The 56,442-nt window shown below is 58.2% G+C and carries 54 protein-coding genes, 4 tRNA genes and 1 pseudogene (1 of these 59 running past the window's edge); 20 read left to right on the top strand and 39 right to left on the bottom strand.

Translation table 11 applies throughout. The annotated features are described in order from the left end of the window. The 8 genes from ACYZTW_RS28795 to ACYZTW_RS28830 all read right to left on the bottom strand — a co-directional run. On the bottom strand, nt 1-355 hold the 5' end (the start) of the coding sequence (locus ACYZTW_RS28795; protein ID WP_462002751.1) for an aminotransferase class V-fold PLP-dependent enzyme. It extends 995 nt beyond the left edge of the window; the window shows 355 of its 1,350 coding nt (coding positions 1-355); its start codon is at nt 353-355; the stop codon falls past the left edge of the window. 17 nt (nt 356-372) lie between these two features. Beyond that, nucleotides 373-1,269, bottom strand: a complete 897-nt coding sequence (locus ACYZTW_RS28800; RefSeq protein WP_462002752.1) for an EamA family transporter — start codon at nt 1,267-1,269, stop codon at nt 373-375. Nucleotides 1,270-1,300: 31 nt separating this feature from the next. Then, nucleotides 1,301-2,530, bottom strand: coding sequence for an ATP-grasp domain-containing protein (locus tag ACYZTW_RS28805; protein ID WP_462002753.1), 1,230 nt, complete (start codon nt 2,528-2,530; stop codon nt 1,301-1,303). Between the two features lie 31 nt (nt 2,531-2,561). Next, nucleotides 2,562-3,893, bottom strand: coding sequence for an ATP-grasp domain-containing protein (locus tag ACYZTW_RS28810; protein ID WP_462002754.1), 1,332 nt, complete (start codon nt 3,891-3,893; stop codon nt 2,562-2,564). Between the two features lie 70 nt (nt 3,894-3,963). Further along, entirely contained in the window at nt 3,964-5,304 is a 1,341-nt protein-coding gene (locus ACYZTW_RS28815; protein ID WP_462002755.1) for an ATP-grasp domain-containing protein, read from the bottom strand. A gap of 15 nt (nt 5,305-5,319) precedes the next feature. Continuing rightward, a complete protein-coding gene (locus ACYZTW_RS28820) occupies nt 5,320-6,072 on the bottom strand; it encodes a hypothetical protein (protein WP_462002756.1) in 753 nt (250 codons plus the stop codon). Nucleotides 6,073-6,136: 64 nt separating this feature from the next. Then, the gene (locus tag ACYZTW_RS28825; RefSeq protein ID WP_462002757.1) at nt 6,137-6,433 is read right to left on the bottom strand and encodes a 2Fe-2S iron-sulfur cluster-binding protein; all 297 of its coding nucleotides are present in this window, start codon (nt 6,431-6,433) and stop codon (nt 6,137-6,139) included. A 96-nt stretch (nt 6,434-6,529) separates the two neighbouring features. Next, nucleotides 6,530-7,789, bottom strand: a complete 1,260-nt coding sequence (locus ACYZTW_RS28830) for an MFS transporter (RefSeq protein ID WP_462002758.1) — start codon at nt 7,787-7,789, stop codon at nt 6,530-6,532. Nucleotides 7,790-7,942: 153 nt separating this feature from the next. On the opposite strand from ACYZTW_RS28830, the gene ACYZTW_RS28835 reads away from it, so the two are divergent. The 5 genes and pseudogenes from ACYZTW_RS28835 to ACYZTW_RS28855 all read left to right on the top strand — a co-directional run bounded on the left by ACYZTW_RS28835 (nt 7,943) and on the right by ACYZTW_RS28855 (nt 10,953). After that, complete coding sequence (locus ACYZTW_RS28835; RefSeq protein WP_462002759.1) at nt 7,943-8,398, top strand: winged helix-turn-helix transcriptional regulator; 456 nt, start codon at nt 7,943-7,945, stop codon at nt 8,396-8,398. A gap of 143 nt (nt 8,399-8,541) precedes the next feature. Beyond that, nucleotides 8,542-8,631: pseudogene (locus tag ACYZTW_RS28840) on the top strand (MOSC domain-containing protein); the annotation flags it as partial. 68 nt (nt 8,632-8,699) lie between these two features. Next, on the top strand, nt 8,700-8,873 hold the full coding sequence (locus ACYZTW_RS28845; protein WP_008154890.1) for a DUF3094 domain-containing protein: 174 nt from the start codon (nt 8,700-8,702) through the stop codon (nt 8,871-8,873). 60 nt (nt 8,874-8,933) lie between these two features. Continuing rightward, on the top strand, nt 8,934-10,232 hold the full coding sequence (locus ACYZTW_RS28850; protein WP_462002760.1) for an NAD(P)/FAD-dependent oxidoreductase: 1,299 nt from the start codon (nt 8,934-8,936) through the stop codon (nt 10,230-10,232). Between the two features lie 322 nt (nt 10,233-10,554). Further along, nucleotides 10,555-10,953, top strand: a complete 399-nt coding sequence (locus tag ACYZTW_RS28855) for an HvfA family oxazolone/thioamide-modified RiPP metallophore (protein ID WP_462002761.1) — start codon at nt 10,555-10,557, stop codon at nt 10,951-10,953. 63 nt (nt 10,954-11,016) lie between these two features. Here ACYZTW_RS28855 and ACYZTW_RS28860 read toward each other — a convergent pair whose 3' ends face one another. From ACYZTW_RS28860 to rluD, 8 genes are all read right to left on the bottom strand, one after another. Then, nucleotides 11,017-12,642 (bottom strand): methyl-accepting chemotaxis protein, encoded by a 1,626-nt coding sequence (locus ACYZTW_RS28860; protein WP_462002762.1) that lies wholly within the window; start codon nt 12,640-12,642, stop codon nt 11,017-11,019. Between the two features lie 154 nt (nt 12,643-12,796). Next, nucleotides 12,797-12,873, bottom strand: a tRNA-Pro gene (locus ACYZTW_RS28865). 97 nt (nt 12,874-12,970) lie between these two features. After that, nucleotides 12,971-13,046: transfer RNA gene (locus ACYZTW_RS28870), tRNA-Lys, on the bottom strand. A 5-nt stretch (nt 13,047-13,051) separates the two neighbouring features. Continuing rightward, nucleotides 13,052-13,128 (bottom strand) — tRNA-Pro (locus ACYZTW_RS28875). 9 nt (nt 13,129-13,137) lie between these two features. Next, nucleotides 13,138-13,213 (bottom strand) — tRNA-Asn (locus ACYZTW_RS28880). Nucleotides 13,214-13,512: 299 nt separating this feature from the next. Then, complete coding sequence (gene clpB / locus ACYZTW_RS28885) at nt 13,513-16,077, bottom strand: ATP-dependent chaperone ClpB (protein WP_462002763.1); 2,565 nt, start codon at nt 16,075-16,077, stop codon at nt 13,513-13,515. Nucleotides 16,078-16,207: 130 nt separating this feature from the next. Beyond that, complete coding sequence (gene pgeF, locus ACYZTW_RS28890) at nt 16,208-16,933, bottom strand: peptidoglycan editing factor PgeF (protein ID WP_462002764.1); 726 nt, start codon at nt 16,931-16,933, stop codon at nt 16,208-16,210. Beyond that, nucleotides 16,930-17,892, bottom strand: coding sequence for a 23S rRNA pseudouridine(1911/1915/1917) synthase RluD (gene rluD, locus ACYZTW_RS28895; protein WP_046048807.1), 963 nt, complete (start codon nt 17,890-17,892; stop codon nt 16,930-16,932). The genes pgeF and rluD overlap by 4 nt, the downstream gene beginning before the upstream one ends. 151 nt (nt 17,893-18,043) lie before the next feature. On the opposite strand from rluD, the gene ACYZTW_RS28900 reads away from it, so the two are divergent. The 4 genes from ACYZTW_RS28900 (at nt 18,044) to ACYZTW_RS28915 (ending at nt 22,345) form a co-directional block, all read left to right on the top strand. Beyond that, on the top strand, nt 18,044-19,066 hold the full coding sequence (locus tag ACYZTW_RS28900; protein WP_462002765.1) for an outer membrane protein assembly factor BamD: 1,023 nt from the start codon (nt 18,044-18,046) through the stop codon (nt 19,064-19,066). Nucleotides 19,067-19,189: 123 nt separating this feature from the next. Beyond that, complete coding sequence (locus tag ACYZTW_RS28905; protein ID WP_008154904.1) at nt 19,190-19,423, top strand: PP0621 family protein; 234 nt, start codon at nt 19,190-19,192, stop codon at nt 19,421-19,423. Next, on the top strand, nt 19,413-21,002 hold the full coding sequence (locus ACYZTW_RS28910) for a sensor histidine kinase (protein WP_462002766.1): 1,590 nt from the start codon (nt 19,413-19,415) through the stop codon (nt 21,000-21,002). The genes ACYZTW_RS28905 and ACYZTW_RS28910 overlap by 11 nt, the downstream gene beginning before the upstream one ends. Next, nucleotides 20,999-22,345: a sigma-54-dependent transcriptional regulator gene (locus ACYZTW_RS28915; protein ID WP_462002767.1), complete on the top strand. Its 1,347-nt coding sequence runs from the start codon at nt 20,999-21,001 to the stop codon at nt 22,343-22,345. The genes ACYZTW_RS28910 and ACYZTW_RS28915 overlap by 4 nt, the downstream gene beginning before the upstream one ends. Before the next feature lie 3 nt (nt 22,346-22,348). Here the strand turns inward: ACYZTW_RS28915 and thiO are convergent, their stop codons facing one another. The 7 genes from thiO to ACYZTW_RS28950 are packed head-to-tail and all read right to left on the bottom strand — an operon-like array spanning nt 22,349 to nt 29,107. Continuing rightward, on the bottom strand, nt 22,349-23,449 hold the full coding sequence (gene thiO, locus ACYZTW_RS28920) for a glycine oxidase ThiO (protein ID WP_462002768.1): 1,101 nt from the start codon (nt 23,447-23,449) through the stop codon (nt 22,349-22,351). Between the two features lie 57 nt (nt 23,450-23,506). Next, nucleotides 23,507-23,902, bottom strand: a complete 396-nt coding sequence (locus ACYZTW_RS28925; protein ID WP_462002769.1) for a type IV pilin protein — start codon at nt 23,900-23,902, stop codon at nt 23,507-23,509. Between the two features lie 14 nt (nt 23,903-23,916). Then, on the bottom strand, nt 23,917-27,000 hold the full coding sequence (locus tag ACYZTW_RS28930) for a pilus assembly protein (protein WP_462002770.1): 3,084 nt from the start codon (nt 26,998-27,000) through the stop codon (nt 23,917-23,919). Further along, on the bottom strand, nt 26,987-27,466 hold the full coding sequence (locus tag ACYZTW_RS28935) for a pilus assembly PilX family protein (protein ID WP_462002771.1): 480 nt from the start codon (nt 27,464-27,466) through the stop codon (nt 26,987-26,989). The genes ACYZTW_RS28930 and ACYZTW_RS28935 overlap by 14 nt, the downstream gene beginning before the upstream one ends. 11 nt (nt 27,467-27,477) lie before the next feature. Continuing rightward, complete coding sequence (locus tag ACYZTW_RS28940) at nt 27,478-28,191, bottom strand: PilW family protein (protein ID WP_462002772.1); 714 nt, start codon at nt 28,189-28,191, stop codon at nt 27,478-27,480. Beyond that, on the bottom strand, nt 28,188-28,637 hold the full coding sequence (pilV, locus tag ACYZTW_RS28945; protein WP_462002773.1) for a type IV pilus modification protein PilV: 450 nt from the start codon (nt 28,635-28,637) through the stop codon (nt 28,188-28,190). Before pilV ends, ACYZTW_RS28940 begins: the two co-directional genes overlap by 4 nt. Further along, nucleotides 28,634-29,107, bottom strand: coding sequence for a GspH/FimT family pseudopilin (locus ACYZTW_RS28950; RefSeq protein WP_462002774.1), 474 nt, complete (start codon nt 29,105-29,107; stop codon nt 28,634-28,636). The genes pilV and ACYZTW_RS28950 overlap by 4 nt, the downstream gene beginning before the upstream one ends. A 131-nt stretch (nt 29,108-29,238) precedes the next feature. Between ACYZTW_RS28950 and ACYZTW_RS28955 the strand changes: the two genes are divergently transcribed. Next, on the top strand, nt 29,239-29,781 hold the full coding sequence (locus ACYZTW_RS28955; RefSeq protein WP_462002775.1) for a GspH/FimT family pseudopilin: 543 nt from the start codon (nt 29,239-29,241) through the stop codon (nt 29,779-29,781). On the opposite strand, the gene ispH is transcribed toward ACYZTW_RS28955, so the two are convergent. The 6 genes from ispH to murJ form a co-directional block, all read right to left on the bottom strand. Further along, the gene (gene ispH / locus ACYZTW_RS28960) at nt 29,758-30,705 is read right to left on the bottom strand and encodes a 4-hydroxy-3-methylbut-2-enyl diphosphate reductase (protein WP_348124531.1); all 948 of its coding nucleotides are present in this window, start codon (nt 30,703-30,705) and stop codon (nt 29,758-29,760) included. The two genes, ACYZTW_RS28955 and ispH, sit on opposite strands and share 24 nt — an antisense overlap. A 223-nt stretch (nt 30,706-30,928) precedes the next feature. After that, nucleotides 30,929-31,366, bottom strand: a complete 438-nt coding sequence (fkpB, locus tag ACYZTW_RS28965) for an FKBP-type peptidyl-prolyl cis-trans isomerase (protein WP_178082707.1) — start codon at nt 31,364-31,366, stop codon at nt 30,929-30,931. A 7-nt stretch (nt 31,367-31,373) separates the two neighbouring features. Then, nucleotides 31,374-31,886, bottom strand: coding sequence for a signal peptidase II (gene lspA / locus ACYZTW_RS28970; protein WP_462002776.1), 513 nt, complete (start codon nt 31,884-31,886; stop codon nt 31,374-31,376). After that, nucleotides 31,879-34,710 (bottom strand): isoleucine--tRNA ligase, encoded by a 2,832-nt coding sequence (gene ileS / locus ACYZTW_RS28975; RefSeq protein ID WP_462002777.1) that lies wholly within the window; start codon nt 34,708-34,710, stop codon nt 31,879-31,881. Before ileS ends, lspA begins: the two co-directional genes overlap by 8 nt. Beyond that, nucleotides 34,711-35,661, bottom strand: a complete 951-nt coding sequence (ribF, locus tag ACYZTW_RS28980; RefSeq protein WP_056742826.1) for a bifunctional riboflavin kinase/FAD synthetase — start codon at nt 35,659-35,661, stop codon at nt 34,711-34,713. A gap of 129 nt (nt 35,662-35,790) precedes the next feature. Then, complete coding sequence (murJ, locus tag ACYZTW_RS28985; protein WP_462002778.1) at nt 35,791-37,329, bottom strand: murein biosynthesis integral membrane protein MurJ; 1,539 nt, start codon at nt 37,327-37,329, stop codon at nt 35,791-35,793. A 252-nt stretch (nt 37,330-37,581) separates the two neighbouring features. On the opposite strand from murJ, the gene rpsT reads away from it, so the two are divergent. Both rpsT and ACYZTW_RS28995 read left to right on the top strand, forming a co-directional pair. Then, on the top strand, nt 37,582-37,860 hold the full coding sequence (gene rpsT, locus ACYZTW_RS28990) for a 30S ribosomal protein S20 (RefSeq protein WP_008154937.1): 279 nt from the start codon (nt 37,582-37,584) through the stop codon (nt 37,858-37,860). Between the two features lie 110 nt (nt 37,861-37,970). After that, on the top strand, nt 37,971-39,395 hold the full coding sequence (locus ACYZTW_RS28995; RefSeq protein WP_462002779.1) for an IS1182 family transposase: 1,425 nt from the start codon (nt 37,971-37,973) through the stop codon (nt 39,393-39,395). A gap of 256 nt (nt 39,396-39,651) precedes the next feature. Here ACYZTW_RS28995 and ACYZTW_RS29000 read toward each other — a convergent pair whose 3' ends face one another. The 5 genes from ACYZTW_RS29000 to rplU all read right to left on the bottom strand — a co-directional run bounded on the left by ACYZTW_RS29000 (nt 39,652) and on the right by rplU (nt 43,412). Continuing rightward, on the bottom strand, nt 39,652-40,116 hold the full coding sequence (locus ACYZTW_RS29000; protein WP_010467533.1) for a CreA family protein: 465 nt from the start codon (nt 40,114-40,116) through the stop codon (nt 39,652-39,654). Between the two features lie 12 nt (nt 40,117-40,128). After that, on the bottom strand, nt 40,129-41,247 hold the full coding sequence (gene proB / locus ACYZTW_RS29005; protein ID WP_462005858.1) for a glutamate 5-kinase: 1,119 nt from the start codon (nt 41,245-41,247) through the stop codon (nt 40,129-40,131). A 123-nt stretch (nt 41,248-41,370) separates the two neighbouring features. After that, on the bottom strand, nt 41,371-42,594 hold the full coding sequence (cgtA, locus tag ACYZTW_RS29010) for an Obg family GTPase CgtA (protein WP_461955782.1): 1,224 nt from the start codon (nt 42,592-42,594) through the stop codon (nt 41,371-41,373). A gap of 193 nt (nt 42,595-42,787) precedes the next feature. Continuing rightward, nucleotides 42,788-43,063, bottom strand: coding sequence for a 50S ribosomal protein L27 (rpmA, locus tag ACYZTW_RS29015; RefSeq protein WP_003215862.1), 276 nt, complete (start codon nt 43,061-43,063; stop codon nt 42,788-42,790). A gap of 34 nt (nt 43,064-43,097) precedes the next feature. Continuing rightward, nucleotides 43,098-43,412 carry a 50S ribosomal protein L21 gene (gene rplU, locus ACYZTW_RS29020; protein WP_003176051.1) on the bottom strand — a complete coding sequence of 105 codons (315 nt, stop codon included), beginning with the start codon at nt 43,410-43,412 and terminating at the stop codon, nt 43,098-43,100. Nucleotides 43,413-43,652: 240 nt separating this feature from the next. Here rplU and ACYZTW_RS29025 point away from each other — a divergent pair, with 240 nt between their 5' ends. The 3 genes from ACYZTW_RS29025 (at nt 43,653) to ACYZTW_RS29035 (ending at nt 45,607) form a co-directional block, all read left to right on the top strand. Then, nucleotides 43,653-44,621 carry a polyprenyl synthetase family protein gene (locus tag ACYZTW_RS29025; protein WP_123367773.1) on the top strand — a complete coding sequence of 323 codons (969 nt, stop codon included), beginning with the start codon at nt 43,653-43,655 and terminating at the stop codon, nt 44,619-44,621. A gap of 180 nt (nt 44,622-44,801) precedes the next feature. Further along, nucleotides 44,802-45,143, top strand: coding sequence for a zinc ribbon domain-containing protein YjdM (locus tag ACYZTW_RS29030; protein WP_462002780.1), 342 nt, complete (start codon nt 44,802-44,804; stop codon nt 45,141-45,143). 206 nt (nt 45,144-45,349) lie between these two features. Continuing rightward, nucleotides 45,350-45,607 carry a PA4570 family protein gene (locus ACYZTW_RS29035; protein WP_018925879.1) on the top strand — a complete coding sequence of 86 codons (258 nt, stop codon included), beginning with the start codon at nt 45,350-45,352 and terminating at the stop codon, nt 45,605-45,607. A 148-nt stretch (nt 45,608-45,755) separates the two neighbouring features. On the opposite strand, the gene ACYZTW_RS29040 is transcribed toward ACYZTW_RS29035, so the two are convergent. The 3 genes from ACYZTW_RS29040 to ACYZTW_RS29050 form a co-directional block, all read right to left on the bottom strand. Continuing rightward, the gene (locus ACYZTW_RS29040; RefSeq protein WP_046048787.1) at nt 45,756-46,373 is read right to left on the bottom strand and encodes an FKBP-type peptidyl-prolyl cis-trans isomerase; all 618 of its coding nucleotides are present in this window, start codon (nt 46,371-46,373) and stop codon (nt 45,756-45,758) included. A 137-nt stretch (nt 46,374-46,510) separates the two neighbouring features. Next, nucleotides 46,511-46,807, bottom strand: coding sequence for a DUF6482 family protein (locus tag ACYZTW_RS29045; RefSeq protein WP_462002781.1), 297 nt, complete (start codon nt 46,805-46,807; stop codon nt 46,511-46,513). A 133-nt stretch (nt 46,808-46,940) separates the two neighbouring features. Then, a complete protein-coding gene (locus ACYZTW_RS29050; protein WP_095166485.1) occupies nt 46,941-47,429 on the bottom strand; it encodes a TIGR00645 family protein in 489 nt (162 codons plus the stop codon). A gap of 170 nt (nt 47,430-47,599) precedes the next feature. On the opposite strand from ACYZTW_RS29050, the gene ACYZTW_RS29055 reads away from it, so the two are divergent. Next, nucleotides 47,600-49,429 carry a hypothetical protein gene (locus ACYZTW_RS29055; RefSeq protein WP_462002782.1) on the top strand — a complete coding sequence of 610 codons (1,830 nt, stop codon included), beginning with the start codon at nt 47,600-47,602 and terminating at the stop codon, nt 49,427-49,429. 5 nt (nt 49,430-49,434) lie between these two features. Here the strand turns inward: ACYZTW_RS29055 and ACYZTW_RS29060 are convergent, their stop codons facing one another. Together ACYZTW_RS29060 and ACYZTW_RS29065 are read right to left on the bottom strand one after the other, a co-directional pair. Continuing rightward, complete coding sequence (locus tag ACYZTW_RS29060; RefSeq protein ID WP_046048783.1) at nt 49,435-49,776, bottom strand: PA4575 family protein; 342 nt, start codon at nt 49,774-49,776, stop codon at nt 49,435-49,437. 257 nt (nt 49,777-50,033) lie between these two features. Then, nucleotides 50,034-52,472 (bottom strand): Lon protease family protein, encoded by a 2,439-nt coding sequence (locus ACYZTW_RS29065; RefSeq protein ID WP_462002783.1) that lies wholly within the window; start codon nt 52,470-52,472, stop codon nt 50,034-50,036. Between the two features lie 274 nt (nt 52,473-52,746). On the opposite strand from ACYZTW_RS29065, the gene ACYZTW_RS29070 reads away from it, so the two are divergent. From ACYZTW_RS29070 to ACYZTW_RS29085, 4 genes are all read left to right on the top strand, one after another. Further along, complete coding sequence (locus tag ACYZTW_RS29070; RefSeq protein WP_462002784.1) at nt 52,747-53,235, top strand: DUF3015 domain-containing protein; 489 nt, start codon at nt 52,747-52,749, stop codon at nt 53,233-53,235. 219 nt (nt 53,236-53,454) lie between these two features. Then, a complete protein-coding gene (locus tag ACYZTW_RS29075) occupies nt 53,455-55,308 on the top strand; it encodes an Lnb N-terminal periplasmic domain-containing protein (protein ID WP_462002785.1) in 1,854 nt (617 codons plus the stop codon). 195 nt (nt 55,309-55,503) lie between these two features. Beyond that, on the top strand, nt 55,504-55,860 hold the full coding sequence (locus ACYZTW_RS29080) for a hypothetical protein (protein ID WP_462002786.1): 357 nt from the start codon (nt 55,504-55,506) through the stop codon (nt 55,858-55,860). Nucleotides 55,861-55,930: 70 nt separating this feature from the next. Next, a complete protein-coding gene (locus ACYZTW_RS29085) occupies nt 55,931-56,425 on the top strand; it encodes a GreA/GreB family elongation factor (protein ID WP_462002787.1) in 495 nt (164 codons plus the stop codon). Nucleotides 56,426-56,442 lie beyond the last annotated feature (17 nt).

The following is a 56,442-nucleotide window of genomic DNA, read 5'->3' on the forward strand; positions in this document are numbered from 1 at the left end:
AGTCTGCCGCTGTTGCGCAGACCTTGCGCCAGACCATCTCCTCGGGCCTGGCAAACATATTGTCTTCCAGGTAGGTGTAGGGGTTTTCATCGAATGCCTGCCGGTGACGGGCCATCGCATCGCGCACGGGCTTCGGGTTGGAGGCAAGAAAGAAGTTGGAAATGTGCACAAACTCCGGAGACAGCTTGAACTGCGCACGCACGGATGCCCAGTCGTTGGGGTCCAGTGTCGCTACAGAGTCATCCTGAACAGGCAAATTGCCCACCTGTGCGCCAGCCACGCCTGCGATCATGCTGCCTCCGATCAGAGTCGCTCCAACAGCCGCACCCATGAAATCACGTCTTCCCAGACTCATACCAACTCCCTGTCGATTCATATTGAAGTACGCGCAGGATGCGCGAACACAGCATTGAAAATACGCTGTCCATAGAGGCCTACGGCCAGGCCGAGCACAATCAGAACCACCGCCAGTACTTTGCTCAGCGGCACACTTTCGTTGAATACGAAAACAGAACCGAGCATGCCGAAGATCGGCACCAGCAACGACAGTGGCGCTACCGTCGAGACCGGATAAGTCTTGAGCAGCGAGTTCCATATCCAGTAGGCGAACAGGGTATTGGGGTAGACCTGAAACAGAATCGAAAGCACGGCGGTCGTGTCGACCTGATTGACGAACGTGGTATAGCCGGCGCTGCCGTTTACCGCGTAATCGAGGGCGAACAACGGGATCGGCGCGAAGGCGCTGGACCAGACCAGAAAACCAAAGACATCCTTGGTGCTGGCCTTCTTGTTGATGATATTGGCGACGCTCCATGAGGCCGCGCCAACCAGCACCAGAAGCACGCCTGGCAGGCTGACCGAGCCATCGCTGATCATGATGATGCACAGGAGCCCGCCGAATGCGATCAGCATCCCCAGCAGCTGAAAGCGTGTCAGTGCTTCCTTGAACACCCACCCGCCCAGCAGGATCGTGAAGAACGCGCTGAACTGCAGCACCAGCGAGGCGATCCCTGCCGAGAGTCCGGCCTTGATGCCCAGGTTTACCACGCCCCACAGACCGATGCCGAACACCAGTCCATAGCCGATGATGTAGCGCCACGGCACATCGGGTTTGCGGATGAAGAAGATCGCCGGTAACGCACAGAGACTGAAGCGGATGCCCGCCAGGATGAACGGATCTACGGTTGCCAGCCCCAGTTTGATCACCGAGAAATTGACACCCCAGATTGCCGTGATCAGTACAGCCAACACTACGTGCAGTGGTTTCATTGATGAGTTGCCTTAATGATGGTGGGCTTTGTCACGCTACGGACGTCAGGTTTTCGGCGAGGCTCACTCGGGAAAACAGCGCTTGCATCCAGGCCTGGGTCTGTTGCGGTTCTGCAGTCCTGACGATGCCTGCCAGGGGTGCCTCGAAGGCCGAATAAGTCACGTGCTCCGGCAGTAGCGCGCCCGGTTGCAGTTCGTTCCATTGCACGACGAATGGGCTTGCCCGCAGTTCGTCTGCGCCGTCCAGGCCGTAATAGATCCGCTCTCGGTGGGTGTGCCCGGGGAATACAAACCAGCCGAAGCCCAGGTTTGGCTGCCGCTCGGTCAGATGCGCGATATCCAGCTCGCCCTCAACGTGGATGCGCAACTCCAGCGACGGCATGTGGATACCGGTGGCCAACTCGTAGGTCGCTACCACATCGGCGCCGCCCACCCGATTTCCGACCTCGAGGAACACCGGTTCGTCACCTTCCATGATTGCCTCCAGATGGAACGCGCCGTTGCGAATTTGCACTGCTTCCAGCGCGGCGCCGACCCATGCTTGCATCGGCGCGGTGGTCTCCAGGTGCCAGGAACCCAGTGGATGGCCGCGCTCCATATAGTCCAGGCATGTTCCTACGTATTGGCTGGACAGCATGGTGAGGATTCGGCCGTTCTGTACCAGGCCGTCGAAATGACGGATGGGGCCACTGATATATTCTTCGACCTGAAAATCTTCGATACACAAGGACAGCTCGCTGATCTTGCGACTGATTTCATCAAAGGCGCGAGTGGGCTGCTGGTGAATGCTGACATCCATGCTCGATGCGCCACTGTGGGGCTTGAGCACGGTTGCCCCGTGCCACGGCACCTGCCCCTGAAGCGCCAGATAGCAATCAAGCGACATGAAGCGCGGCACTCGCAGCTGACGGGCCTGGACCGCCGCCTTCATGTCCAGCTTGTTGCGCGCCAGGTTCACCGCCTCCAGCGAAGCACCTTCGACGTTCAGCGCTTCGCGCAAGCGCGCAGCGTCGAGCAATTCGTACTCGGACATCGAGATGATCCGATCAAAGCTTTGTGGAAACTGTGCCAGCCACTCCAGTGCCTCATCGTGGGCGCTGGCCACCCCCGGCCGGACTACGCTGTTGCAGCGCAGTTCGGGCGGCAGCGTATCGATCGCAGATTGTTTTCCCAGGTAAGTAACATCGTGCTGTTGATGGTCGATGCCACGGTGATACTCAATACGCGGGTAGGGGACCCGGTGAAGAATGAGAATTTTCATGCAAATGGTCTCGAAGCGTAAAAGATAGGGATCAGGACGCAACCTTGAACAGAAGCTCGGACGCCAGGCTCCGGTTCAGGACCACCAGCCACTGCTCGCGCAGCACCCTCACCAGATCGCGGATGTCTACGGTCGCGTCATGCAGCGCGACGCATGCGTGGGCCACGAAGTCGCTATTGTCTCGGGGGATTGCATGGATCAGCCGTGACTCGCCAGCGATCCACGCACACTCGATGAGGGCGATATCTTCTTTCGCCAGGTCCAGAGACTGTGCCGCCAGGGCCAGCGCGTCTTGGACTAGTGCCTGTATATCGCCCAGTTCGGCCACGTCGAGCGTCACGTCGCAGGGCACACCGAACATCACCGTGGCGGCGCTGCAGGTGGCGGGTGGCAGCTCATCCGGCACACGCCCGGCAAATACCGAGTCAACCCAAGCCGCATACAGGTCAAGCCCATGAACGGCATGCGCCAGCGTCCAGATCTTCATACCGCCGGGACGACGGTTCGGCTCGATCACTGCGGTGTTGTAGCCGGTATCGCTGAGCTTGATCTCGTTGTGAAACGGACCAATACGCTGTCCGACCAGTTGATTGACCTGCTCGCCAGCCGCCCGAATGGCAAGTTGCTCTTCCTCGCTCAGGCGGGCAGGCAGGATCTGCGCCACTTCTACGGGATAGCGCCCGGTAGCGCTGACTTTCTCGGTGACAAACCACAGATTCCCCAGGCCGTCATAGGAATACTCGCGGGTAAACGTGATGAACGCTTCTGCCAGCACGCCCTTGTCCAGATAAGGCGCGACTTCCGAAAAGGCCTGCTCACAGTCACCTCCCGGCGCCACCATCACCACGCCGCGGTTGTTGCCTTCGCAAGCGGGTTTGATCACGAAACCGCGATCCTGGCGGACGGCAAAATTGCGCACATCGTTCAAGCAGTCGATTCGCACGAAGTCCGGCAACATGACCCCCTGCTGGTTCAGCAGGGGGCGGATGCGATGTTCGGCGATGCGGTACGCCAGCTTGTCAAATGCTCCAAGCGCAAGTTGTGCATCGTCCACAGGCAGCCCGAGCCGTTCAAGCAGCGCTGCACCACTGGCCACCGCGTTGTCGGAAAAAACCATCCCGGCAGTGATCCTGGCGGCGTCATCGCCCAGCTGACTCAGCGCATGACTGATGAAGTCGGGATCCAGAGGATCGGCATCGATCACCCTGTCGCTGATGTCCTTGTCATGGTCCTGGGGATTGGCCCTGACCAGCCAGGTCTGTGCACCCCATTGCTTGCGCGCATAGTCGCGCATGTGCAGGACATCGCCGATCCGGCTCAGGTTGTAGTCCACTATTAGCAAAACAGGCGCGCGCAGCGGCATGTTCGTCATCCTCATCCGTGGGGTTGGTCATGGACAGCAGTAATGTTCCAGGCGATTGCTCACCGATTTTTCAATGGCTTTCGGCCTGATACCGGATATCCAGCGCGGTGGCGGAAATGCTGACCAGGCGTTCAAGCTCCGATGCCCGTTTGGCACGTTCGAACGTCCACAACAATTGGCCCAGAAACACTTCACGGGCGTGTGCGGGAATCACATCGCCTTCTTTCAAAAGGATGTGCTGCACGACCGGGTCGAGCGGCAACTCGTTCAGCGTCACTGAGCTCAGCGTTCCCGGCTTCGCGAAATAGACCCGAAAGAATGTCGCCACGGACTGTTCGCTCGTGCCATCCGCACGCCAGCCATACTGAGCCAGACGCTGCACGAGATCTTTGCGTGGCTGGGCATCGTCCTGGCTGGCCAGCAGAAGGTCCAACCACAGTGAAAGCATGCTGTGACCGTGGGTAACAGCCTCGACGCTGTGGGAGATCAGGCTGCCGCCGACTCGCGGGTTGATTTCGATCAGGTCCCAGTGCTGCCCGGTGAAGCGCGCTTCCACGTGATAGCAGCCCCACTTGAGATCCATGCAACCCAGTACATTTTCGAGCCAGTGCAGACCCGCAACGATCTGGGCCTGGTCGAGGCTTACCGGGGGCGTGGTGCAACTGTCCTCCAGCACCGTGTCAGCGGTCTCGGTCACTTCGTATTTTTCATGGATGGCCACGACATGAACCTGACCATCGACCAGCAGAGTCTCGAAACTGAATTCGTGGCCGGGGATGTAATTCTCCGCCATGAACTCCAGTCCATCGTTGAACGCCGAGGCATACACCGTGTCCTCGACAGAGGCCAGCCGCAGTTCCTCGAGTGCATTCCAGGTGGTGTCTTCGCGCATGGGAAATGCAGCATAGGAGGCGATCCCATGAATTGGCTTGATGAAATAGCGCTGGTTCTGCACCTTCAGCAATTCCAGCAGATCTGCAGTCAGGGCATGGGCGTTAGTCTGCGACAATCCCACCTCGGCAAGCCGGTTGCGCACCTTAAGCTTGTTACGCAGTGCCAGTGCCTGCCGCGCATCAATGTCATAAGTACCAAGCGAAGCGTTGGCTGATGCCATCAGGTGGCGATAGCCTTCCCATACACTGATGCAGCACGTGACCTGCTCGCCCGACTTGCGCAGGGTCCGAAGAGCATTCTGTACATCCTCCAGCTTCAACTGGTGAGAGTCGGAGGTGTAAAGCCGGTCCGCCCAGGCCTGAATCTCTTCCAGCCGGGTCGGCACATGTTCTGGAAGCGGCAATGAAGACAGTACGAAACACCGGAGCTGCCGTCGCCGGAGCTCCTCCTTCAAGTCCTCCAGGAAAGAAAAGCCACAGTGGCTCAGGATCAAAACACCGGGTCGGTTTGAATTCATTGCCTGCTCCATGGCTTAAGCTGCCTTGTCTTGCGGCTTGGCCAAGGTGTTGATGTACAGCTCGCTGAAGTACATCGCGAGGATCTTCTGGTGCTCTTCGAGGTAGCGTTTCAGCGCAGTGATGTCCTGCTCGCCCTTGATCAGGAAGCGCAGTGCCGCCCAGACTTCACCCGGGTGGTCATCATTGATGTCGGTATGCGAGTGGGAAACCTGGCCAACAATCTTGGTCTCGCCGATCGAAGACTTGAGCGCTTCGAGCTTGCGCGGTTCGAGCTTCACGTTGACGTACTCAACCAGGTAGGAATAAGCGACCACGCCAAGCGGTCCCTCATGGTCCAGCAGGTACGAAAAGAAGCCGGCCAGCAGCTTGGTGGACAGGTAGGGTTCGGTGGCGAGAAATTCCTCGCGGCTGACGCCTACTCGTTCCAGGTCCTGAATGAACAGGTCGTCGTGGAGCATCTCTTCCTGCTCGTAGTGGGCCCAGATCTGCGCAGCTTCCGGGCTGACCTTGGCCACTTCGACCAGCGCTTTTGCTTCGGCAACCCGCAGCAGTCGGATGCGCCATGCTGTTTCGATCAGGTGACGCTTGTAATACAGACTGTTCACGTCCTTGCCTTCCAGGTGAGCGGCCTGAGGTACGGTTTCGTACCATTGCTCTACCTGGCGATCGATTATCTGGTCAATTTCCCCGCGCAGATTCACCGAAGCGGCGGCGTTGAGAAAAGGAGTGCGATCACCATAGCCAACATTCTTTACACGGTTAAGCATAAACAAGCCTCTTTTAAGTTTATTTAAAACGCTTTAAATAATTAACAGACTTCAACAGCAACTATCAGCCAATGATATCAATGGCCACTTCACCTCTTATCAGGCATTGACAGGCCAGCCGGTATTCTTCACCGCTGTAACCCAGTACCTCGATAAAAGCCTCTTCATCGTCATCCCGAGGATTCAAAGCCTCGATACCTGATGTAACCCTGATCAGACAGGCGCCACACGCCCCTACGCGGCACCCCAGAGGAATCACGTTTTTTCCTCCGGCCTCGTACTCTATATCCGTGAAGGGGGCATTGACCGGTAGCTGAAATTCAAGTTGATGCGAAGTAATAGTTAATGTGTGCAGTGCCATACATACCTCATATTGATATTCAAGTTTGTGTGGCAGGCACACAGTTCCACGCCAGAGTTCGCAAACAATGGAAAGTAGTTTTCGACGATCAAGAAGTTATCGGGAGGTCAGTTCCAGATACAACCAATACAACAGGGCTATCCCACTGATGGCAGCACCCAACAGGCAAACGGCCACCCAGCCAAAGTGAGCATAAGTGTAAGTGGCAGCTATTGCGCCCAAACCGCTACCCACTGAGTAGAAACACATATAGGCGCCCACCAGACGGCTTTGCGCATCGGGCCGCGCCGCGAAGATCAGGCTCTGATTGGTCACATGCACCGCTTGCACGGCAAAGTCCAGCAGTACTACGCCCACCACCATGGCCAGCAATGAGCTTTCAACAAACGCGGTTGGCAGCCAGGACAAGGTCAATAGCGCCAGAGCAACGCCTGTCGTGCGATTGCCGAGCCCTTGGTCGGCCAGTCGCCCGGCCCGTGCTGCGGCCAGCGCGCCAGCCACTCCGGCCAGACCGAACAGGCCAATCTGGGTATGTGAAAGCGACAGCGGAGGCGCGCTTAGCGGCAGTACCATTGCGGTCCACAACACACTGAATGCGGCGAATATGAGCAGGGCAAAGGTGCCTCTGACGCGCAGTGTGTGTTCTGTCAGATACAACTGGAAGACCGAACGCAGTAACTTCCAGTAGCTGCCTTTGGCTGGTGGCGTTGTCGACGCCGGCATGGTTCGGTACAGCACCAACGCCATGCCAACCATCAAGGCTGCCGACATGAAGTAGACGCCTCGCCATCCGGCCAGGTCAGCCATCGCGCCAGAGACGAAGCGGGCGAGCAGAATGCCCAGCACTACGCCACTGGTCACCGTTCCGATGGCTTGGCCTCGCTGGTCAGGGCTCGCCAGTGTGGCAGCGTAGGCGACCACCACTTGAACCACGACGGCCATCAGACCGACCAGCACCATCGCGCCGAGCAGCATGCCCCAACCTTGGGCCAGTCCTACTGCGCACAGGGCTACGGCCGACATCAGCATCTGCGTCAGGATGAGTTTCTTGCGGTTCAGCAGATCGCCCAGAGGGACTATGAAAAGCAGCCCCACCGCATATCCGGCCTGAGTAGCAGTGACCACCACTCCGATAGCGCTGGGCGGAACCGACAGGCTGGCGGCCATGGACTCCAGCAGCGGCTGTGCGAAATAGACATTGGCCACGGCCATAGCGCAGGTGATAGCGAAGAGAAGTGTCTGGTAATGGCTGAGGGTGGTGGCTGCACGCCCCTGAGGTAGCAGGGTAGTGGCTCCGCCTGCTGATTTTTCGGCTTCGAAGTCCATTTTCAAAGGTTTTTGAGCGTTCAGCGTCATCACTCCATCCTTGGAAGTATGTGGTTTTTAAAGAAAACCGATGCGTTGATTTTTAGCAAACCTGGTTCTAAAATACAACTAGATATTTCAAAATATTTTCGTCTGACGTTAGAACTTTTTCATAAACAATCTACCCCGGAAGGTTGGAGAGTCATGGCCAGACAAAAGCTACTGGCACAGAGCGAATGCCCTGTGGCCCGGACTCTTGAAGCTATCGGAGATCGTTGGGTGTTGATGATCATCCGCGACGCTTTCGATGACGTTCGCCGCTTCAGTGAATTCCAGAAACGTCTTGGCCTTGCCAAAAACATCCTTACGGTCAAACTCAAAATGTTGGTCGAGTTGGGCGTATTCGAAGTCCAACCGGCGTCCGACGGCAGTGCCTACAAGGAGTATGTTTTAACCGAGATGGGGCGCTCCGTGTTTCCCATAGTGGTCAGCATGCGCCAGTGGGGTGAGCGCTTCCTCTACAGCAAGGGCGAGAGTCATTCGGTGCTGCTGGACAGCGACCTGTCGGAGCCGGTCGAGACCATCAGGGTCCGTTCCAGAGTGGGCAAGGTATTGACCCCGGCAGATTGCCACCGGCGCGTGGTCGAGCGCGATGCTTGATAGTCGCGGCTCTGCCATCGACCCAGGCAGGCATCCTGCGCCAATACCCGGGACGTTTGACCGGCTCGGCCCCATCTCAAAAAAAATTTATGCGTGTTTGGGTCGATTTGGAGAAATATCAGGACTTCTGCTTGGGGTAACTAATGTTACAAAGTGGAATCATTCGCCTGGACGATACGGTGAGCGTCGAGCCCATTCCGGCCAGCGGCTATGCTCCGTTCAATGTGGGCTAACGTGTTACACAGCAGCCTGCTTGTAGCTTCTACACATTTAGCAACGTCTACCCCTGACGAGGCCCAATATGACCAGCCGCCTGAACCCCGACGACCAAAAGCATGTCGAAGAGTACCTGCAACTGTCCCAGCACCAAGTCGAGCGCCGGCCTTTCCGGCCGTGGATGCTCCTGGTGGTGGTGTTGGCAGTGACCATTGGTTTGGGCCTGTTGAGCCGACTTATCAGTTACCTGACGCTATGAGCTGCATCGCGCTCGCTCGGGTAATGGCACCGATTTCTTTTAGCCTTGCGAGATATCCCCATGACTCATCGTATTGTCATCGTTGGCGGCGGCGCCGGCGGTCTGGAGTTGGCTACCCGTCTGGGTAAGACTCTGGGCAAACGCGGCACGGCCAGTGTGATGCTGGTCGACGCGAACTTGACCCACATCTGGAAACCGCTGTTGCATGAAGTGGCGGCCGGATCGCTAAACTCTTCCGAAGACGAACTCAACTATGTTGCCCAGGCGAAATGGAACCACTTCGAGTTCCAGCTGGGGCGCATGAGCGGGCTTGATCGCGCACAGAAGAAAATCCAGCTGGCCGCCACCTATGACGAAGCCGGCATTGAACTGGTCCCGGCGCGCGAAGTGGGTTATGACTCGCTGGTGATCGCGGTCGGCAGCACCACCAACGATTTCGGCACTCAGGGCGCAGCGCAACACTGCCTGTTCCTCGACACCCGCAAACAGGCCGAGCGCTTTCACCAGCAATTGCTCAACCACTACCTGCGCGCCCATGCCGGGCAAACCGACAAGGTCGAGCAGATCAGCGTGGCGATCGTGGGTGCCGGTGCCACCGGGGTCGAACTGGCCGCCGAACTGCACAACGCTGCCCATGAACTCGCGGCTTACGGCCTGGACCGGATCAAACCAGAGAACATGCACATCACGCTGATCGAAGCCGGACCACGGGTGCTACCCGCCCTGCCGGAACGTATCGGCGGGCCGGTGCATAAAACCTTGGAGAAACTCGGCGTTAACGTCATGACCAATGCCGCGGTCAGTGAAGTGACGACCGACAGCCTGATTACCGCCGACGGCAAAGTGATCAACGCCAGCCTGAAAGTCTGGGCCGCCGGGATTCGTGCACCGGGCTTCCTCAAGGACATCGATGGTCTGGAGACCAACCGGATCAATCAGCTGCAAGTGCTGCCGACCCTGCAAACCACCCGCGACGAGAACATCTTCGCCTTCGGTGACTGCGCGGCCTGCCCGCAGCCAGGTACCGATCGCAATGTTCCGCCACGCGCCCAGGCTGCGCATCAGCAAGCTTCGTTGCTGGCCAAATCGCTGAAACTGCGGATCGAAGGCAAACCTCTGCCTGCGTACAAATACACCGACTACGGCTCACTGATCTCGCTGTCGCGTTTTTCGGCGGTGGGTAACTTGATGGGCAACCTCACCGGCAGCGTGATGCTTGAAGGCTGGCTGGCGCGGATGTTTTACGTATCGCTGTACCGCATGCACCAGATGGCGCTGTATGGCGCGTTCCGCACGGCGATGCTGATGTTGGGCAGCAAGATCGGGCGCGGGACTGAGCCGCGCCTCAAGTTGCACTAACCCCAATCTAACTGTGGGAGCGAGCCTGCTCGCGATGGCGTCTGAACAGTCGACATCAATGTCGCCTGACACACCGCCATCGCGAGCAGGCTCACTCCCACAGTTGATCTCCATTGATTTGGAGATGTGTGTCTCACTGTATCTCCCCCCGCGTTTCATCCCCTTCGCTTACAAACTCCCCCCTTGCGCGACACAGTAGCGATACACCACACCCGCTAAATGGCCACACCCGAGCAAGGCACCCCGCCTGCACAGGTTTATCGCCGCACTGACGTGGCGTCCTTTATCGAACGGTTGTGTCGTGCAACCCAGGAGTATTGAAATGTCCCGTACCACCAAAAACACTATCGGTCTGCTCGGCGCTGTTTTGGCCGGTGGCATGATGTTGTCCGGCTCTGTGTTCGCCTCGCAACCTCTGACGCAGGGCTACCTGCTGGCCTCGGCCGAACAGGTCGTGAAAACCCCTGAAGGCAAATGTGGCGAAGGCAAGTGTGGCGATGCCTCGATGGCTAAAACCGACACGGATGGCGACGGCAAGGTATCCCGTGCTGAATTCCTGAAAGTCGCGCCAAAGTCCAATTTCGACAAGATCGACACCAACCATGACGGTTTCATCGACGAACAAGAAGCTTTCGATAACGTGAAAGCCAACTACGAAGCCAATGGCAAGAAAATGCCAAAAGGCTTGTTCGAGCACTTGAAGGACCAAGACGGCGCCTAAGCCTCTGAGATCCAAGCCGCGCTTTTCCGTCGAGAAGCGCGGCTTTTTTGCGTCTGGAAAAAATTAAAGCTGGAAGCGCCGCACCATGCCCTGCAAGGCATTAGCCAGTTGTGATAGCTCCTGGCTGGAGGTGCTGGTCTGATCCGCGCCGGCGGCAGATCGCACCGAAAGATCACGAATATTCACCAGGTTGCGGTCGACTTCACGTGCCACCTGCGCCTGTTCTTCGGCAGCGCTGGCGATTACCAGATTGCGCTCGTGGATCTGATGAACCGACGCGGTGATGGTCTGCAACGCCTCGCCTGCACGCTCGGCCAGGGCCAATGTGCTGGCCGCACGGGTTGAGCTGGCCTGCATGGAATCCAGCGCCTGAGTCGAGCCGCTGCGCATGCCCTGAACCATTTGCTCGATTTCCTGAGTCGATTGCTGCGTGCGGTAGGCCAAGGCGCGAACTTCGTCGGCAACCACCGCGAAACCTCTACCGCTTTCCCCGGCGCGCGCCGCTTCAATGGCGGCGTTGAGGGCCAGCAAGTTGGTTTGCTCGGCAATCGCACGAATCACATCCAGAACCTTGCCGATGTCCTGAGACTGGTTGGCCAGGGACTGCACCAATGTGCCAGTGATCTGCACATCGCTGGCAAGGGCGCCGATGGCCGTGACTGTTTCGCTGACCCGCTCCTGACCCGCGTGCGCGGACTCACTGGATTGGCGCGTGGCGTCGGAGGTCGACACCGCGTTGCGGGCGACCTCCTCCACCGCGGTGGTCATTTCAGTGACAGCCGTCGCCGCTTGTTCGATCTCGTTGTTCTGCTGTTGCAGGTTCTGAGTGCTGTCGAGCGTGACCGCATTCAACTCGTCAGCCGCTGTCGCCAATTGCGCCGCCGAGCCGCTGATACCTTGCAAGGTTTCACGCAGGTTGTGCTGCATGGTCGCCAACGCCTTGAGCAAGCGACTTACTTCATCGTTGCCATGGGTTTCGATGGGGCGAGTCAGGTCGCCTCGTGCCACGTTTTCCGCGGCATTCAACGCTTCGTTCAACGGCTTGACGATACTGCGGGTCAGCAGCATCGCCAGGCCGACAGTGGCCAACGCCGCCAATGCGATGAACAGGCTGACGATCATTCGCGATGTTTCGTAATGCGCTGCCGATTTCTGGCTCTCGGCGACGACTTGTTTGGCGAACAGATCCGCCAGGTCAGTGAGCTGTTTGCCGGAGCCATCGACCACGGTTTTCATGTCGACCAGCAGCAACTTGGTCAATTCGTCACCACGACCCTGTTCGGCCAGGGAGAACGATTGAGCAATACCGGAGCGATAAGCCGCGAAGGTGGTTTTGAACTGGTCATACAAGGCCTTGCCTTCTGCGGTATTGACCAACTGATCATAAGCCGCAATCTTCTCGCTCAACTCTTTGTCGCGGGTGTCCATCTGGCCACGGTAGACAGGAATGTTCTTCGGATCCTGATCCAGGGCCATGCGCAGGGAAATAGTACGGATGCGCAGCATTATTTCGCGGATCTCGTCACCACCACGAATGCTCGGCAGCCATTGTTTCTCCACCGCCACCTCGCTGTCGCGGATGCTCGACATTTGTCCCAAGGCAAATAGGCCGAGCAAAGCGACCAATACGGCAATCAGGGCAAACCCCAAGGCTGCCCGAGGAGCGATATTTAACTGACGAAGCAACATAACGAACGCCCTTTTTCTTGTAGTGGCTTGGATAAGGGGCGTTGTTTCGGCAGTACCCCGTCGTCTCGTTATCGGCAAGTTGTACGATGACTGAAGTGTTCTTTTTCGAAGACAAAAAAAATCCCCGTATCTTTCGATACGAGGATTTTTAATATGGTCGGGGTAAGGGGATTCGAACTCCTGACATCCTGCTCCCAAAGCAGGCGCGCTACCGGACTGCGCTATACCCCGGTAATAAAAAGGCGACCTTTAAAAAGTCGCCTTCTTCGATCAGTGCTTTTGGCCTCTGATCTTAAGATCTGATCCCAGCGTTAACTGGTTTCAAAAATGGTGGGTCGTGTGGGATTCGAACCTACGACCAATTGGTTAAAAGCCAACTGCTCTACCAACTGAGCTAACGACCCAAAAATGGTCGGGGTAAGGGGATTCGAACTCCTGACATCCTGCTCCCAAAGCAGGCGCGCTACCGGACTGCGCTATACCCCGGTTTGAAATTGGCTCCGTGACCAGGACTCGAACCTGGGACCCAATGATTAACAGTCATTTGCTCTACCGACTGAGCTATCACGGAACTACATATTTCAATTTACAACTGTGAAGCTTGCTTCACCCCTTCGACCCGTTCGCATCGCTGCGTTCGTGTGTCTGAGGCGCGCTATTCTACAATCTTAAGCACCTCTGTCAACCCCCTAAATTGCTTTCAAGTTAATGATTTGCAACTTATTTCAGATTCCTGCTTGGGGAGCAGAAACCCTTCAGGGCGACTTACTGCGGGGCGCACTTTACAAGCCTTTTCCTTTCAGTTCAACAGCCTGGCGAAAAAAAGGCCTCGCAATGCGAGGCCTCACAGGTTTTGCTGCCGCCGGGGATTCAGACGAAGACGATTTCGTCGTTTTCCACGACACCCTTGGCGGTATCGCCCGGCATGAAACGACCGGACAGAATCAGCTGCGCCAGCGGGTTTTCGATCCAGCGCTGGATGGCTCGTTTGAGCGGCCGTGCGCCGTAAACCGGGTCGTAACCCACCGCTATCAGCTTATCCATGGCCTCAGGGCTGAGATCAAGCTTCAGCTCGCGCTCGGTCAGTCGACTGCGCAGACGACCCAACTGGATCTCGGTAATGCCCGCGATCTGATCCCGAGCCAATGGCTCGAAGATCACCACTTCGTCGACCCGGTTGATGAACTCCGGCCGGAAGTGCGTGGAAATCGCATCCATCACCGCCGCACGCTGTGCTTCACGATCACCGACCAGTTCCTGGATCTGCACCGAACCGAGGTTGGAAGTCATGACAATCACGGTATTTTTGAAATCCACCGTGCGGCCATGACTGTCGGTCAGTCGGCCATCTTCCAGCACTTGCAGCAAGATGTTGAAGACGTCCGGGTGGGCCTTCTCGACCTCGTCCAGGAGGATCACCGAATAAGGCTTGCGACGCACCGCCTCGGTCAGGTAACCGCCCTCTTCATAGCCTACATAGCCTGGTGGCGCGCCTATAAGACGAGCCACGGAATGTTTCTCCATGAATTCGGACATGTCGATCCGCACCATCGCCTCTTCCGTATCAAAGAGGAACTCGGCCAGCGCCTTGCACAGCTCGGTTTTACCGACACCGGTCGGGCCGAGGAACATGAACGAGCCGCTCGGGCGATTCGGATCGGACAACCCGGCACGGGAACGCCGCACAGCGTTGGAAACGGCAATCACCGCTTCGTCCTGGCCGATCACACGTTGGTGCAACAGGCTTTCCATCTTCATCAGCTTGTCGCGCTCGCCTTCGAGCATTTTCGACACGGGAATGCCGGTCCACTTCGAGACCACTTCGGCGATTTCTTCTTCGGTCACCTTGCTGCGCAACAACTGGTTTTCGCTTTTGCCATGCTGGTCGACCATTTGCAGGCTGCGCTCCAGGTCCGGGATTACCCCATATTGCAGCTCGGCCATGCGGTTCAGGTCGCCTTTGCGGCGCGCTGCTTCCAGTTCCTGACGGGACTGTTCGATTTTTTGCTGGATCTGCGCAGAGCCCTGTACTTCGGCTTTTTCCGAGTTCCAGATTTCTTCGAGGTCCGAGTACTCACGCTCGAGGCGGACGATTTCTTCCTGGAGTTTTTCCAGACGTTTTATCGCGGCTTCGTCGCTTTCTTTCTTCAGCGCCTGGGATTCCACCTTCAGCTGAATCAGACGACGCTCCAGACGATCGAGCACTTCCGGCTTGGAGTCGATCTCCATGCGGATGCGGCTGGCGGCCTCGTCGATCAGGTCGATGGCCTTGTCCGGCAGCTGACGATCAGTGATGTAGCGATGACTGAGCTTGGCCGCAGCGATGATCGCGCCGTCGGTGATCGCCACCTTGTGGTGAACCTCGTAACGCTCCTTCAGGCCACGCAAAATCGCGATGGTGTCTTCTTCACTCGGCTCGTCCACCAGCACTTTCTGGAAGCGCCGTTCGAGGGCCGCATCCTTCTCTATATATTGGCGGTACTCATTGAGCGTGGTCGCGCCGACGCAGTGCAGCTCACCGCGAGCCAACGCCGGTTTGAGCATGTTGCCCGCATCCATCGAGCCTTCGCCTTTACCGGCGCCGACCATGGTGTGCAGTTCGTCGATGAACAGAATGATCTGCCCTTCCTGCTTCGACAGTTCGTTGAGCAGGGATTTGAGGCGTTCTTCGAACTCGCCACGGTACTTGGCACCGGCAATCAGCGACCCCATGTCCAGAGACAGCAGGCGTTTGCCTTTCAGTCCATCCGGCACTTCGCCGTTGATGATGCGCTGGGCCAGGCCTTCGGCGATGGCGGTTTTACCCACGCCAGGCTCACCGATCAGCACCGGGTTGTTCTTGGTGCGGCGTTGCAGGACCTGAATGGTCCGGCGAATTTCGTCGTCACGGCCGATCACCGGATCGAGCTTGCCTTCTTCGGCGCGCTTGGTCAGGTCGACGGTGTATTTATCCAGCGCCTGACGCGACTCTTCGTGGTTGGCGTCATTGACGGCCTCACCACCGCGCAGGTTGTTGATCGCGTTTTCCAGGGCTTTCTTGCTGACGCCCTGGCCGAGCAACAATTTGCCGAGCTTGCTGTTCTCGTCCATGGCGGCGAGCAACACCAGCTCACTGGAGATGAACTGATCGCCCTTCTGCTGGGCCAGACGATCGGCCTGATTGAGCAGGCGCGCCAAATCCTGCGACATGTTCACGTCGCCGGTCGGGTTCTGGATTTTTGGCAGCTGGTCGAGCTCTTTGGTCAGCTCTTTACGCAAGCTGTTGACGTCAAAGCCGACCTGCATCAACAGGGGTTTGATCGAACCACCCTGCTGTTCAAGCATGGCTTGCATCAAGTGCGCCGGTTCAATACCCGGATGATCGAGGCCGACAGCCAGGGATTGGGCGTCGGACAAAGCTAACTGCAATTTGCTGGTTAAACGGTCTATACGCATGGGTCACCTTCCTTTTGAGCAGGCCGGACCTATAAAACATCCTGAATGAAGAAACCTGCCAGATACCGCTATAGATGCGGTCGATTCTGGAAGATTCAAGCGTCAAGCAGTTGATGTAGATCAGCGAGGTTTAGCGTTCGAGCCATACAAGGGAGGCAAACCGACCAGTGCGTGGACTGCGGCGGTAAGAAAAGAAGCGTGGATCGGTCACGGTGCAGAAACCGCCACCATAAACAGCGGTGATACCGCGAGCGGCCAGGCGCAAACGCGCCAGCTCATAGATGTCGGCCATGAATTTGCCAGCATTGGCACTCGGCACAAAGGCTTTGGCGGCTTCGGGTAATTGCTCGACGAAGGTTTCGCGCACTTCCGAGCCGACTTCAAAGGCTTGCGGGCCAATGGCCGGGCCCAACCAGACGAGCACTTCTTCTGGTGGCACGGCCAGCGTGTCTAGAGTCGCTTCCAGCACACCCGCCGCCAACCCGCGCCAACCGGCATGGGCCGCCGCGACGCGAGTGCCTGCACGGTCGCAAAACAATGCCGGCAGGCAGTCAGCAGTCATCGCCGTGCAGGCAATACCGGGCGTTGCCGTCCAGCTGGCGTCGGCTGTGACCACCTGGCTTGGGTCTGCGTGGGCCACGGCAATGCCGTGAACCTGCTTTAACCAGGCCGGTTGAATAGAGAAATGTTCGGTGAGGCGACGGCGGTTTTCGACAACAGCTTCGGGGCTGTCGTCGACGTGATCGCCGAGGTTGAGGCTGTCGAACGGCGCCAGACTGACGCCGCCCGCACGGGTGGTCACGCAGGCTTTCACCCCGGCAGGCGCAGGCCAGTCGGGAATCAGCCAGTCACTCATCCGATGAACGCCTCGCGGTCTTGCTTGAGCAGTGTCAGCAACCAGACGAAATCGTCCGGAAGCGGCGATTCCCAGCTCATGCGTTTACCGGTGGTCGGGTGATCCAGCTCCAGGAACCGCGCATGCAGCGCCTGACGCGGGAACGCCTTCAACGATTCGATCATGGTCACACTGGCTGCCGGCGGAATGCGGAAACGACCGCCGTAGGCAGGATCTCCGACCAACGGGAAGTTGATGTGAGCCATATGCACACGAATCTGGTGCGTACGACCGGTTTCCAGCTTCACCCGCACGTGAGTGTGGGAGCGGAAACGCTCGAGCACGCGGTAATGACTGACGGCTTGCTTGCCACCTTCCATCACAGCCATGCGCTGGCGTTGCTGACCGTGACGACCGATCGGCGCGTTGATCTTGCCGCCGGCAGTCACCACACCGATCACGATGCACTCGTAGATCCGGCTTACGCTGCGGCTCTGCAATTGCGTGACAAGCTGTGTCTGCGCCTGAATGGTCTTGGCCACCACCATCAGACCGGTGGTGTCCTTGTCCAGGCGATGCACGATACCGGCGCGGGGCACATTAATGATGTCCGGCACGTGGTGCAGCAAGGCGTTGAGCAAGGTGCCATCGGCATGACCGGCGGCAGGATGCACCACCAGACCCGCGGGTTTGTTGATCACCAGGATGTCGTCGTCTTCATAGACGATGTCCAGTTCGATGTCTTGAGCGATCCATTCGCCCTGAGCTTCCTGCTCGGCAGTAAGCTCAAGAATGGCGCCACCGTGAACGATGTCTCGCGGGCGGATAACCGCCCCATCCACAGTCAGGCGGCCGTCTTTGATCCAGGCGGAAAGGCGCGAGCGCGAGTGCTCAGCGAATAATTGTGCGGCGACTTGATCGAGGCGTTGGCCGCCCAATTCGGACGGCACCTCTGCGCGAAGTTCAATTTTATCGGACATGCTCAGACTAGGCGTCGGCACAGCCTTTGGTTTCGGCTGCGCGCTTGTGGTTAAATACGGCGTCTTTTGCCCCGAGGCTATTCAACGGGGCGCTCATCATAACAGGACGGCCCCGCCCAAGACAGCGGCCGTCATAGGGACGCAAGCCGCCATGCAAGTGAAACACCTGCTGCTGATCGCCATCCTCGCATTGACCGCTGCTTGCTCATCGAAGGAAGTCGTAGACGAAAACCTGAGCGAGGTCGAGCTGTACCAGCAGGCTCAGCACGATCTGGACAACAATAGCTACACCGCCGCCACAGCCAAGCTGAAGGCGCTGGAGTCGCGTTATCCGTTCGGTCGCTACGCCGATCAGGCTCAACTCGAGCTCATCTATGCCAACTACAAGAACACCGAGCCAGAGGCTGCGAAGTCCGCCGCCGAGCGCTTCATCCGCTTGCACCCGCAGCACCCGAACGTGGATTACGCGTATTACCTCAAGGGTCTGACTTCTTTCGATCAGGATGTCGGCCTGTTGTCGCGCTTCCTGCCGTTGGACATGACCAAGCGTGACCCGGGTGCCGCTCGCGACTCCTACAACGAGTTCGCCCAGCTGACCAGCCGTTTCCCCAACAGCCGCTACTCGCCGGACGCCAAGCAGCGCATGATCTACCTGCGCAACCTGCTGGCGGCTTACGAAATTCACGTTGCCGACTACTACCTGACGCGTCAGGCCTATGTCGCCGCCGCGAACCGTGGTCGTTACGTGGTGGAAAACTTCCAGGAAACCCCTTCGGTCGGTGACGGCCTGGCGGTGATGACAGAGGCCTACCAGCGTCTGCACCTGGATGAACTGGCCAACACCAGCCTCGAAACCCTGAAACTCAACTACCCGAACCACCCAAGCCTGGTGGACGGTCAGTTCGTGCCATCGGTGGCCGAAGCCGACAACCGTTCGTGGTTGAGCAAGGCGACCCTGGGCCTGATCGAATCCCGTCCACCGCTGCCGCCGGGCGAAACCCGCGCCAACCAGGACGTGCAGAAACAGTTCCAGGACGCCAAAGACGCGATTCCGAACGATCTCAAGCCTAAAGACGAAAATGGCGACGTGATAGAAGAAGAACAACACGAGTCCGAAGCCAATAACAGCGACCGCTCGTGGTTCAGCTACATGACCTTCGGCGTGTTCGACTGACACGTCGGGTTGTACAAAAAAGGAGCCTTTCGAGGCTCCTTTTTTATGGGCTCGATGATTACGCTGTGCGCTGGTCATGTCCTTGGCTAAACTGGCTCATCACTCGTCAAATAGCAGCTCATCATGCTTCGTTTACTGTTCTGGATCGCCCTGATTGCCGCTGCGGTATGGTTCTGGCGCAAGTTCAAGGGCCAGGCTTCTGTGCCCAAGTCCTCTGCCGAGCTGGAAGCGGCTCCGATGGTCCGCTGCGCTCATTGCGGCGTACACCTGCCACGCGACCGCGCCCTAAGCCTTCAACAACAGTGGTATTGCAGCCAGGCTCATCTTGAGCAAGGCCCGGGTTCCAGTGATCGCTGAGACCTCCAGTCCCGGCAGCAAACAGGCCCAGCGACTGCTGCGCCTCTATCACCTTTACCGCTTGAGCGTCGGCATTACCCTGGTGCTGTTGATCTCCAGCAACATGGACAACCAGCTGCTGACGTCCGCCAATGGCGACCTGCTGCGCAGTGGCAGCTGGTTATACCTGGTGCTGAATATCCTGCTGGTGGTGTTCCTTGCGAACACCCGGCGCCCGGCGCAACTGTTCAGCCTGGCGCTGACCGACGTCCTGTTGCTGTGCGGTCTGTTCTATGCCGCCGGCGGTGTGGCCAGCGCCATCGGCAATTTGCTGATCGTATCGGTAGCCATCAGCAACACCTTGTTGCGAGGGCGCATCGGCCTGCTGATTGCCGCCGTTGGCGCGCTCGGCATCGTGGGGCTGAGCTTCCTCCTGAGTTTCAGCCATCCCGCCACCCCCAACGATTACCTGCAAGTCGGCACGCTCGGCGCCCTGTGTTTTGCTGCGGCATTGCTGGTGCAAGGGCTGATCCGACGCCTGGAAGTCAGCGAAACCCTGGCCGAACAACGGGCCAGCGAAGTTGTCGGACTCGAAGCACTCAACGCACTGATCCTGCAACGAATGCGTACCGGCATCCTGGTACTCGACGACAAGCGGCGGGTTCAACTGGCCAACCATAGCGCCTTGAACCTGTTAGGCAGGGAGAATCTTGCAGGCCAGTTGATCGACGACTACTCACCCAGCCTGGTCGAACGCCTGCAACTGTGGCTCAACAATCCGACGCTCCGCCCCCAGAGCCTGAAAGTCGCCAGTAGTGGTCTGGAGCTGCAACCGAGCTTCATTGCCCTGGACCAAAGCCCACACCACCAGACCCTGGTCTTTCTCGAAGACCTCGCGCAAATCGCCCAACAGGCCCAACAACTGAAGCTGGCCGCCCTCGGCCGCCTGACCGCCGGTATCGCCCATGAAATCCGCAATCCACTGGGCGCCATTAGTCATGCCGCGCAGCTATTGCAAGAATCAGAGGAACTGAATCGCGCGGATCGACGTCTGACACAGATTATTCAAGACCACTCTCAGCGAATGAATCGGGTAATCGAAAACGTCCTGCAACTGTCCCGCCGCCAGCAAACCGTAGCGCAACGGCTTGATCTGAAACCGTGGCTGGAGCAGTACGTCAACGAAACCCGCGAGGGGGCGCCCGAGCATCAGCAGATTCATCTGCGCATCGGTTCAGGAGACTTCAAAACCCTGATGGACCCCAACCAGCTGACCCAAATTCTCGACAATTTGTTGCGCAACGCCTGGCGCCATAGCACCTTGAATCACGACCTGGCACAGGTCTGGCTCGAGTTGTTCGTCGACCCGGACAGCCAGCTGCCGGTCCTCGAGATCCTGGACGATGGCCCCGGCGTGGCGCCGGAGCATCACGTGCACTTGTTCGAACCGTTCTTCACCACCAGCCCCCAAGGCACCGGCCTGGGGCTTTATCTGTCCCGTGAGCTGTGCGAAAGCAACCAGGCCCGCCTAGACTTCAAACCACGCCAAGGCGGCGGCTGCTTTCGCATCACCTTTGCTCACGGACGGAAACAAAGTTGAACATAAGCCCACGGCAAAAAGTCCTGATCGTCGACGACGAACCGGATATCCGCGAACTCCTGGAAATCACCCTGGGACGGATGAAACTCGACACCTTCAGTGCCCGCAACCTCGGCGAAGCCCAGGCCCTGCTGTCGCGAGAGACCTTCGACCTGTGCCTCACCGACATGCGCCTGCCGGACGGCACCGGCCTTGAGCTGGTGCAACACATCCAGCAACGCCACCCACTCGTACCAGTGGCAATGATCACCGCTTATGGCAGCCTGGAAACGGCGATCAACGCCCTCAAGGCCGGCGCCTTCGACTTCCTGACCAAACCGGTGGACCTCACTCGCCTGCGGGAACTGGTCAGCAGCGCGCTGCGTTTACCTGCGCCGGGCGGCACCGGCGTCGCCATCGATCGCCGGCTGCTGGGTGATTCACCGCCCATGCGCGCCTTGCGCAAACACATCGACAAACTGGCCCGCAGCCAGGCGCCGGTGTACATCAGCGGCGAATCCGGCAGCGGCAAGGAATTGGTCGCGCGACTGATCCATGAGCAAAGCCCCCGCGCCAGCCAACCGTTTATCCCGGTCAATTGCGGGGCGATTCCGTCAGAATTGATGGAGAGCGAATTTTTCGGTCATCGCAAAGGCAGCTTCAGCGGTGCCATCGAAGACAAACCCGGACTGTTCCAGGCGGCCCATGGCGGCACCCTGTTCCTCGACGAAGTGGCTGATTTGCCGCTGGCGATGCAGGTCAAGCTGCTACGGGCGATACAGGAAAAAGCCGTTCGCGGTGTCGGGGAACAGCAGGAAACCGTGGTCGATGTGCGTATCCTTTGCGCCACCCACAAAGACCTCGACGCCGAAGTCGCCGCCGAACGCTTTCGCCAGGATTTGTACTACCGGTTGAACGTGATCGAACTAAGGGTGCCGCCCTTGCGCGAACGCCGGGACGACATCGAATCCCTCGCCAGCCACGTGCTCAAACGCTTGGCCATCAGCACTGGCCAACCCGCCGCAAAACTCCACCCCCAAGCCCTCGACGCACTGAAAAGCTATCGCTTCCCCGGCAATGTGCGGGAACTGGAGAACGTACTCGAACGGGCTCACACGTTGTGCGAAAACAAGCAAATCGAAACCAGCGACCTGCGGCTGGCCGAAGGTAACTGCAACCCGGAAGGTGGGGTGCCGGACCTGACGCAGATCGACAACCTGGAAGACTACCTGGAAAACGTCGAACGCAAACTGATCCTCCAGGCCCTCGAAGAAACCCGCTGGAACCGCACGGCGGCGGCTCAGCGGTTGAATCTTTCATTCAGGTCGATGCGCTACAGGCTCAAGAAACTGGGACTCGATTGAGTCTCAGATCCGTCCAGCCGGCGCATACGGAGCCGGATCAATGATCGGCTCACGGCCCAGCATCACATCCGCAAACAACTGACACGACGCCGGTGCCAGCACCAAGCCATTACGGTAATGCCCGCAATTGAGCCAAAGCCCTTCGAACCCTGGCACCCGACCGATGTAAGGAATGCCTTCCGGCGAGCCCGGGCGTAACCCGGCCCAGTGCCCCACGACCTCGGCATCCGCCAGTGCAGGAATCAACGCCACCGCCGACGCCTTCAGACTCTCCAGGGCCGATTCGGTCGGGGTCTTGTCGAAGCCTTCGTGTTCCAACGTACTGCCAATCAGAATGTGCCCGTCGCGCCGAGGAATCGCATAACGCCCCTTGGCCAGAACCATGCTCGGCAGAAAATCCGCTGCGCATTTGTAGAGAATCATCTGCCCTTTCACCGGCTCGACCGGCAGGTCCAGGCCCAGGCTTTTGAGTAAATCACCGCTCCAGGCGCCCGCAGTCAGCACCACCTGATCGCCATGAATCGCTCCCGCCGAGGTCTGCACCCCGACCACCGTAGCGCCTTCACGGATAAACCCGCTGACTTCACACTGCTCATGAATCGTTACGTTCGGCAGCGCCAGCAACGCAGCCTTGAGGGACTTCACCAGCCGCGGATTACGCACATTGGCCACATCGGCCATGTAGATCGCCCGGGAAAAACCGCTCCCCAACACCGGCACCGCGTCGTGAGCCGCCGAGATATCCACAGCCCGCAACGGACGGTTTTCCCGCTCGGCCCAAGCCAGCGCCTCGGCCTCATCATCCAGATCCAGCCAGTACAGCCCGGTGGTATGCACCTCGGGATCGACACCGGTGGCTGCAAACAGTCGCTCGCCCAGCTGTGGATAAAAATCCTGGGACCAATGCGCCAACGCGGTGACAGCAGGGCTGTAGCGCCACGGGTAGAGTGGCGAAACGATACCGCCACCGGCCCAGGACGACTCCTGACCGACGTTCGAGCGATCCAGGAGCACAACGCTTTGCACTTCGGACGCGAGATTGAACGCTGTCAGCAGGCCAATCACCCCGCCGCCGACAATCACCACTTGCTGTTGCCTGCTCATGTTCTGATCCAACCGTTAAATAGACAGAGGGCACAAAAGGCGCCCGAAAAAAGAAACTCAGCGACCCCAGCAATCCTTGGTTGCGGCCGTCGCATTGACCATGCTTCTGACGCCAGTGTTGGTGATGGTGAAATCCCCGCACTTGTCAGTCTCCATGGCTTTACCAGCCTTGCGAACTGCCGTCAGCAGGAAGGTCTGATCGGTCAGGGTCTGGGTAATGGTGTAAAAGTCATTGCCAGCACTCAGGCCAGCAACGCCGGTGTAGACATTGTTCTTCGAATAGAAACGCTCGAGGATCTGTGCCTGCTCGGAGAGCAGGCCGGCGACTTCAGTGCGGCGGCCCTTATTCACATACTCGGTGAGGCTCGGGTAGCCAAGGGTGATGACGATCCCGATGATCGCAATCACGATCATGATTTCGATCAGGGTAAAACCTCGGTTGAATCTGCGCATGCCTCAACTCTCACTTACTGTATTTGTCGCCACATGATGCGACGGCTGCCGCCGCCGGGCTTTTCCACCAGTGAGCTGATGCCACCGCTGGAGTCGTTCACAATCTTGCGGGACGCATTGTTGACGATCGCGTTCAGCGTCGGAATACCACCGGTGAAAATCACCCCGCTGGAAATCGAATCCTTGATGTCGACCAGCCCGTCGCCATTGGTGTCGAGCACCGCGTAATTGAGCATCTTACCGCTGAATGCATCCAGTTCGACCAGTTTGCCGGTACCGAAACTGTCGCAAGGGTCGGTGGTGTCCACGCTGGCCGTGGTGAACACGATCCGGTCGGCCACCAGACTGGCCTGATTAATCACCCGCTCACCGGTTAGCACGTTGTTGTACACCAGCGGCAGGTACCAGCCTTTTTTCGCCGGATAAGTCACGTCGTTCTGGCTGGTGGTAATGAACTGCCCACTGCTACCGGAGAACACACCGGTCACCGCCTGAGCCTGCAAACTGGATGTTGTGATTTTCCCGGAGCCACCTTCCGCATCCCATACTGCGTAGAACGCCTGAATATCTTTGTTGGTCTTGTCGGCCGTCTCATTGAATTTACCGGTGCCGAAAAACACGTCCTTCCCTCCCAACGAATTGTCCGCCAGCAATGGTTGCGCGGTAATCGGCTGGGTGACGCCACCGGCGGTGGTAAATAGCGGTTTGCGGGAAAACGCCAGGTCCCACGACCCCGGAGATTTGGCGCTCAAATCAAACTTCCACAGTCTCCCCTTCAAGTCGCCGCCATAAGCGGCCTGGACCACATTCTGCGAGTTGACCCGAAGTTTTACCGACGACAGGCCGTTGGTCGTCTCGGAGCCGTCGACCACGATTTTCTTGATCAGCGAGCCATCACGAATGTCGACCACGTACAACGCTGCCACCCCGGAGTTGCTGCCATAACCGTTGGAGATGAATGCCGCCCATCGACCGTCGGGATCGGCCAAGCGTGCCACTTCCGGTCGTGCATAGGCATAACCCAGATCATTGAAGTCGTTCTTGGAGTCGGGGGTGGTCGGCGCGCTGATTTCCCACAACGCCTTGGTCACATTGCCTGCCGAGGCGTCGAACAACTGCAACGCGTAGAAGGTCCTGCCCCCCGCTCCTGTTCCGCCCAATGCAAGGGTTTTCCAGGCACTGTTGAGTTGGGCATCGAACACGCCCACCTGGCCGTCCACCAAAAACTTGTGGCTCACCCCGTTTATGTAAGTCGGGTCGGCGATGTAGCGCAGTGACGGCAACACACTGGACGGCATAAAAGCGTAACGCCGTGTGCCATTGGACGTGTTGATGACGTTTACAAAGCCGTCGTTGGCGTTCACCACCAGGCTGGCGTTCATGCTTGTCGCTTTGGTTGCCAGATAGGTGCTGTAAGTAGTGTCGCCTGACAGGTCGGACGCGGTTTGATCCGTGGGTGACGCCAGCGCCAGCGGTGAATTGATGATGTCGCCAAGCAGCACACTGCGCACTTTCAGGCCAACCTTGTTGGTGCCCTTGCTCCACTCCACCAGATCGCTGCCGGTGATGCCTATGGGCAAACTCTGGTTGAGGGAGGTTTGCTGGGCAGGGGAAAAGTTGGCATAAGCCAGCGTCACGGCAGCTTTGGTCAGAGTATTCCAGGATTGATAGGTCGGCACCGTGGCACCGGGTACGATGGCGGTATCAGTGGTCCACAACACCGAGGCGGTGTTGACCGCGCCCCCGGAGGTAAATCCGTAAGACTTGATCGTGCCGCGCCAGTCCTTGGGATCGTAACTGCTCTGAAAGTAACTCGAATCGCTGGCCAGAATGGTCCCGCTGGTGACGCCACCCCCTCCGGAGCCGGCCTTGGAGGTGATGTCGCTCAGCGCCGACGACAGTGCACTGTTGAGTCCTGTACTGTCAGTCGCTTGGTAATACTTGCCCTGCCCGTAACTCGCCGCGTCCGACAACATCTGGTTCGAAGTGGCGAAACCCACTGTGTAGGTGTTCATGTTCTGCTTTGGAGAATCCGCTGCGTCCCAGCTTTTGCTCGCAGAGTCGGTGCCAGTCGTGCGCATGTCGATATCGAAGGCAAACTTGGCGATGTCATCCAGATAAAGGGTGTCGCCCTCATCGTCTCCGCCGGGGCCGTCGTTATCGACACCGTCCCAATTGGGTAGCCTGGGACCGCCCTGAGCAACGGCTTGTGGATCGTCAGTCGGAAAGGTCCGGTCATGGGTCGGCAAGCCGTCAGTGATCACCACACCGTAGTTTTTCTGGCACCGATACTGGATCGGGCTGGTGTAGGTGGCGGGAGCCGAGTTGTAGAACGGCGCCATACCGCGCATGTACCGGGTGACTTCGTAATAGGCTTCTGCCAACGGGGTATTGGCGACTGCAGTCAAGCCGTTGATCGACGCGACAAGGTCGTTAAAGTTGCTCTCCACGGACAGATCGCTGATGGAGCGGGCGATGAAGCCACCATTGCCGGGGTTGTTGCTGGTGACCGGGTTGAACGTCGCCAGGCCTATACGTAGCCCGCGGTTACTGGTCACCAGATCGGTGGACACCTTGCGCGCAACGTTCATCCGGTAATCGGTGGGGATTGAGCCAGTGGTGAAATCCTTGGTCGAACTATTCGCCAGACTGATCAGGTAAGACAGGTAGTTGGCCGAGTAACGGGTGTTCTGTCCGCCCACCGGATCGGGCAGTTTCAGGCAAAACGAATTCACCCCCTGAGAGCCTTTAAAAAAACCAACATAACCTGACGCACAGCCACCGCGATTGAGACTGGACAGAAAAATATTGGTATCGGTCATATTGAGGTTTTGTCCTTCCTGGCAGGAGTCATCTGAACTGCAGATGGTCACCTGAGGACGATTTGTGACCGTCGGATCGAAATCCGCCGCCCAGACGATGCTGTTCATGCTCCCCGAATCGTCGATCAACAACATCACATTCGGCGCGACAGCCGCGGCGCTCAACAGCGGAGAATCCGACGGCGTGAAGGCATACGCCGGCGCTGAAAGATAAAAACCCAACAACATGCCGCAAACCAGGCGCCACAGCACGGCGTGCCTTTTAGTACTTCGCATAGATACTCTCCACCACACTGCGCGAGTTGCCCGCAATGCCGACTGCGGTCACGCGGTACAGCGTTGTCGAGGTGTTGCTCGGCACATTCACGGCGGTCAGGGTGGTGCCGATGTTCTGGACCCCGTAAAAACCGCTGCCGGAGGCAATCCAGTTCACTCCCGAGGTGGAATTGAAACCGGCGCCGGTAATTGTCGACGACTCGGCTGGCGGTGCGCATTGGGCAGTGCCGCTGCAGACCGGCAACGAATAGGCATCCAGTTGCACCGCGCTTTCACCCACGCGCAACGCCGATTCGGCGCCCTGGAACGACTGGTTGCGCAGGGTCACACTGGCGGCCATTTTTTCCTGCAGAGTGGCGTTTTGCATCGATGAAAGACCGATCAGTGTCAGCAACAGAAGAAACACCAGGCTGACCAGCAGCGCCATGCCGCGCTGGGCGTGAGGGGTCTCGGCAGAAATACTCATCGGCCCTCCCCTCATGGCAATCGGTTGCGCAGAGCGGCAACCACGTTGAAGGTTTGATCGCGCACCTGATTGTTCGGGTCGGTGAGCGTCAACGTCAGGCGAACACTACGGATGCGCGCCGGGTCTGACGGGTTGGGACTGTAACTGGAGGCCGCCACATCGGTGGCGGAACTGGCGAGGCCGAAGCTCACATCGAAGGCGCTGACGTTATCCACCAGCACGAACTGAGTTGGCGTACCGCCACCGACGCCCATGGTCAGTTGTCCGTTCTTCAAGCTGTAGATCAGTCGTCGTATCGGAAACGCCAACTGCCCCGGTGCAGGTGTTCGCGTGCCAGTGTAAGCAGTCGCGGTGTTTCGACAGTCAGACACCACCGTCCAGACCGGCGCCCCGCCACTGCCGCCGACATCCGCAGTCACCAGGGTCAGTTTAAGCTTGGCATTGTCCCAACTGATCGGCGTTGTCTGACTGGCATTGAAGTCACCCGCCGAGCTTGAGTCGGTGATCGACCCCAGACAACCGAACATGCCGACCATGCGAATTTCCTGAATCAGTTTGCTCAGTGCAAAACGCGCATCTTCCTGCATCGCGGCAGCGGCGTTCTGGCTGACGTAGGTGTTCTTGGCCGCGATGAAAATCTGCGCCACGCCCAGCACCACGACCAAACTCAGTGCCAGGGCGATCAGTAACTCAATCAGGCCGAAACCTCTGCTGGACCGGTTCATGGTGTCGACACCGGGTCGACGGTGGCTCGACTGGTCAGGACGAAGCTGCGCCGCGAATTGGCGACATTCGCGGCCCGCGAGTCGTCCCAGGTGATTGTGATGGTGTACACCCGCTGATTGAGGGTGACGCTGCCGGTGGCGGTAGCGCCGAGCAAAGTGACGATGTTGGTGGTGAAGTCGTAGAGGTCCTGGTCCCGTGCGACGCTCATGTTTGCCGATGTCGGCGGCGTGACGGTGTAATCGGCAGCGGAGTTGGCGCGAATGCGATCCATCATGTCGTAGGCGATAAAACTCGCCTGGCTGGTCATCCGCGAGCTGTCGGTGTACTTCAGCGCATTGAGCTGAATCGCCGCCGCCCCCAACAGCCCAACACCCAGAATCAACAACGCAACCAAGACTTCGATCAGCGTCATGCCCTCCTGTGCCCGCTTGCTCCATCCCCTCATCCGCAACTTCCACCCAATAAAATTCGTCCGTTCAGACACACATTCAGCGTCCTGCTTTGCGTCCCCAGTACATAGCTGATCACTACCGCCGTGGACGGTGCCGATAACCCGCCCAGATTGTTGAAATCGATGGCGGTCACTCCTGAGGTTAGCGTCAGAGTCGCCCCGCTGCTCATCGCTGGAACAACCCGCAATACTTTGGCCAATTTGCCAGTACCGTCATAGACCGAAAGATCCCCGGTCCAGGCACCGCCTTGCGCAGTTGGGCGAACCCGGGTGGTGACACCCCGATCGATCGCCTCGAGCCGGGCGAAATTCAGACCCCGTTGCAGATCACCGATTTCGGTGTCGGCCTTGGTGCTTTGCACCGAATGGGTAAACGCCGGTACGGCCAGAGTGATCAGGACCAGAAATACCGCGAGCGCGATCAGCAACTCGATCAGCGTGAAACCTTTTGTACGATGATCCATCGGTGCCCTCCGTTGCCGTCGGCTATACCTGCTTTTACACGCTAGAACATTCGACCGGCAGGTGTTCGGTTGTTTTGCTATTACTCGCGCAGGGATCGCGCGGGCCGCAGCACTCCAGGGAGGGAGATAACATGCATCAGCGAGGTTTCAGCCTGATCGAACTGCTCATGGGACTGACAATTATCGGGATTGTTCTGCTATTGGTCAGTCCGGCGTTTGCAACACTTTCAGAATCGAATTATCGCGAGGAGGCGGCGCAGTCTCTGGTCAGCGGTATGCGCAGTGCCAGAAGCGAGGCGATCATGCGAAACCAGCCCGTTGTCATCCACGGGATAAACGACGACTGGAGCCAGGGCTGGCGGATCATTCTGGATGTAAATGGCAAAGGTCATGAGGACAGCAGTAATCCGCTGCTGGTCGAGCGCCGGAGTGGCACTCGGGTGCCGATTTTCGGCAATCAATATGTCAGAACTTCCGTACGATTCAGCCATTTGGGCGAACCACTGTACGGTGGTTTTCAATCGGGGACATTACACATTTGCGCATCAAACGAACCGCTGAGTCAGTACCAGGTGGTGCTGGCCGCGAGCGGTCGCGTCAGCCTGCGCAGCAAAAAGACTGCACAGGCGTTATGCGAGGGAGGAGAAAACTCAGAGCAGCGAGCGGACCCGTAACTCTTTAGGCATGGAGAAGGTGATGTTCTCCTCGCGACCGGCCAGTTCATCGGCACCGGTAGCGCCCCACGCCTGCAACTGCTGGATCACGCCACGCACCAGGACTTCCGGTGCGGAGGCGCCAGCGGTGATGCCGATTCGCTCGACACCCTCGAACCAGCTCTTTTGCAGGTCTTCGGCACCATCGATCAGGTAGGCCGGGGTGGCCATGCGCTCGGCCAGTTCACGCAAGCGATTGGAGTTGGAGCTGTTCGGGCTGCCGACCACCAGTACCACATCGCATTCGTCGGCCAGTTGCTTCACCGCGTCCTGACGGTTTTGCGTGGCGTAGCAGATGTCGTCCTTGCGCGGGCCACCGATCGCCGGGAAGCGTGTACGCAGTGCGTCGATGACGCGGCTGGTATCGTCCATGGACAGGGTGGTCTGGGTCACGAACGCCAGTTTTTCAGGGTTGTTCACCTGCAAGGCGGCGACGTCTTTCTCGTCTTCGACCAGGTAGATCGCGCCACCATTGCTGCCATCGTACTGGCCCATGGTGCCTTCGACTTCCGGGTGACCGGCGTGGCCGATGAGAATGCATTCACGGCCGTCGCGGCTGTAGCGCGCCACTTCGATGTGTACTTTGGTCACCAGGGGACAGGTGGCGTCGAACACCTTCAGGCCACGACCGGCGGCTTCGGTACGCACGGCCTGGGAAACACCGTGGGCACTGAAGATCACGATGACGTCATCCGGCACCTGATCCAGTTCTTCGACGAAGATCGCCCCGCGAGCACGCAGGTCTTCGACGACGAACTTGTTGTGGACCACTTCGTGGCGCACATAGATCGGCGGCCCGAAGACTTCCAGGGCGCGGTTGACGATTTCGATCGCGCGGTCCACACCGGCGCAGAAGCCACGGGGGTTGGCGAGTTTGATTTGCATGCTGTGCCTCGTGTCTTGCGCGCAAGAAAATAGCGAAAACAGTAGAAAAACTACTTACTGTGGGAGCGAGCCTTTGTGGTGAGGGGATTTATCCCCGTTCGATTGCGAAGCAATCGTAAACCAGACAGCGCGTTCTCATTCAAGACCGCGGTGGTTGGGTTCAGGGGCGCTTCGCACCCCAACGGGGATAAATCCCCTCGCCACAAAGGCTCGCTCCCACAGGTTACAGCGATTTGACGTTGATGATCTCGACGTCAAAGGTCAATGTCTTGCCGGCCAGCGGGTGGTTGAAGTCGATGGTCACTTGCTCGTCATCGAATGCCTTCACCACGCCGGGCAACTCAGTATTAGCCGCATCGTTAAAGATCACCAGCAAGCCCGGTGACAGTTCCATGTCCTTGAACTGCGAGCGCGGGATGATCTGTACGTTCTGCGGGTTGGGTTGGCCAAAAGCGTTTTCCGGCTGAATCGTCAGCGTACGCTTGTCGCCAGCCTTGAAGCCGAACAGCGCTGCTTCGAAACCTGGCAACAGGTTGCCGTCACCGACCTTGAAGGTCGCCGGGGCTTTGTCGAAGGTGCTGTCGACGGTGTCGCCGTTCTCCAGGCGCAGTGCAAAGTGCAAGGTGACTTCCGTGTTCTGGCGGATGCGTTGCTCAGCCAATACCTGTTCAGTCATGAACGGCTTCTCCGGTCTTTTTGCTTTTGAACATATCCAGCGCAAGCATCACGGCACCGACAGTAATTGCACTGTCGGCAAAGTTGAACGCCGGGAAATACCAGCGGTTCTGCCAATGCACCAGAATGAAATCGATCACATGGCCCAGGGCAATGCGGTCATACAGATTACCCAGCGCGCCACCCAGCACCAGCGCCAAAGCGACGGCCAGCCAGGTATCGTTGCGCCCCAGACGCTTGAGCCACACCACCAGCACCGCACTGACCGCGACCGCGATCAGGGCAAACAACCAGCGCTGCCAGCCGGAACTGTCGGCCAGGAAGCTGAACGCCGCGCCCGTGTTGTAAGCCAGGGTCCAGCTGAACAAATCGGGGATCACCACGATTTGCTGGTACATCTCGAGCTTGCCTTCGAAGTAGAACTTGCTGGCCTGGTCGATGACCAGGACCAGCAAACTCAACCAGAGCCAGCTCAGCCGTCCGAAACGGCCAGCCGCATTAGGCATAGTGACGAACCTCGCCAGCGCCGCTGATGTTGTCGACGCAACGACCGCAGATTTCCGGATGCTCCGGGTTCACGCCGACGTCTTCACGGCAGTGCCAGCAACGGGCGCACTTGGCGTGGCTCGACTTGACCACTTGCAGTTTCAAACCGCTGACTTCGGTGACTACCGCGTCCTCTGGTGCCTGAACAAAAGGTGCAACGGTAGCGGTCGAGGTGATCAGTACGAAGCGCAGTTCGTTGCTCAGCTTGGCCAGATCGGCGCTCAGCGCCTCTTCGGCGAACAGCGTCACTTCGGCTTGCAGGTTGCCACCGACAGCCTTGGCTGCGCGCTGGATCTCCATTTCCTTGTTGACCGCGACCTTCACCGCCATGATCCGCTCCCAGTAGGCGCGGTCCAGCTCGACGCCTTCCGGCAACTCGGTCAGGCCTTCGTACCAGGTGTTGAGCATCACGGATTCGTTACGCTGGCCCGGCAGGTATTCCCACAGCTCATCGGCGGTGAACGCCAGGATCGGCGCGATCCAGCGAACCAGCGCTTCGGAGATGTGGTACAGCGCGGTTTGCGCCGAACGGCGGGCCTTGCTGTTGGCACCAGTGGTGTACTGACGGTCTTTGATGATGTCGAGGTAGAAACCGCCCAGCTCCTGCACGCAGAAGTTGTGGATCTTGGAGTAGACGTTCCAGAAGCGGTACTCACCATAGTGCTCTTGCAGCTCACGTTGCAGCAGCAGGGTGCGGTCCACGGCCCAACGGTCCAGCGCCAGCATTTCTTCGGCGGGCAGGATGTCGGTGGCCGGGTTGAAGCCGGTCAGGTTGGAGAGCAGGAAACGCGCGGTGTTACGGATACGCCGGTAGGCGTCCGCACTGCGCTGCAGGATCTGCTCGGAAACCGCCATTTCACCCGAGTAGTCGGTAGAAGCGACCCACAGACGCATGATGTCGGCGCCCAGGGTGTCGTTGACCTTTTGCGGCGCGATCACGTTGCCCAGGGACTTGGACATCTTGCGGCCGGACTCATCGACGGTGAAGCCGTGAGTCAGCAGTTCGCGGTATGGCGCGTGGTTGTCGATGGCGCAACCGGTCAGCAACGACGAGTGGAACCAGCCACGGTGTTGGTCCGAACCTTCCAGGTACAGGTCGGCACGTGGACCGGTCTCGTGGCCCATCGGGTGCGAACCGCGCAGAACGTGCCAGTGCGTGGTACCGGAATCGAACCAGACATCCAGGGTGTCGCTGATCTTGTCGTACTGCGGCGCTTCGTCACCGAGCAACTCGGCGGCGTCCATCTTGAACCAGGCTTCGATGCCTTCGACTTCGACGCGCTTGGCGACTTCTTCCATCAATTCGGCGGTACGGGGGTGCAGTTCGCCGCTTTCCTTGTTCAGAAAGAACGGGATCGGCACGCCCCAGTTGCGCTGACGGGAGATGCACCAGTCCGGACGGTTGGCAATCATCGAGTGCAGGCGCGCCTGGCCCCAGGCCGGAACGAACTTGGTGTCTTCGATGGCTTTGATCGCGCGCTTGCGCAGGGTTTCGCCGCTGACAGGCTCTTTGTCCATGCCGATGAACCACTGCGCGGTGGCGCGGTAGATCAGCGGGGTCTTGTGGCGCCAGCAGTGCATGTAGCTGTGTTCAATGATGCTGGTGTGCAGCAACGCACCCACTTCGGTCAACTTGTCGACGATAGCCGGGTTGGCCTTCCAGATGAACTGGCCGCCGAAGAACTCCAGCGACGGTACGTAAACGCCGTTGCTTTGTACCGGATTGATGATGTCATCGTTGACCATGCCGTACTTCTTGCAGGTCACGAAGTCGTCCACGCCGTAGGCTGGCGAGGAGTGAACCACACCGGTGCCAGCGCCCAGCTCGACGTAGTCGGCCAGGTAAACCGGCGACAAGCGATCGTAGAACGGGTGACGGAAGTTGATCAGCTCCAGCTCTTTACCGGTGGTGGTCGCGATGACCGAACCTTCCAGGTTGTAACGGGCCAGGCACGACTCGACCAGCTCTTCAGCCAGCACCAGCAGTTTGTCGCCGACGTCGACCAGGGCGTAGTTGAATTCCGGGTGAACGTTCAACGCCTGGTTGGCCGGGATGGTCCACGGGGTGGTGGTCCAGATCACGATCGAGGCCGGTTTGCCCAGCGACGGCAGACCGAAAGCGGCAGCCAGCTTGGCTTCGTCGGCAATCGGGAACGCCACGTCGATGGTCGAGGACTTTTTGTTCTCGTACTCGACTTCTGCTTCAGCCAGGGCCGAACCGCAGTCGAAGCACCAGTTCACAGGCTTCAGACCCTTGAACACGAAACCGCCCTTGACGATTTCGGCCAAGGCGCGGATTTCGCCGGCCTCGTTTTTGAAGTCCATGGTCTTATACGGGTTGGCAAAGTCGCCCAACACGCCCAGACGGATGAATTCGGACTTCTGGCCTTCGATCTGCTCGGTGGCGTAGGCACGGCACAGTTCGCGGGTTTTGTCCGCGCCCAGGTTTTTACCGTGGGTCACTTCGACTTTGTGCTCGATCGGCAGGCCGTGGCAGTCCCAGCCCGGAACATAAGGCGCGTCGAAACCCGACAGGGTTTTCGAGCGGATAATCATGTCCTTGAGAATCTTGTTCAGCGCATGACCGATGTGAATCGTGCCGTTGGCGTACGGAGGACCGTCATGAAGTACAAACTTCGGACGATCCTTGCCAATCTCGCGCAACTTACCGTACAGGCCAATGCTGTCCCAGCGCTGCAGAATCTGCGGTTCGCGCTGAGGCAGGCCGGCCTTCATTGGGAAGGCGGTGTCCGGAAGGTTTAGCGTGGCTTTATAGTCGGTCATTTAAGGCTCTTCATTAGCGATTGGCGCTAGGTGCGACAGGGCACGGGCGGCGGCAACATCCGCATTGATCGCCGTCTTAAGCGCCTCCAGAGAGGCGAAACGCTGCTCTTCACGCAGCTTGTGGTGGAAAACCACCGTCAAACGCCGGTCATACAGATCGCCGGCAAAATCTAAAAGATGCACTTCGAGGTGGGCTTTGCCATCCCCTTGGACCGTGGGGCGCACGCCGATATTGGCGACGCCTGGCCAGGTCTTGCCGTCGATATCGACGTTGACCAGGTAAACCCCGGTCAGCGGCACGCGACGACGCTTGAGTTGTATGTTGGCCGTGGGCGTACCTAATTGGCGCGCCAGCTTCTGGCCATGCAGGACCCGTCCGGCAATCCGGAACGGACGTCCGAGCAGTCGCTCGGCCAGGGCAAAATCGGCAGCGGCCAGGGCATTGCGGACCTGGGTACTGCTGACGCGAATACCGTCCAGCTCCACGGTCTGCGCCGCTTCCACGGTAAAACCCTGAAGGACGCCAGCCTGTTGCAGGAAATCGAAATCCCCTACCCGGTCACAGCCGAAACGGAAATCGTCACCGACCTCAAGATGTTGCACACCGAGGCCGTCCACCAGAATGGTATCGACGAATTCGCTGGCGCTGAGCTTGCTCAAGCGCTGGTTGAAGGCCAGGCACAGCACCCGGTCGACACCTTCCTCGGCCAGCAGCTGCAATTTGTCTCGCAGGCGAGCCAGACGGGCCGGCGCCGTGTCCGGAGCGAAGAACTCTCGCGGCTGCGGCTCAAAAATCACCACGCAGCTGGGCACGCCCAACTCGAGCGCACGCTCACGGAGCCTCGCCAGGATAGCCTGGTGGCCGCGGTGAACACCGTCAAAGTTGCCAATAGTGGCGACACAGCCCCGATGCTGGGGGCGCAGGTTGTGGAGGCCTCGAACCAGCTGCATAACGCGCTTCTTGCTCATAAAGTGGTCGATTATAACCACACCCGGCGGCCGACGACAGGCAACACCGTAACCCAAAGTGATCGAGCCGACAAAACTGCCGGCTCGCCCGTGTATATTGAGGCCGCGACCTCAGCTCAAGGCCTTGCGATTGAAGTCGCGCAAACGGAAGCCCATCAACAGCAACATGCCGAAATAAGCGACCACTCCGGCAACGACCAATGCGCCCAGACGCAGGAACCGCTCCAGCATATGCCCCTGATCCCAGGCTGGCATGAAATGCATCCCGACCAGTAACACAGCAGACATCACCAACACTGCAATCACTAGCTTGAAGCCGAACTTCGCCCAACCCGGTTGCGGCTCATACATCTGCTGCTTGCGCAGTTGATAGAACAGCAGACCGGCGTTAATGCACGCGCCGATGCTGATAGCCAGCGCCAGACCGGCGTGGGCCAACGGGCCGATCAACGCCAGGTTAAACAATTGGGTAACGACCAGGGTAAAAATCGCGATTTTTACCGGCGTGCGGATGTTTTGTTGCGCATAAAAGCCCGGCGCCAGCACTTTGATCACGATAATCCCGAGCAAACCGACCGAATAAGCGATCAGCGCCCGTTGGGTCATGGAAGCGTCAAACGCGCTGAACTGGCCGTACTGGAACAGCGAAACGGTCAACGGCTCGGCGAGAATCCCCAGCGCCAGGGAGCACGGCAACACCAGCATGAAGCACAGGCGCAGACCCCAATCGAGGATTCGCGAGTATTCCTGACGATCCTTGCTGGCGTAGGTCTTGGCCAGGGTCGGCAGGAGAATAGTGCCCAGCGCCACGCCCAGAACGCCGGAAGGCAATTCCATCAACCGGTCGGCGTAGTACATCCAGGACACAGAACCGGCGACCAGGAACGAGGCGAAAATGGTATTGATGATCAGCGAAATCTGGCTCACCGAAACGCCGAGAATCGCCGGCAGCATTTGTTTCATGACCCGCCAGACGCCGCTGTCACGCAGGTTCAGTCGTGGCAACACCAGCAGACCGATCTTTTTCAGGTGCGGCAGCTGATAGAGCAATTGCGCCACACCACCTACCAGTACTGCCCAGCCCAGCGCCATGACCGGCGGATCGAAGTACGGCGTCAGGAACACCGAAAAGATGATCATGCTGACGTTGAGCAGGGTCGGCACGAAGGCCGGCACCGAGAAGCGGTTATAGGTATTGAGGATCGCCCCGGCCAATGAAGACAGGGAGATCAGCAATATATAAGGAAAGGTCACGCGCAACAGGCTGGCCGTCAGCTCGAATTTTTCCGGCGTATCGATGAAACCCGGCGCGGTCGCCCAGATGACCCACGGCGCAGCGATCATGCCCAAAGCGGTGACCAACGCCAGCACCAGCGTCAGCAGGCCCGAGACGTAGGCAATGAAGGTTCGCGTCGCCTCCTCGCCCTTCTGGCTTTTGTATTCGGCAAGAATCGGCACAAATGCCTGGGAAAATGCCCCCTCGGCGAAGATCCGCCGCAGCAGATTGGGCAATTTGAAGGCGATAAAGAAGGCGTCGGTCGCCATCCCCGCACCAAATGTACGCGCGATAAGGGTGTCACGAACGAACCCCAGAATCCGGGAAAGCATCGTGATAGAGCTGACGGCGGCCAACGATTTGAGCAGATTCATTGAAAGAGTTTGTGCCTGTCGATAAACAGCAGGCGAACAAAGCGCCTACTTATGCGATACTCCGCGCCGCAGCAGCACAGAGCCAAAGCTCGCGAGTTTACAGGTCAAGCGCCGGAAATAAATATCCCGCCTCTTTATACCTACCACTTAGCGGAACGTCTCAACCGCCCTTGACAAGACATCAACTCATCGGCATGATTCGCGGCCTATTTTGTTTGCTATTTCCTAAAAAGTCTTTCGAGGAGCTCGACGGTGGCCAACACACCTTCCGCCAAAAAACGTGCAAAACAGGCTGAGAAGCGTCGCAGCCACAACGCCAGCCTGCGTTCCATGGTTCGTACCTACATCAAGAATGTAGTTAAAGCCATTGACGCAAAAGACGCTGAAAAAGCTCAAGCTGCTTACGTTCTGGCCGTGCCAGTTATCGACCGTATGGCCGATAAAGGCATCATCCACAAGAACAAGGCTGCTCGTCATAAGAGCCGCCTGAACGGTCACGTCAAGGCTCTGAACCTTGCTGTTGCCGCATAAGCGATAAGCTTGTTAAAAAACCGACCCCAGCAGACTGTGTGAAAACCTAGCAATCTGCGCGGAGCTCAAAGAAAATGCTCCGTATCGAAAGATACGGAGCATTTTTCGTTATGGCCTACATCCAAGGACAGTCCCGCAGCCAGACCAGCCTGTTCCCGGTCTCGCTGGAAGAGTTGATCCCCGAGGATCACCTCGTTCGTGTGATCGACACCTACGTCGCCAAGCTTGATCTTGTGCGCTTGGGTTTTGATAAAGCCTTATCAAAAGGTACCGGGCGCCCCTCTTACGATCCCGCCGATCAGCTCAAGCTGTTCCTCTATGGCTATTTCCAGCGGATTCGCTCATCGCGGCGTCTCGAAGCCGAGTGCCAGCGCAACATCGAAGTGATGTGGTTGATCAACCGGCTCAAACCCGACTTCAAGACCATTGCCGACTTTCGCAAGAACAACAAAGCTGCCTTTATCGCGACCTGTCGTGCCTTCGTCCAGTTTTGCCGCACGGTGGGTCTCATCGCCGGCGAGCTGGTGGCCATCGATGGCAGCAAGTTTCAGGCGGTTGCTTCCTCGCGGCGTCATATGAATTTGAAGCGGCTCAAGCACCAGGAGCAGAAGCTGGATAAACGCATCGCTCAGTATTTGGCCGAGTTGGATGAGGCGGATAAAAACGAAGCCAATGAGGTGGTTGATCGCAGTGCGGTCAAGACGGCTTTGGCGCAACTTGAACTCAGGCACTCCAATAACCTGACGTGCCAGGCACTGATGAAATCAATGGAGCTTGAGCAATTCAATACCCACGAAAGCGATGCCCGAATGATGCGAACGCACAAAGGGCCGCGGGTTGCGTACAACGTGCAAACCGCCGTGGACGCTGAGCATTGCCTGATTCTGCATCATGAAGTCACTCAGGACAGTGATGATCGCAAGCAACTTGAGCCGATGGCCAAGGCCGCCAAGGAACAACTGCAGCAAGATGAACTGACGGTCACTGCCGATGCGGGCTACTCGAATGGCAGGCAGTTCCAGGCTTGTGAGGATGAGAACATCACGGTTTATGTACCGCCGAATCGGTCAAGTAACTCCTGCGGTAAGGAGCAGGCGTTCTTCGATCGAACAGTGTTTACCTACGATGCAGCGCAGGATCGATATCAATGTCCTGCCGGCAAATGGCTGACACTCAAGCAGATCAGTAAGGGGGATCGCATCTATCAGGCGGCGGTTAGCGACTGCGCCGCCTGTCCGCTGAAAGCGCAATGTACTGAGGCCCAGCGCCGCTATGTCACACGCCATGCTCATGAAGAGGCTTTCGAACGAATGGAGCAGCGAATGCTGGCGCATCCAGAAATGATGACCGCTCGAAGATCCATCGTTGAGCATCCGTTCGGCAACCTTAAGCAGTGGTTGTTTGGCAATGCTCGCTTCCTGCTGCGACAGCTTGAGGGTACAAGAGCCGAAATGGCCTTGGCAGTGAACGCCTACAACCTGAAACGAGCAATTAACGTGCTCGGCGCGCGCCAACTGATGGCGTTGATGGGCTGAAAAGCCTTTTTCGCCTGCTGTCTGCACAAAAGCAAACGCCCCGAACAAGTCGGGGCGTTTGCTTGGAACCACCATCAGTGCGTTTTCACACAGCCTGCCAGGGTCGGTTTTTTATTGCCTGCGATTTAACAACTGCCGAGCAAAAAAATGTGGGAGCGAGCCTGCTCGCGAAGGGGTCGTTACATTCAACATCATCGTTGACTGTTACGCCGCTTTCGCGAGCAGGCTCACTCCCACAATTTGGATATTCGCCAGCTTATTGAGCGTGCGTCCACGGCAGGATCGGGATGGCTGTCACCGCATTCTGCGGACTGCCCTCGATCAAACGATCGCTGTAGACCAGGTACACCAGCGTATTGCGCTTCTTGTCGAGGAATCGCACCACCTGCATGGTCTTGAACACCAGCGACGTGCGCTCCTTGAACACCTCGTCACCATCCTTCAACTCGCCTTTGAAGCTGATCGGTCCGACCTGACGACAAGCGATCGACGCTTCAGCGCGATCTTCAGCCAATCCCAGACCACCCTTCACGCCGCCAGTCTTGGCTCGCGACAGGTAGCAGGTCACACCCTCGACCTTGGGATCATCAAACGCCTCGACGACGATACGGTCGTTCGGGCCGACAAACTTGAACACCGTCGACACCTGACCAATCTCCTCGGCCGAGGCCAACAGCGGCATCGCCAACAGCAGACCCAACAATCCTTTTGCCACGCGCATTCAGGTATTCCTTCAGACCAGGATCAGGTTATCGCGATGAACCAGTTCCGGCTCCGCCATGTAACCCAACAGACCGACAATCGCCTCAGACGACTGACCGATGATTTTCTGTGCTTCCAGCGCGCTGTAGTTGGCCAGACCTCGGGCGATTTCACGACCGTCCGGCGCCACGCAAACCACCATCTCGCCACGACGGAAGCTGCCCTGGACCAGTTTGACGCCCACAGGCAGCAAACTTTTGTTGCCTTTGGACAGCGCCGTCACCGCACCGGCATCCAGCACGAGCGTGCCGCGGGTTTGCAGGTGCCCGGCCAGCCATTGCTTGCGCGCCGCCAACAGGCCGCGCTCAGGCGACAGCAAGGTGCCGATGCGCTCGCCCGCCTTGAGGCGATCCAGCACACGCTCAATACGCCCGCCAACGATGATGGTATGCGCACCAGAACGAGCCGCCAGCCGCGCAGCACGCAATTTGGTCTGCATGCCGCCACGACCCAGCGCACCACCCGTACCGCCAGCCACCGCGTCCAGCGCCGGATCATCGGCGCGCGCTTCGTAAATCAGGCTGGCGTTAGGGTTATTACGCGGATCGGCGTCGAACATGCCGTCGCGATCGGTAAGGATCACCAACAGATCAGCCTCGACCAGGTTGGCCACCAGCGCCGCGAGCGTGTCGTTGTCGCCGAAACGTATCTCATCAGTGACCACGGTGTCGTTTTCGTTGATCACCGGAATAACCTTCAGCTCAACCAACGCGCGCAAGGTGCTGCGGGCGTTCAGGTAGCGCTTGCGGTCGGACAAGTCGTCGTGCGTCAGGAGAATCTGTGCGGTATGCCGGCCATGCTCGGCAAAGCTCGATTCCCAGGCCTGCACCAACCCCATCTGACCAATGGCGGCAGCGGCCTGCAACTCGTGCATCGCACTGGGTCGTACGGTCCAGCCCAAGCTACTCATGCCGGCCGCCACCGCCCCGGAGGACACCAGCACCAGCTCGACGCCAGCCTCATGCAAAGCCACCATCTGCTCGACCCAAACACCCATTGCCGCGCGATCCAGGCCCTTGCCGTCCGCCGTCAGCAACGCGCTGCCGATCTTCACGACCCAACGCTGCGCACCTGTCACCTTGCTCCGCATCATCTTCAACCTTAGCTTGAGGACAGCGCGACCCAGCGCTGCCCGTAACGTTATTCGTGACTACCGATTTCCAGATACTAAAACGCCGCTCTAGTGAGCGGCGCTTAAGTTTATCGCAACGAATCAGTCACGCACGTAAATGATTTCCGGACCGTCTTCGTCATCCACATCTTCTTCGTCCCAATCATCGTCGCCGATGTCATGGACCGACTTCACGCCGCTACGGCGCAGGGCACGCTGGTCATCCAGAGCCTGCAGCTGAGCACGGGCTTCGTCTTCGATACGCTGATCGAGCTCGGCCAACTCTTCTTTGTAGGCCGGATCGTTAGCCAGGCGATCAGCGCGATCTTCCATGTAGCGCATGATGTCGTGGCACAGACGCTCGGTGCCCAACTTGGAGATGGCCGAGATCACGTAGACCGGACCGGTCCACTCCAGGCGATCAACGATCTCCTTGACGCGAGCATCGTGCTCTTCTTCAAGGATCTGGTCGCACTTGTTCAGCACCAACCAACGATCCCGCTCAGCCAGGGACGGGCTGAACTTGGTCAGTTCGCTGACGATCACTTCAGCAGCATCCGGCGCACTGGCGTCATCGAGCGGCGCCATGTCCACGAGGTGCAGCAACAGACGCGTACGCGACAAGTGCTTGAGGAAGCGAATCCCCAGGCCTGCGCCATCGGAAGCGCCTTCGATCAGACCCGGAATGTCCGCGACCACGAAGCTTTTCCAGCGATCGACGCTGACCACACCCAGGTTCGGCACCAAGGTGGTGAACGGGTAGTCGGCGACTTTCGGCTTGGCGGCCGACACCGAACGAATGAAGGTACTTTTGCCAGCGTTCGGCAAGCCCAGCAGACCGACGTCAGCCAACACTTTCATTTCCAGCTTCAGATCACGCGCTTCACCCGGCTTGCCCGGCGTGGTCTGACGCGGAGCACGGTTGGTGCTGGATTTGAATCGGGTGTTACCCAGACCGTGCCAGCCGCCGTGAGCAACCAACAGACGCTGACCCGCCTTGGTCAGGTCGCCAATCACTTCCTGAGTAGCGGAGTCGATGACGGTAGTGCCAACCGGAACACGCAGGACCAGCTCTTCACCTTTCTTACCGGTGCAGTCGGTGCTGCCGCCGTTGGAACCACGCTCGGCATCAAAGTGCCGGGTGTAACGGTAGTCCACCAGCGTGTTGAGGTTTTCGTCGGCGATCATGTAGACCGAGCCGCCATCACCACCGTCACCGCCGTTCGGGCCGCCGTTTTCAATGAATTTTTCGCGACGGAAGCTCATGCAACCGTTGCCGCCGTCACCGGCCTTTACTCGAATCGATACTTCATCAACAAACTTCATAACAAAACGCCTCTCGTCATACGGACGAGCCGAAAAAACCAAGACATAAGACTCTTGCAAAAATGAGCGCAGCGACCTCAATCAACGACCGCAAATCCAGCGCTGGAGCCCATCACAAACAGCTTTGCAAGAGACTCACCCCACAAACGAAAAAGCCCCGTCGCGAGACAGGGCTTTTCCAGCAACTACGTAATTATGCCGCGACGACTTCAGTCTTCGGGACAATGCTCACGTAACGGCGGTTGAAAGCGCCTTTTACTTCAAACTTGATCACGCCGTCGATTTTAGCGAACAGAGTGTGATCTTTACCCATGCCAACACCGTAACCGGCGTGGAATTGGGTGCCGCGCTGACGCACGATGATGTTGCCCGGAATGATAACCTGGCCGCCATACATCTTCACGCCAAGGCGTTTGGCTTCTGAGTCGCGACCGTTACGGGTACTACCACCAGCTTTTTTGTGTGCCATGAGTCAATTCTCCTAGTGAGGAATTAGGCTGAAATTAAGCCTGAATACCGGTGATTTTGATCTCGGTGTACCACTGGCGGTGGCCCATACGCTTCATGTGGTGCTTACGACGACGGAACTTGATGATGCGGACTTTATCGTGACGACCTTGGGAGATCACTTCAGCCACAACGGTAGCGCCAGCAACAACTGGAGCGCCGATGTTCACGTCATCGCCATTGGCGACCAACAGAACGCGATCAAAAGTAACGGATTCGCCGGTAGCGATTTCCAGTTTTTCGATCTTCAGGTATTCACCTGGGGCGACCTTGTATTGCTTGCCACCAGTAACAATTACTGCGTACGACATGGTATTTCTCCGATAATCCTGCTCACCCAGCTCTTTATAAGAAGAGGTATTGGCTGGCATGGCTGCATAAGGCTGGAAGGCCTGTTTGCAATTGCGTAAGGCAGGTGCTGCCCAGGAAGTTCAGGGTGCGCGATTGTACGCAAGCTACCGGGGTGATGCAAGAGGCCGTCCATCGTACCTTGACACCCGCCGACGTGGGTCCTAGCATGCCGCGCAACCCTTCTGGAGCAACTGTCGCTGATGCAACCCCAAGCTTTCTACCGCGCGGTGGCGGACGATTTTAGCGCCGTCGACGGCATCATCAAGAAGCAGCTGACTTCCCGAGTGCCGCTGGTATCGAAAATCGGCGATTACATTACCTCGGCCGGCGGCAAACGCCTGCGTCCTTTATTAGTGTTGCTGTGTGGCAAGGCCCTGGGCCGCGAAGGCGATGACCTGCGCCTGCTGGCCGCGACCATCGAGTTCCTGCACACCGCCACCCTGCTGCATGACGACGTGGTCGACATGTCCGGCATGCGCCGTGGCCGCTCGACCGCCAACGCCATGTGGGGCAACGCCCCTAGCGTGCTGGTGGGCGACTTCCTGTATTCGCGCTCCTTCGAAATGATGGTCGAACTGGGCTCCATGCCGGTGATGAAGATCCTTTCTCAAGCCACGCGCATCATTGCCGAAGGCGAAGTGTTGCAGCTGTCCAAGGTCCGTGACGCCAGCACCACCGAAGAAACCTACATGGAAGTCATCCGCGGCAAGACCGCGATGCTCTTCGAAGCGTCGACCCACAGTGCGGCAGCGCTCTGCGAAGCTACATCGGAACAGGCAGAAGCCCTGCGTACGTTTGGCGATCATCTGGGCGTGGCGTTCCAATTGGTCGACGACTTGCTGGACTACAAAGGCGACGCCGAAACCCTGGGCAAGAACGTCGGTGACGATCTGGCCGAAGGCAAGCCGACCCTGCCGCTGATCTACACCATGCGCGAAGGCACGCCGGAGCAGGCTGCACTGGTACGCAAGGCGATCCAGAAAGGCGGCATCGAAGACCTGGAAAGCATCCGCGAAGCAGTGGAAGCCTCAGGTTCGCTGGATTACACCGCCCAACTGGCCCGTGACTACGTGGCCCGCGCGATCAAATGCCTCGACGCGCTGCCTGCCAGCGAATACCGCGATGCACTGGTTGAGTTAAGTGAGTTTGCGGTAGCCCGCACGCACTGATACTGCCCACTGTGGGAGCGAGCCTGCTCGCGAATGCAATCTGCCAGTCGACATCGATGCTGACTGACACATCGCTTTCGCGAGCAGGCTCGCTCCCACAGGTTTTTGGGCGCCACCCCCTCCCACCTAAAACCCTATACAATGTGCGCTTTTTAGCGATCCTGAATCCAAGGAGCTTTAGTGAGCACGTTGCCACCCTGCCCAAAATGCAATTCCGAATACACCTACGAAGACGGCGCCCAGCTGATCTGCCCTGAGTGCGCCCATGAGTGGTCCGCCAGCGGCGAAGCCGAAGCAGTGTCCGATGACACCGTGAAAAAGGATTCGGTCGGCAACGTCCTGCAGGACGGCGATACCATCACCGTGATCAAGGACCTGAAGGTCAAAGGCACGTCGCTGGTGGTCAAGGTCGGCACCAAGGTCAAGAACATCCGCCTGTGCGAGGGTGATCACGACATCGACTGCAAGATCGACGGCATCGGCCCGATGAAGCTCAAATCCGAGTTCGTCAGAAAAGTCTGAGCCTGCTGTATTCCATCCCTCGCCCTGCGTGGGATGGTGCTTCACCCTCCCCCGCTTCCCCCAACAATCCCTCGCAATAGCCAAACGCCAGCCGTTTTGACCTTACGCAACCTTTACCCTTAAAAAAACACAAACAGCCAATAGGTTCTTGCTATTTAATGAATAAAAATTATTCTCATTGAAACCCATCAATGGAGATGAGACCCATGACTTATTTGATCGATGCCTGGCTGGACCGCCCACACCCTTACCTCAGGATCCTGCATCGGGAAACCGGGGAAGTCTGTGCGGTACTTGAAGAAGAAGCCTTGAACGAGCTGCAGGATCAGGGTGATCTGGACGTCAACGGCTTGAGTTCCAGCGAGCCGGTGGTGCTCAAGGAACTGGTGCGCAATCTGTTTCTGTTCTGCTATGCCCGGGCATTGCGCCCGTCTCATGATCTCAATACCAAGTTCGAAGTATGAAGATCATCGCAAAACCTGTGGGAGCGAGCCGGCTCCGGGCGGCGTTCCGACGAAGGCTGACTAACATTCAACATCTCTGTCGACTGTTTTACCGCTTTCGCGAGCAGGCTCGCTCCCACATTAGCCCGACGTAATATCGGGCCGGGTCTTACAGAACGTCGAGCAGTTCGACGTCGAATACCAGTACGCTGTGCGGCGGAATGCTGCCAACGCCTTGAGCGCCGTAAGCCAGTTCGCTCGGCACGTACAGACGCCATTTGCTACCGGCGTTCATCAGTTGCAGGGCTTCAGTCCAGCCAGCGATCACGCCGCCAACCGGGAATTCTGCCGGCTGACCACGATCGTAGGAGCTGTCGAACACAGTGCCGTCGATCAGAGTACCGTGGTAGTGAGTGCGCACTTGATCTTCACGGGTTGGCTTGGCGCCTTCACCTTGAGTCAGCACTTCAAATTGCAGGCCGGAAGCCAGGGTGGTGATGCCATCACGCTTGGCGTTTTCAGCCAGGAATGCCAGACCTTCGCCAGCAGCCGCTTCAGCTTTGGCAGCAGCTTCAGCTTGCATGATTTCGCGAATAACCTTGAAGCTCGCGGACATTTCTTCCTGACCCACACGGCTTTCCTTGCCGGCGAAAGCATCGGTCAGCCCCGCCAGGATCGCGTCCAGGCTAACGCCCGGTGGCGGGTTGTCGCGCAGTTGATCGCCCAGCTGACGGCCAATACCGTAGCTGACGCGGGTTTCGTCGGTGGACAGATTTACTTCGGACATGACACTGCTCCGCTGTGCGGACGGCCCTGGAACTTGCCGTGCGTGCACAGCGCGTCCCGGAGCGCCCGGAACCAAAAGGGCCAGCAGACTAGCACAGATGCCGTCGCATTGATGAGAGTGCGTCAGCCCTACATGGCTCAACGGAAAGCGATCGGTACTTTCAGATTTTCCCCGGCACTGGCGCCGAGTCCGCACATTTCGTCATGAACCGAGGTATGCACCAGATTGAGCCGCAAGCTGGGAAAGGCATGAAGCACTTCACGTGCATGCTCGACCGAGCGCAGATGAAACATTTGGCCGTGAGCATCACTCAATGGATACGCCGCGCCGTGCATCCGTGCCTCCAACAGGTAGATCCCGCCTTCCATCGAGATCAGGTTGAGCTCATCGACCTTCCCGGCGATGGCATAAGCATTCAACTCTTTCAGGTCCATGAACGCACCTCACGCAATGGCGAGCCAAGATCCTTACAGGCATAGGCCTCGGCGCATCAAAGTACAAGCCACAAACGACACCGCCCGTCTGTTTCGCAACAGACGGGCGGTTTGGTATAGCAATGAAAGGCGATCAGTGCTTGGTCAGCTTATCCAGATAACCCATGGCAAACGCCGAAATCACGAAGGTCATGTGGATGATCACGTACCACTTCAAATGCTCGGGATCGACGTTCTTGGCGTCCATGAAAATCCGCAGCAGGTGGATGGACGAAATGGCAACGATGGAAGCGGCCACCTTCATTTTCAATGAAGAGGAATCCATGGTGCCCAGCCAGTTGAGTTTCTCCTTGCTTTCGTCGATGTCCAGTTGGGAAACAAAGTTCTCGTACCCGGAAATCATCACCATCACCAGCAAGCCGCCCACCAGCGCCATGTCGATCAGCGACAGCAACACCAGAATCAGATCCGACTCGGCCATCGAGAACACGTTAGGGATGACGTGGAAGACTTCCTGGAAGAATTTCAGCGCCAGGGCCAGCAGCCCAAGCGACAGACCGAAGTAGATCGGCGCCAGCAGCCAGCGGCTGGCGTACATTGTATTTTCGATAAAGCGTTCCATTGAATCTCACACGTGGACTGGAAATGGCCGCGAGTATACCAGCCACCTGTCTATACCCAGAAGCAGCCAGAAACCGCCGGGAAATCCGCAACCTGCGCGTGTGTGACAAGGTTTTTCTGCTAGTGTCCAAAGCATTGACAGTTCAGCGACATCGGACAGGAAGACGGGAAATGGATGTGCGATTGCCTTTAACGAGCGCCGGAATTTGCCTGGCTTTGCTGATGAGCGCTTGCTCACCCAGCGATGAGAAGCGCCAGGTCAGCCTCGAGGAAAAGACTGCGCAGTTCGAGAAGTCTCTGGATGCGATTCAAGATCCAAAACTCAAGGATGCCGTGGCTGAACTCGGCGGCTCACTGTTGTTGCTTGAGCGTGCGCAACTCAAACTCGACAGCAAACCGGCGGAAACAGAATATGGCGAAGACGCCCTCGCCATCCTCAAGCACTACCCCACTCCACAAGCCTTGGTCGACACGTACATCAACGGTCTGTTCGTGCTGCACAAGGACTCCAGTTCCGACTACCTGACCGATCTGCAACCGGTGTTCCCCTTCAACTTCAACATTCCGGCCGCGTTTCTCTTTCCCCATGGCCTTGAATGGCAATCGGTGACGCTGAGCAACAAACGTGTCATTGCGTTTCAGCCGGAATGGTCGGAAACCGATCCGGGTATTCAGCTCAGTCCGTCGAGCTCCAACCTGACCAACCCCGATGATTTGACGGTGACCTATCCATTCATCGACGGCCTGGATGTGGACAAAAAGAACCAGCCACAACCGGTGAGTCTGCAAGGCAAGGTGGAAGTGATCGCGCCGCGCCGGCTCTACAGCTTCGACCTGACGAAAAAGGACGTCGGCCAGACTCGCACCAACGACAACCTCAGCGTCACCCTGCTGAACCTTGCAAACAACTACGCCGAAATCGAATTCAACAACAGCGCACCACTGGCCCCCGAGGTCAGCGAAACACCGCTGAACCCGCTGATCGTCCAGGCCAAAGACAACACCGGGCAATTTCTCTCGCGCTCAGGCTCGATCAACGAAACCGCCGCACAAATTACTTTCTATCAACAGCAACTGGCGAAAATGCAGCAGCAGAAAGCCTGGAGCGAGAGCTTCGAGAAACAGATCAATGAAGAGCAGCGCGCGTTTGAGAAGCAACAGACCCACCATTATTCCAAGGTGTACTTCAATGGGCCGATCGAAACCCTCGAGGTCAGCGTACTGGACTTTTCAACCGCCACGGTGACCCGCAAGGACCTGAATTTGCCGGTACGTCGCTTCGACTCACACACCACGGAAAAGACCATCCAGCCACTGACGTTGCCGGTGGTGGTGTACGACGACCAGGCCCCGATCTGGCTCAAGGGCGCCACGCTTGGCGAGGAACAACTGAAAAAGAGCGTCAGAATCAGTCAGTCGGTCGAAGACCCCAGTGCCGCGCGTATCGAGTTCGATCACCCCAAAAGCTTCAATGATGAGCTGCTGGGAACATCCTTCAACCCCGGCGAAAGCCCGGTCAGTTTCTTTACCGAGGACGGTAACGGCAAGCGCGATGAGCCCATCGAATTGCCCCCAGAGGCTTACCAGGTCGACCCCCTGCGCGGCACCATCACCTACGACTTGAACCTGTTTCCAGAAACCCCGGCTTACGCGGTGGGCTCCATGCCGCTGTTCCTCGCAACCGTCGAAAAGCAAACCATCGACGCCCACCAGTTGCCCAAAGGCCTAGCGCTCAAAGGCAATGCGCTGGTGGTTGATTTGAAGCTATTTCCCGCCCAGGAGTGGCGTTTCTTCGCCAAGGACGACAGCGGCAATTATCTGAAGGAGATTCTGTCGGTCAGCCACGATGCGAGCGCAGAAGGCCCGGCATTATTGGGGGTGCATTACTTCTACGGGCAGCCTGCCCGTCTGGAAACCTATCAACGAACTGATCTCGCCACCGTGCAATATGGTTTCGAGGTCAAACTCGACAAGGCGGACACGTCCCACCTTGCTCAATAGCCTGTTCAGTGCTCGGGCCGAAACTCGAAACCTCCAGGGTTGCGGCAGCGGCCACCATTGATTTCCCGCAGCTGAGCTTGCAGGTGCAGGCACCAGATCTGCGGATCATCGGCCAGCTCGTAGCCGTGCAAGGTGAGACTTTCAACGATGGTGTCGAGGATCGACTCAGCCACAAAGGGACCATGAAACGGGCCTTGGGCTTTGATGGCAGAAGGTTGTTCGCCGGCCATTCCGGCGGCAAAGAGTAAGGTCCACATGCCCGTATCCCCCGCCAATGGGCGGATGGCACACTCGATACGGGTCACAAGGCCCAGGCATTGACGGGTGAGGCAGAGGTTGCGCGACATGGCGGCGACCCTCGGTAGATCCGGTATTCAGCCCCCACGGGAAGGCTGTCTCGATCCAGTGATTACTGTCGATATCCTTGACCTGAGAATAGAGGAAAAGTTTGACTAGCACGTCAGGTAAGACCAGAAGGCGCCGAATGGTCATTGTGTGAATATTGACGCCAGACTGATGACACCTTTGATCTGAATGTCGATTTCGACAATACACAAAAACCTGTAGGAGCCGAGCTTGCTCCGGCTCCTACAGGGGTTTTGTGTCAGGCGGGCTTGGCTTCGACCAGTGCTTCCTGCGCAGCTTCTTTCTCGGCTTCTTTCAGGTCTTCTTCGCTGATCATTTCTGCGATAACCCGCAAGCGTTCTACCACCCGCGCGTTAACGCTGCCTTCTGGGAACTGGCCATCGGCATCCGGCGCGCCGGCCGGCTCGCCGACCAACAGGCTCAGGGCTTCATCAGCCTGACGCACGGCGTAGACGTGGAACTGCCCCGCGCGCACCGCCGTCAGCACTTTCTCGTCGAGCATCAGCGTGGCAACGTTGGCGTGGGGAATGATTGCCCCCTGCTCACCGGTCAGCCCGCGGGCTTCGCATAGCCGGAAGAAGCCTTCGATCTTCTCGTTGACCCCACCCACCGCCTGCACTTCACCGAACTGGTTGATCGAGCCGGTGATCGCAAAGCACTGCTTGAGCGGGGTTTTCGACAGCGCCGAAATCAGCGTGCAAGCCTCACCTAACGATGCACTATCACCATCGACGTAACCGTAAGATTGCTCCAGGGCGATACTGGCGGAAATCGCCAGCGGGAATTCCTGGGCGTAACGGCTGCCCAGATACCCGGTGAGGATCATCACGCCCTTGGAGTGAATCGGCTGGCCGAGGTTGACCTCACGCTCGATGTCGACGATGCCGCTGCCACCCGGGTAGACCGTGGCGGAGATCCGCGCCGGTATACCGAAGGCCGAGTCACCGACCTCCAGCACTGTCAGCCCGTTGCACTTGCCGACCGCCGCACCTGCGGTGTCGATCAGGATGATCCCTGCCAGCATGTCATCGAGAATCCGCGCAGAAACACGCCCGGTACGGGTGGCCTTGGCCTTGAGCGCGCGTTCGATGTGCCCGGCGTCGGTCATTTCATCACTGGCCAGTTGGCGAATGAAATCTGCCTCGCTGACCAGCTGGAACAGATCTCCGATCCGCGCCGACAAACGCCCTTGATGCTCAGCCAGGCGAGCACTGTAAGTCGCCAGACGCGCCACCGCATCAGCGGTCAGCGGCGCCATGCCTTCTTCGGAGGTACGGGTTTTGAGCAACTGGGCGAACTGTTCCAGGCTTTCGTCGACCATCGGGATGTCTTCGTCGAAGTCTACCAGGACCCGGAACATCTCCTGGAAGTCCGGATCGAGGTCCTGCAGCGTGTAGTAGAGCTGCCGGGCGCCGATGATGACAACTTTGACCTGCAACGGAATATGTTGCGGCGTAAGGGTCACGGTGGCGAAACGGCCCATCTCGCCCAGCGGCGATTCCATTTTCAGTTTTCGCGATTGCAGCGCGCGTTTGAGCGCATCCCACACAAACGGCTCGCTGAGCATTTTTTCCGCTTCAAGAATCAAGAAGCCGCCGTTGGCGCGGTGCAGCGCACCCGGACGCAACTGCCGATACGTGGTGTAGAGCGCGCCCTGATCAGTGGTGTACTCGATGCGGCCGAACAGGTTTTCGTAGGTCGGGTGCGGCTCAAAGACCACTGGCGCACCGCCGCTGAACGGATGACCGACCACCAGGCTCGGAGCGTATTGCTCTTCCAGCAGCTTGCGGGCGATCGCGTCAGCCTTGCTATCGTCCACCAGCTGCTCGACCACAGTCTTGAGCAGATACACCTGCATTGCTTGCAGGTAACCGCAAACGCCGGCGTTTTCCGCGTACTTTTCCGACAGCGGCGCGAGCAATGGTTGCAAGGCCAGGGTGATGGTTTCTTCGTTGAGCTGGCGCAGTTGATTGCTCGACTCACGCTTCCATTGCGGCAGGCTGGCGAGCTCTTCGTTCAGCCGCTCTTCCAGCCACGAAATATCCTCGTGAAACCGCTCGCGATCAGCTTCCGGCAACTGGGCAAATTCGGCTTCGTCAACGGCCTTGCCTTCGCTCATTGGGGTGAAGGCAATATTGGTGCTGTCGCGGTACAGCGCAACGTCCTTCTCCAGCGCCAGACGCTCGATGACATCCAGTGCGCGGTCATAGCGTTGATTGAAGGCGCGGTCGATGGCGCTTTTCTTTTGCTGGTAGGACGGGTGTTCGAACACGGCCGGAAAAGTCGCCAGCAGGTTGTCGATCAAGCCGTTGATGTCATCGATAAAGGCGCCAGCGGTGCCCGAAGGCAATTCCAGTGCGCGAGGTTCGCGAGGATCATCGAAATTGTTGACATAGACCCAGTCCGCCGGGGTCTGCAGGCGCTTGCCTTCGGCTTTCAGGTAGCGTTTGACGAACGAAAACCGGCCGGTGCCGGGCTCGCCCATGACGAATACGTTGTAACCGGGGCGTGGCATCGCCACACCGAACTGCAAGGCTTCGACCGCACGTTCCTGGCCAAGCACACCGCGGAAGGGCTCCAAATCATTGGTGGTAGAGAAGCTGAACTGTTCAGCGGAAAACGGACGGGTCAGCGCTTCGGGCGCTAGACGCAAGCTGGCAGCAACAGGATCAGGCATCGGGCTTCCTTACATCAGGCGGGGCAGATAGCGGCATTCTGGCGCTGCCCATACCTCACTTGCAAGGCGCGCCTCTAGCCAAAGCATAGACAAAGCGGCATCTCTAAGCGCGCCGGGCCCAAATCAATGTTTTCAACGAATGTTTCGCAAAAAATAACGGAACCCTAGGAACGTGCCTAAACTCCAAACTGCGCGGCTGGAACATAACCGGCCCACTGGCGCCAGATCGGGCCAGACCCCTGTCCATTGGTATGCACATAAAGAGAACAACGCTATGAAACGGATTCTTCTTGGTACTCTCTTCACCGCTGTATCCATCAACGCCATGGCACAGGCGCCAGGCGGCCCGGATTGCGGTTGGGGCAACATGCTGTTCGAAGGTCAGCGTGGCACCCCGGCTCACTTCCTGGCATCCACCACCAACGGCACTTCCGGCAACGCAACCTTCGGTATGACCTCCGGTACCAACGGTTGCGCGACTAATGCGTCGCTGACCTATGGCGGCAAATCCTGGATTGCCATGAATGGCATGATGAACGAGCTGTCCGAAGACATGGCTAAAGGTCAGGGCGAAGCGCTGACCACTTACGCTGTGGTACTGGGCGTGGCGCCGGAAGACCGTGCGCATTTCGCCGCCGTCACTCATGAGCATTTCCAGCAGATCTTCAGCAAGGCTGACGTGACCGCTGACGACGTGCATACCAACACCCTGGCCGTTCTGAAGAACGATCCGCGTCTGGCCAAGTACGCCACTCAAGCTTAAGCTCGACCCGCCCGCTCCTTTCGGGGAGCGGGTTTTATTTTTTGGACCTGCCCCTCTTTGGGTAATGTCATTCAACTGTAGGAGCTGTCGAGTGAAACGAGGCTGCGATCTTTGCTTTTAAAGATCAAAGGATCGCAGCCTCGTTTCACTCGACAGCTCCTACAGACAAATGGCATCAACCGCGCTGGGTCTTTGTTTCTTTCGATTAAGTTGCCCACTATGCTCAAACGCCTTGCCTGGCTGGCGCTCTGTGTCTGCGCCCCGCTGTCTGCCACGCCCAAAATCGACAATCAACGTTTGCAGCAATTGGCCAATGACCCCTTCTGGATTTCCCTGGGCCACTACGAAACCGCCAAACTCGGTGGCTGGCGCAGCTATGTCAGCGACAAGAAATTCTTCCTCGCCACCGATGGCAATGAACATCCTGACCGTGAACTTGCGGCGACCGTGCAAGCGCTGTACGCCCCGGCCAGTGCTGGCGAAAAACATGCGCAATGCGTCTACCCGGCCCGCACTCGCTGGCTGAAGGCGCAACTCAGCCTGAGCGATCTGCCGAAGCTTCCCTGCACTAAATTCAAGCAATGGTTCAAGGACGTTTCTCCCCACAGTGCGGTGATGATTTTCCCGGCGGCGTATCTGAACAGTCCGTCATCGATGTTTGGCCACACGTTGCTGCGCATCGACCAAGCCAATGTGCAGCGCGATCAAACCGCCCTGCTCAGTTATGCGATCAACTTCGGCGCGTACATCGAAGGTTCCGACAACAGCATCCTGTATGCCTGGAAAGGCTTGATGGGCGGCTATCCCGGTTTGTTTGCGCTAGTGCCGTATCAAGAAAAACTCTCGGAGTACCGCAGTCTCGAGAACCGTGATCTGTGGGAATACCGCCTGAACCTGACCCTGGCAGAAACCGAACGCATGGTCGAGCACGTTTGGGAGCTGAAGCAGATCCAGTTCGACTATTTCTTCTTCGACGAAAATTGCTCCTATCGCCTGCTGGAACTGCTGCAAGTGGCCCGTCCGAGCCTGCGATTGACCGAACAGTTCCCGCTGACCGCGATTCCTACGGACACCGTCAAAGCGGTGAAGGAAGCCGGACTGGTGGAATCCATTCAGTATCGACCGTCTCGCGAGCGTGAACTGCTGAGCCGCACCAAGCCGTTGACCGATGAAGAACAGGAATGGGTGCTGAAAGTCAGCGCCGACCAGAAACAACTGCAAGAACCGGCGTTCAAGGCTCAACCGCCCGAGCGTCAGGCATTGATCATCGACGCGGCCTATCGCCTGGAGCGCTACCGCGCCAACGGCCAGGAACGCGACCCGCAACGGGCGCAGCGCAGTTTCGAACTGCTGCGGGCGATCAACCAGAACCCCGCACCGGAGCTGGATATCCCGCAACCCGGTCTACCCGAGGACGGCCATGAATCGCGCACCTGGCAGGCCGGCATCGGCACTCGGGGCGACAAGGCCTTTGGCGAATATGGCCTGCGCATGGCCTATCACGACCTCAACGACAACGCCGAGAGCTTCCCCCTCGGCGCGCAGATCGAAATCCTGCAAATGAAACTGCGCCAGTACGAGGGCAATCACTGGCAGTTGCAGCAATTGGACCTGGCGACCATCCGTTCCCTGACCCCGCGCAATGAATTGCTGCAGCCACTCTCGTGGCAAGTCACCGGCGGCCTGGAGCGCGTGCCGGGCAAGCATGACGACGAAACCCTGGTCAGCCACGTCAATGGCGGTGGCGGCGGGACCTGGCAACTGGGCGATGACATGCTCGGCTTTGCTTTAGGCACCGTGCGCATTGAACACAACAACGATTTTGCCGGCTTCATCGCCCCGGCGGCGGGCTTCAATAGCGGTTTGCTGTGGAAAAACCCATTGGGCAACTTCAGCCTGGAAGCCAAGGGCGACTTCTTCACCAATGGCGAAGTGCGCCGTAGCGTGAGTCTGAATCAGCAGTGGGAATTGTCGCGCAACCTGGGTTTGCGACTGAGTGCCCAGCGCGAATTCAGCCACCTGGCTTCGCCCGAGAACGAAGTGATGCTTGAGGTGAAGTGGTATCACTACTGACCGCCCCGCTTTACCTGTAGGAGCACAGCTTGCTGGCGATGGCATCACCTCGGTCTATCTGAATAACCGCATCGATGCCATCGCCAGCAAGCTGTGCTCCTACAGGGCTGCGATCTTTTGATTTTTCTTTCACATCCCGCTCACGAATCCACTCCTAGACTTCTCCTATAGGCCGTTGACGGTCGGGAGTCTGAGATGTGGCGTTGCGTGGGTGTGGCGGGTTTGCTGATGTTGATCGCGGGTTGCCAGACGACCCACGAGGATCTGATCACCAAAGGTTATCCACCGGCATTCGCCGATGGCTTCGATGACGGTTGCAGCAGTGGCCGGCAAGCGGCGGGAGCAATCACCGGAGAGTTTCGTAAAAACGTTCCGCGTTACCTTAAGGACAAGCAGTACGCCGAGGGCTGGAGCGATGGCTTCCGTCAGTGTCAGGCGATGCGCGAAAGCGAGGACCGTGAGGATTATCGCAGCCACCATTGGGACGAGCGCGAAAAAGCCTGGCAGCAGCAGAAGGATCAAGACGCCGCTCGTGCTTTTCACTCGCAATAAGTCGTTGACAGACATCTGTCGAAACAAAAAGCCTGCGACCATGGCCCAAACCCTATAACGGGAGAAAACCATGAGTCGCGCCTTCGTCAACGAAGATAACGCCGCCGCGCAAGCCGATCAGCCTGTCGAACGGCAGGTCAGCGCGCAGCCCAATTACGTCACTCCCGCCGGGCTTGCGCAGCTTCAGGCGAAACTCGCCGACGTGCAAAACCTGCTCAATGAACAGAGTGCGAAGGGTGAACTGGCCGACAAACAGCGCCAGGCCGACCTTGAGCGTGACTGGCGGTATTTCAATCAACGACTGCAAAGCGCTCAGTTAGTCGTCCCGGCCTCTTCGACTGACAAAGTACAGATTGGCGCCTGGGTGACGTTTGCCGATGAACAGGGCAACGAACAGCGTGTGCAGTTGGTGGGCGAGGATCAGGCGGATGCTGCCAGTGGGTTGATCAACTGGGGTTCGCCGTTGGGTCGGGCGCTGTTGGGCGCGCAGGTCGGAGATGAGGTGGTGTGGAAGCGGCCGGTGGGGGATTTGGTGATTGAGGTTTTGAATATAGATATTGAGTGACCATTAGGCCGCCTTCG

This window comes from Pseudomonas sp. LB3P25, assembly GCF_054897985.1.

Coding starts and splice junctions, on each gene's coding strand:
- ACYZTW_RS29080 (WP_462002786.1), top strand. CDS start 55,504: ATGTGGCGTTGCGTGGGTGTGGCGGGTTTGCTGATGTTGATCGCGGGT.
- thiO (WP_462002768.1), bottom strand. CDS start 23,449: ATGAGCAGGCAACAGCAAGTGGTGATTGTCGGCGGCGGGGTGATTGGC.
- pgeF (WP_462002764.1), bottom strand. CDS start 16,933: ATGAGTGACTGGCTGATTCCCGACTGGCCTGCGCCTGCCGGGGTGAAA.
- ACYZTW_RS29055 (WP_462002782.1), top strand. CDS start 47,600: ATGGATGTGCGATTGCCTTTAACGAGCGCCGGAATTTGCCTGGCTTTG.
- ACYZTW_RS28930 (WP_462002770.1), bottom strand. CDS start 27,000: ATGCGAAGTACTAAAAGGCACGCCGTGCTGTGGCGCCTGGTTTGCGGC.
- ACYZTW_RS28815 (WP_462002755.1), bottom strand. CDS start 5,304: ATGAATTCAAACCGACCCGGTGTTTTGATCCTGAGCCACTGTGGCTTT.
- ACYZTW_RS29040 (WP_046048787.1), bottom strand. CDS start 46,373: ATGTCCGAAGTAAATCTGTCCACCGACGAAACCCGCGTCAGCTACGGT.
- clpB (WP_462002763.1), bottom strand. CDS start 16,077: ATGCGTATAGACCGTTTAACCAGCAAATTGCAGTTAGCTTTGTCCGAC.
- rluD (WP_046048807.1), bottom strand. CDS start 17,892: ATGTCCGATAAAATTGAACTTCGCGCAGAGGTGCCGTCCGAATTGGGC.
- rplU (WP_003176051.1), bottom strand. CDS start 43,412: ATGTCGTACGCAGTAATTGTTACTGGTGGCAAGCAATACAAGGTCGCC.
- ACYZTW_RS28905 (WP_008154904.1), top strand. CDS start 19,190: ATGCTTCGTTTACTGTTCTGGATCGCCCTGATTGCCGCTGCGGTATGG.
- ACYZTW_RS29070 (WP_462002784.1), top strand. CDS start 52,747: ATGAAACGGATTCTTCTTGGTACTCTCTTCACCGCTGTATCCATCAAC.
- proB (WP_462005858.1), bottom strand. CDS start 41,247: ATGCGGAGCAAGGTGACAGGTGCGCAGCGTTGGGTCGTGAAGATCGGC.
- ACYZTW_RS28935 (WP_462002771.1), bottom strand. CDS start 27,466: ATGAGTATTTCTGCCGAGACCCCTCACGCCCAGCGCGGCATGGCGCTG.
- murJ (WP_462002778.1), bottom strand. CDS start 37,329: ATGAATCTGCTCAAATCGTTGGCCGCCGTCAGCTCTATCACGATGCTT.
- ACYZTW_RS28860 (WP_462002762.1), bottom strand. CDS start 12,642: ATGTTGCTTCGTCAGTTAAATATCGCTCCTCGGGCAGCCTTGGGGTTT.
- ACYZTW_RS28855 (WP_462002761.1), top strand. CDS start 10,555: ATGTCCCGTACCACCAAAAACACTATCGGTCTGCTCGGCGCTGTTTTG.
- ACYZTW_RS29050 (WP_095166485.1), bottom strand. CDS start 47,429: ATGGAACGCTTTATCGAAAATACAATGTACGCCAGCCGCTGGCTGCTG.
- ACYZTW_RS28995 (WP_462002779.1), top strand. CDS start 37,971: ATGGCCTACATCCAAGGACAGTCCCGCAGCCAGACCAGCCTGTTCCCG.
- ACYZTW_RS29075 (WP_462002785.1), top strand. CDS start 53,455: ATGCTCAAACGCCTTGCCTGGCTGGCGCTCTGTGTCTGCGCCCCGCTG.
- ACYZTW_RS28830 (WP_462002758.1), bottom strand. CDS start 7,789: ATGACGCTGAACGCTCAAAAACCTTTGAAAATGGACTTCGAAGCCGAA.
- lspA (WP_462002776.1), bottom strand. CDS start 31,886: ATGCCTAATGCGGCTGGCCGTTTCGGACGGCTGAGCTGGCTCTGGTTG.
- pilV (WP_462002773.1), bottom strand. CDS start 28,637: ATGAGGGGATGGAGCAAGCGGGCACAGGAGGGCATGACGCTGATCGAA.
- ACYZTW_RS28810 (WP_462002754.1), bottom strand. CDS start 3,893: ATGCCGCTGCGCGCGCCTGTTTTGCTAATAGTGGACTACAACCTGAGC.
- ribF (WP_056742826.1), bottom strand. CDS start 35,661: ATGCAGCTGGTTCGAGGCCTCCACAACCTGCGCCCCCAGCATCGGGGC.
- ACYZTW_RS28900 (WP_462002765.1), top strand. CDS start 18,044: ATGCAAGTGAAACACCTGCTGCTGATCGCCATCCTCGCATTGACCGCT.
- ACYZTW_RS28825 (WP_462002757.1), bottom strand. CDS start 6,433: ATGGCACTGCACACATTAACTATTACTTCGCATCAACTTGAATTTCAG.
- ACYZTW_RS28845 (WP_008154890.1), top strand. CDS start 8,700: ATGACCAGCCGCCTGAACCCCGACGACCAAAAGCATGTCGAAGAGTAC.
- ACYZTW_RS29025 (WP_123367773.1), top strand. CDS start 43,653: ATGCAACCCCAAGCTTTCTACCGCGCGGTGGCGGACGATTTTAGCGCC.
- ACYZTW_RS29085 (WP_462002787.1), top strand. CDS start 55,931: ATGAGTCGCGCCTTCGTCAACGAAGATAACGCCGCCGCGCAAGCCGAT.
- ileS (WP_462002777.1), bottom strand. CDS start 34,710: ATGACCGACTATAAAGCCACGCTAAACCTTCCGGACACCGCCTTCCCA.
- ACYZTW_RS28800 (WP_462002752.1), bottom strand. CDS start 1,269: ATGAAACCACTGCACGTAGTGTTGGCTGTACTGATCACGGCAATCTGG.
- ACYZTW_RS29065 (WP_462002783.1), bottom strand. CDS start 52,472: ATGCCTGATCCTGTTGCTGCCAGCTTGCGTCTAGCGCCCGAAGCGCTG.
- ACYZTW_RS28950 (WP_462002774.1), bottom strand. CDS start 29,107: ATGGATCATCGTACAAAAGGTTTCACGCTGATCGAGTTGCTGATCGCG.
- cgtA (WP_461955782.1), bottom strand. CDS start 42,594: ATGAAGTTTGTTGATGAAGTATCGATTCGAGTAAAGGCCGGTGACGGC.
- ACYZTW_RS28925 (WP_462002769.1), bottom strand. CDS start 23,902: ATGCGCAGATTCAACCGAGGTTTTACCCTGATCGAAATCATGATCGTG.
- ACYZTW_RS28955 (WP_462002775.1), top strand. CDS start 29,239: ATGCATCAGCGAGGTTTCAGCCTGATCGAACTGCTCATGGGACTGACA.
- ACYZTW_RS29060 (WP_046048783.1), bottom strand. CDS start 49,776: ATGTCGCGCAACCTCTGCCTCACCCGTCAATGCCTGGGCCTTGTGACC.
- rpmA (WP_003215862.1), bottom strand. CDS start 43,063: ATGGCACACAAAAAAGCTGGTGGTAGTACCCGTAACGGTCGCGACTCA.
- ACYZTW_RS29045 (WP_462002781.1), bottom strand. CDS start 46,807: ATGGACCTGAAAGAGTTGAATGCTTATGCCATCGCCGGGAAGGTCGAT.
- ispH (WP_348124531.1), bottom strand. CDS start 30,705: ATGCAAATCAAACTCGCCAACCCCCGTGGCTTCTGCGCCGGTGTGGAC.
- ACYZTW_RS28805 (WP_462002753.1), bottom strand. CDS start 2,530: ATGAAAATTCTCATTCTTCACCGGGTCCCCTACCCGCGTATTGAGTAT.
- ACYZTW_RS29000 (WP_010467533.1), bottom strand. CDS start 40,116: ATGCGCGTGGCAAAAGGATTGTTGGGTCTGCTGTTGGCGATGCCGCTG.
- ACYZTW_RS29035 (WP_018925879.1), top strand. CDS start 45,350: ATGACTTATTTGATCGATGCCTGGCTGGACCGCCCACACCCTTACCTC.
- ACYZTW_RS28820 (WP_462002756.1), bottom strand. CDS start 6,072: ATGCTTAACCGTGTAAAGAATGTTGGCTATGGTGATCGCACTCCTTTT.
- ACYZTW_RS28850 (WP_462002760.1), top strand. CDS start 8,934: ATGACTCATCGTATTGTCATCGTTGGCGGCGGCGCCGGCGGTCTGGAG.
- ACYZTW_RS28940 (WP_462002772.1), bottom strand. CDS start 28,191: ATGAACCGGTCCAGCAGAGGTTTCGGCCTGATTGAGTTACTGATCGCC.
- ACYZTW_RS28835 (WP_462002759.1), top strand. CDS start 7,943: ATGGCCAGACAAAAGCTACTGGCACAGAGCGAATGCCCTGTGGCCCGG.